Annotated in this window: 63 protein-coding genes and 1 pseudogene (1 of these 64 only partly in view); 34 read left to right on the top strand and 30 right to left on the bottom strand. The window is 39.1% G+C overall.

Going from position 1 to position 55701, the window contains the following annotated elements:
- Positions 1 to 94: 94 nt before the first annotated feature.
- The 3 genes from rluB to AAEZ22_RS00015 all read right to left on the bottom strand — a co-directional run bounded on the left by rluB (position 95) and on the right by AAEZ22_RS00015 (position 2228).
- Entirely contained in the window at positions 95 to 967 is an 873-nt protein-coding gene (rluB, locus tag AAEZ22_RS00005; RefSeq protein ID WP_011328023.1) for a 23S rRNA pseudouridine(2605) synthase RluB, read from the bottom strand.
- Positions 964 to 1554: an SMC-Scp complex subunit ScpB gene (gene scpB / locus AAEZ22_RS00010; RefSeq protein WP_352295672.1), complete on the bottom strand. Its 591-nt coding sequence runs from the start codon at positions 1552 to 1554 to the stop codon at positions 964 to 966. Before scpB ends, rluB begins: the two co-directional genes overlap by 4 nt.
- Positions 1555 to 1706: 152 nt before the next feature.
- Positions 1707 to 2228: an EF-hand domain-containing protein gene (locus tag AAEZ22_RS00015; RefSeq protein ID WP_352295675.1), complete on the bottom strand. Its 522-nt coding sequence runs from the start codon at positions 2226 to 2228 to the stop codon at positions 1707 to 1709.
- Positions 2229 to 2542: 314 nt separating this feature from the next.
- Between AAEZ22_RS00015 and xthA the strand changes: the two genes are divergently transcribed.
- From xthA to AAEZ22_RS00030, 3 genes are read left to right on the top strand one after another with little or no spacing between them, the layout of a single operon-like run.
- A complete protein-coding gene (gene xthA, locus AAEZ22_RS00020) occupies positions 2543 to 3349 on the top strand; it encodes an exodeoxyribonuclease III (RefSeq protein ID WP_011328020.1) in 807 nt (268 codons plus the stop codon).
- A gap of 4 nt (positions 3350 to 3353) precedes the next feature.
- Entirely contained in the window at positions 3354 to 4001 is a 648-nt protein-coding gene (locus tag AAEZ22_RS00025) for an energy-coupling factor ABC transporter permease (RefSeq protein WP_352295678.1), read from the top strand.
- Positions 3998 to 4819: a putative RNA methyltransferase gene (locus AAEZ22_RS00030; RefSeq protein ID WP_309217063.1), complete on the top strand. Its 822-nt coding sequence runs from the start codon at positions 3998 to 4000 to the stop codon at positions 4817 to 4819. The genes AAEZ22_RS00025 and AAEZ22_RS00030 overlap by 4 nt, the downstream gene beginning before the upstream one ends.
- A 13-nt stretch (positions 4820 to 4832) precedes the next feature.
- Here the strand turns inward: AAEZ22_RS00030 and yfbV are convergent, their stop codons facing one another.
- Positions 4833 to 5279 carry a terminus macrodomain insulation protein YfbV gene (yfbV, locus tag AAEZ22_RS00035; RefSeq protein WP_011328017.1) on the bottom strand — a complete coding sequence of 149 codons (447 nt, stop codon included), beginning with the start codon at positions 5277 to 5279 and terminating at the stop codon, positions 4833 to 4835.
- A 437-nt stretch (positions 5280 to 5716) separates the two neighbouring features.
- Between yfbV and AAEZ22_RS18750 the strand changes: the two are divergent.
- The 5 genes and pseudogenes from AAEZ22_RS18750 to AAEZ22_RS00055 all read left to right on the top strand — a co-directional run.
- Positions 5717 to 5815 (top strand): annotated as a pseudogene (locus AAEZ22_RS18750) (ACT domain-containing protein); the annotation flags it as partial.
- Positions 5816 to 5818: 3 nt separating this feature from the next.
- A complete protein-coding gene (locus AAEZ22_RS00040) occupies positions 5819 to 6316 on the top strand; it encodes a PTS glucose transporter subunit IIA (RefSeq protein WP_309217062.1) in 498 nt (165 codons plus the stop codon).
- A 4-nt stretch (positions 6317 to 6320) separates the two neighbouring features.
- Positions 6321 to 6665, top strand: coding sequence for an ArsC family reductase (locus AAEZ22_RS00045; RefSeq protein ID WP_086994314.1), 345 nt, complete (start codon positions 6321 to 6323; stop codon positions 6663 to 6665).
- Positions 6665 to 7795, top strand: a complete 1131-nt coding sequence (gene dapE / locus AAEZ22_RS00050) for a succinyl-diaminopimelate desuccinylase (RefSeq protein ID WP_350593713.1) — start codon at positions 6665 to 6667, stop codon at positions 7793 to 7795. The genes AAEZ22_RS00045 and dapE overlap by 1 nt, the downstream gene beginning before the upstream one ends.
- Positions 7795 to 8478, top strand: coding sequence for a M15 family metallopeptidase (locus AAEZ22_RS00055; RefSeq protein ID WP_352295682.1), 684 nt, complete (start codon positions 7795 to 7797; stop codon positions 8476 to 8478). Before dapE ends, AAEZ22_RS00055 begins: the two co-directional genes overlap by 1 nt.
- Here AAEZ22_RS00055 and AAEZ22_RS00060 read toward each other — a convergent pair.
- Positions 8465 to 9346 (bottom strand): DMT family transporter, encoded by an 882-nt coding sequence (locus AAEZ22_RS00060; protein WP_352295685.1) that lies wholly within the window; start codon positions 9344 to 9346, stop codon positions 8465 to 8467. The genes AAEZ22_RS00055 and AAEZ22_RS00060 overlap by 14 nt on opposite strands.
- Positions 9347 to 9552: 206 nt before the next feature.
- On the opposite strand from AAEZ22_RS00060, the gene AAEZ22_RS00065 reads away from it, so the two are divergent.
- The 4 genes from AAEZ22_RS00065 to AAEZ22_RS00080 are packed head-to-tail and all read left to right on the top strand — an operon-like array spanning position 9553 to position 12467.
- The gene (locus tag AAEZ22_RS00065) at positions 9553 to 10917 is read left to right on the top strand and encodes a COG3014 family protein (protein WP_352295688.1); all 1365 of its coding nucleotides are present in this window, start codon (positions 9553 to 9555) and stop codon (positions 10915 to 10917) included.
- Between the two features lie 8 nt (positions 10918 to 10925).
- Positions 10926 to 11351 carry a YcfL family putative periplasmic lipoprotein gene (locus AAEZ22_RS00070; RefSeq protein ID WP_058373255.1) on the top strand — a complete coding sequence of 142 codons (426 nt, stop codon included), beginning with the start codon at positions 10926 to 10928 and terminating at the stop codon, positions 11349 to 11351.
- A gap of 11 nt (positions 11352 to 11362) precedes the next feature.
- On the top strand, positions 11363 to 11983 hold the full coding sequence (gene lpoB, locus AAEZ22_RS00075; protein ID WP_192531688.1) for a penicillin-binding protein activator LpoB: 621 nt from the start codon (positions 11363 to 11365) through the stop codon (positions 11981 to 11983).
- Positions 11984 to 11999: 16 nt separating this feature from the next.
- Positions 12000 to 12467, top strand: a complete 468-nt coding sequence (locus tag AAEZ22_RS00080; RefSeq protein ID WP_086994301.1) for an outer membrane lipoprotein — start codon at positions 12000 to 12002, stop codon at positions 12465 to 12467.
- Positions 12468 to 12538: 71 nt separating this feature from the next.
- Here the strand turns inward: AAEZ22_RS00080 and AAEZ22_RS00085 are convergent, their stop codons facing one another.
- The gene (locus tag AAEZ22_RS00085) at positions 12539 to 13756 is read right to left on the bottom strand and encodes a pyridoxal phosphate-dependent aminotransferase (protein ID WP_011328004.1); all 1218 of its coding nucleotides are present in this window, start codon (positions 13754 to 13756) and stop codon (positions 12539 to 12541) included.
- A 130-nt stretch (positions 13757 to 13886) separates the two neighbouring features.
- Positions 13887 to 14231 carry an Hpt domain-containing protein gene (locus tag AAEZ22_RS00090; RefSeq protein WP_011328003.1) on the bottom strand — a complete coding sequence of 115 codons (345 nt, stop codon included), beginning with the start codon at positions 14229 to 14231 and terminating at the stop codon, positions 13887 to 13889.
- A gap of 137 nt (positions 14232 to 14368) precedes the next feature.
- Between AAEZ22_RS00090 and AAEZ22_RS00095 the strand changes: the two genes are divergently transcribed.
- Both AAEZ22_RS00095 and AAEZ22_RS00100 read left to right on the top strand, forming a co-directional pair.
- Positions 14369 to 14962, top strand: coding sequence for a tRNA-uridine aminocarboxypropyltransferase (locus AAEZ22_RS00095; protein WP_309217057.1), 594 nt, complete (start codon positions 14369 to 14371; stop codon positions 14960 to 14962).
- 32 nt (positions 14963 to 14994) lie between these two features.
- Positions 14995 to 15780 (top strand): CLCA_X family protein, encoded by a 786-nt coding sequence (locus AAEZ22_RS00100; RefSeq protein WP_182677101.1) that lies wholly within the window; start codon positions 14995 to 14997, stop codon positions 15778 to 15780.
- Positions 15781 to 15797: 17 nt separating this feature from the next.
- On the opposite strand, the gene dcd is transcribed toward AAEZ22_RS00100, so the two are convergent.
- Both dcd and apbC read right to left on the bottom strand, forming a co-directional pair.
- A complete protein-coding gene (gene dcd, locus AAEZ22_RS00105) occupies positions 15798 to 16382 on the bottom strand; it encodes a dCTP deaminase (protein WP_011328000.1) in 585 nt (194 codons plus the stop codon).
- Positions 16383 to 16388: 6 nt separating this feature from the next.
- Positions 16389 to 17465: an iron-sulfur cluster carrier protein ApbC gene (gene apbC, locus AAEZ22_RS00110; RefSeq protein WP_089368183.1), complete on the bottom strand. Its 1077-nt coding sequence runs from the start codon at positions 17463 to 17465 to the stop codon at positions 16389 to 16391.
- 176 nt (positions 17466 to 17641) lie between these two features.
- Between apbC and metG the strand changes: the two genes are divergently transcribed.
- Positions 17642 to 19663 carry a methionine--tRNA ligase gene (metG, locus tag AAEZ22_RS00115; RefSeq protein WP_306288086.1) on the top strand — a complete coding sequence of 674 codons (2022 nt, stop codon included), beginning with the start codon at positions 17642 to 17644 and terminating at the stop codon, positions 19661 to 19663.
- A 59-nt stretch (positions 19664 to 19722) separates the two neighbouring features.
- On the opposite strand, the gene AAEZ22_RS00120 is transcribed toward metG, so the two are convergent.
- Both AAEZ22_RS00120 and AAEZ22_RS00125 read right to left on the bottom strand, forming a co-directional pair.
- Positions 19723 to 20511: a hypothetical protein gene (locus tag AAEZ22_RS00120; RefSeq protein WP_352295693.1), complete on the bottom strand. Its 789-nt coding sequence runs from the start codon at positions 20509 to 20511 to the stop codon at positions 19723 to 19725.
- A 28-nt stretch (positions 20512 to 20539) separates the two neighbouring features.
- Complete coding sequence (locus AAEZ22_RS00125) at positions 20540 to 20722, bottom strand: hypothetical protein (protein WP_179806638.1); 183 nt, start codon at positions 20720 to 20722, stop codon at positions 20540 to 20542.
- A 181-nt stretch (positions 20723 to 20903) separates the two neighbouring features.
- Here AAEZ22_RS00125 and AAEZ22_RS00130 point away from each other — a divergent pair, with 181 nt between their 5' ends.
- A complete protein-coding gene (locus AAEZ22_RS00130; RefSeq protein ID WP_179806639.1) occupies positions 20904 to 21440 on the top strand; it encodes a Tll0287-like domain-containing protein in 537 nt (178 codons plus the stop codon).
- A gap of 89 nt (positions 21441 to 21529) precedes the next feature.
- On the opposite strand, the gene AAEZ22_RS00135 is transcribed toward AAEZ22_RS00130, so the two are convergent.
- The 7 genes from AAEZ22_RS00135 to aceK form a co-directional block, all read right to left on the bottom strand.
- Complete coding sequence (locus AAEZ22_RS00135; RefSeq protein WP_352295697.1) at positions 21530 to 23086, bottom strand: phospholipase D family protein; 1557 nt, start codon at positions 23084 to 23086, stop codon at positions 21530 to 21532.
- Positions 23087 to 23197: 111 nt separating this feature from the next.
- Complete coding sequence (locus tag AAEZ22_RS00140; RefSeq protein WP_339684772.1) at positions 23198 to 23722, bottom strand: DUF2937 family protein; 525 nt, start codon at positions 23720 to 23722, stop codon at positions 23198 to 23200.
- Positions 23723 to 23774: 52 nt separating this feature from the next.
- Positions 23775 to 24191 (bottom strand): thiol-disulfide oxidoreductase DCC family protein, encoded by a 417-nt coding sequence (locus AAEZ22_RS00145; protein WP_089368177.1) that lies wholly within the window; start codon positions 24189 to 24191, stop codon positions 23775 to 23777.
- Between the two features lie 150 nt (positions 24192 to 24341).
- Positions 24342 to 24992, bottom strand: coding sequence for a signal peptidase I (gene lepB, locus AAEZ22_RS00150; protein ID WP_089368176.1), 651 nt, complete (start codon positions 24990 to 24992; stop codon positions 24342 to 24344).
- 141 nt (positions 24993 to 25133) lie between these two features.
- On the bottom strand, positions 25134 to 25385 hold the full coding sequence (locus tag AAEZ22_RS00155; protein WP_058373242.1) for a DUF2999 domain-containing protein: 252 nt from the start codon (positions 25383 to 25385) through the stop codon (positions 25134 to 25136).
- 83 nt (positions 25386 to 25468) lie between these two features.
- Entirely contained in the window at positions 25469 to 26431 is a 963-nt protein-coding gene (locus AAEZ22_RS00160) for a zinc-binding dehydrogenase (RefSeq protein WP_086995580.1), read from the bottom strand.
- Positions 26432 to 26520: 89 nt separating this feature from the next.
- Positions 26521 to 28299, bottom strand: coding sequence for a bifunctional isocitrate dehydrogenase kinase/phosphatase (gene aceK / locus AAEZ22_RS00165; protein ID WP_011327988.1), 1779 nt, complete (start codon positions 28297 to 28299; stop codon positions 26521 to 26523).
- 102 nt (positions 28300 to 28401) lie between these two features.
- On the opposite strand from aceK, the gene AAEZ22_RS00170 reads away from it, so the two are divergent.
- Entirely contained in the window at positions 28402 to 29349 is a 948-nt protein-coding gene (locus AAEZ22_RS00170) for a LysR family transcriptional regulator (RefSeq protein WP_011327987.1), read from the top strand.
- 112 nt (positions 29350 to 29461) lie between these two features.
- Here the strand turns inward: AAEZ22_RS00170 and AAEZ22_RS00175 are convergent, their stop codons facing one another.
- Complete coding sequence (locus AAEZ22_RS00175) at positions 29462 to 29830, bottom strand: MliC family protein (protein WP_011327986.1); 369 nt, start codon at positions 29828 to 29830, stop codon at positions 29462 to 29464.
- Between the two features lie 314 nt (positions 29831 to 30144).
- Between AAEZ22_RS00175 and AAEZ22_RS00180 the strand changes: the two genes are divergently transcribed.
- Complete coding sequence (locus AAEZ22_RS00180; protein WP_086995586.1) at positions 30145 to 30591, top strand: hypothetical protein; 447 nt, start codon at positions 30145 to 30147, stop codon at positions 30589 to 30591.
- 12 nt (positions 30592 to 30603) lie between these two features.
- Here the strand turns inward: AAEZ22_RS00180 and icd are convergent, their stop codons facing one another.
- Positions 30604 to 31854 (bottom strand): NADP-dependent isocitrate dehydrogenase, encoded by a 1251-nt coding sequence (gene icd, locus AAEZ22_RS00185; protein WP_041454683.1) that lies wholly within the window; start codon positions 31852 to 31854, stop codon positions 30604 to 30606.
- Between the two features lie 225 nt (positions 31855 to 32079).
- Positions 32080 to 32643 carry a hypothetical protein gene (locus tag AAEZ22_RS00190; protein WP_231613459.1) on the bottom strand — a complete coding sequence of 188 codons (564 nt, stop codon included), beginning with the start codon at positions 32641 to 32643 and terminating at the stop codon, positions 32080 to 32082.
- Between the two features lie 341 nt (positions 32644 to 32984).
- Between AAEZ22_RS00190 and AAEZ22_RS00195 the strand changes: the two genes are divergently transcribed.
- Both AAEZ22_RS00195 and AAEZ22_RS00200 read left to right on the top strand, forming a co-directional pair.
- The gene (locus AAEZ22_RS00195; RefSeq protein WP_007375427.1) at positions 32985 to 33152 is read left to right on the top strand and encodes a hypothetical protein; all 168 of its coding nucleotides are present in this window, start codon (positions 32985 to 32987) and stop codon (positions 33150 to 33152) included.
- 137 nt (positions 33153 to 33289) lie between these two features.
- Positions 33290 to 34141: a transporter substrate-binding domain-containing protein gene (locus tag AAEZ22_RS00200; RefSeq protein ID WP_011327981.1), complete on the top strand. Its 852-nt coding sequence runs from the start codon at positions 33290 to 33292 to the stop codon at positions 34139 to 34141.
- 34 nt (positions 34142 to 34175) lie between these two features.
- On the opposite strand, the gene AAEZ22_RS00205 is transcribed toward AAEZ22_RS00200, so the two are convergent.
- The 5 genes from AAEZ22_RS00205 to rnm all read right to left on the bottom strand — a co-directional run bounded on the left by AAEZ22_RS00205 (position 34176) and on the right by rnm (position 37929).
- Positions 34176 to 34754: a YceI family protein gene (locus AAEZ22_RS00205; protein ID WP_011327980.1), complete on the bottom strand. Its 579-nt coding sequence runs from the start codon at positions 34752 to 34754 to the stop codon at positions 34176 to 34178.
- 66 nt (positions 34755 to 34820) lie between these two features.
- Positions 34821 to 35375: a cytochrome b gene (locus AAEZ22_RS00210; RefSeq protein WP_011327979.1), complete on the bottom strand. Its 555-nt coding sequence runs from the start codon at positions 35373 to 35375 to the stop codon at positions 34821 to 34823.
- 233 nt (positions 35376 to 35608) lie between these two features.
- Complete coding sequence (locus tag AAEZ22_RS00215; RefSeq protein WP_089368950.1) at positions 35609 to 36361, bottom strand: segregation and condensation protein A; 753 nt, start codon at positions 36359 to 36361, stop codon at positions 35609 to 35611.
- A gap of 96 nt (positions 36362 to 36457) precedes the next feature.
- Entirely contained in the window at positions 36458 to 37078 is a 621-nt protein-coding gene (locus AAEZ22_RS00220; RefSeq protein WP_011327977.1) for an L-threonylcarbamoyladenylate synthase, read from the bottom strand.
- Entirely contained in the window at positions 37075 to 37929 is an 855-nt protein-coding gene (rnm, locus tag AAEZ22_RS00225) for an RNase RNM (protein ID WP_182683269.1), read from the bottom strand. The genes AAEZ22_RS00220 and rnm overlap by 4 nt, the downstream gene beginning before the upstream one ends.
- A gap of 488 nt (positions 37930 to 38417) precedes the next feature.
- On the opposite strand from rnm, the gene AAEZ22_RS00230 reads away from it, so the two are divergent.
- Genes AAEZ22_RS00230 through trpA form a run of 6 tightly spaced genes read left to right on the top strand, consistent with a single transcriptional unit; the run spans position 38418 to position 45036 of the window.
- Positions 38418 to 39986 (top strand): anthranilate synthase component 1, encoded by a 1569-nt coding sequence (locus tag AAEZ22_RS00230; RefSeq protein WP_182677079.1) that lies wholly within the window; start codon positions 38418 to 38420, stop codon positions 39984 to 39986.
- Position 39987: 1 nt separating this feature from the next.
- Positions 39988 to 40590, top strand: coding sequence for an aminodeoxychorismate/anthranilate synthase component II (locus tag AAEZ22_RS00235; protein WP_041454404.1), 603 nt, complete (start codon positions 39988 to 39990; stop codon positions 40588 to 40590).
- 11 nt (positions 40591 to 40601) lie between these two features.
- Positions 40602 to 41669, top strand: coding sequence for an anthranilate phosphoribosyltransferase (trpD, locus tag AAEZ22_RS00240; protein ID WP_089368172.1), 1068 nt, complete (start codon positions 40602 to 40604; stop codon positions 41667 to 41669).
- Entirely contained in the window at positions 41662 to 43026 is a 1365-nt protein-coding gene (gene trpCF / locus AAEZ22_RS00245; RefSeq protein ID WP_339684750.1) for a bifunctional indole-3-glycerol-phosphate synthase TrpC/phosphoribosylanthranilate isomerase TrpF, read from the top strand. The genes trpD and trpCF overlap by 8 nt, the downstream gene beginning before the upstream one ends.
- Before the next feature lie 7 nt (positions 43027 to 43033).
- Positions 43034 to 44218, top strand: a complete 1185-nt coding sequence (trpB, locus tag AAEZ22_RS00250) for a tryptophan synthase subunit beta (RefSeq protein WP_352295703.1) — start codon at positions 43034 to 43036, stop codon at positions 44216 to 44218.
- Positions 44215 to 45036, top strand: a complete 822-nt coding sequence (trpA, locus tag AAEZ22_RS00255) for a tryptophan synthase subunit alpha (protein WP_089368170.1) — start codon at positions 44215 to 44217, stop codon at positions 45034 to 45036. The genes trpB and trpA overlap by 4 nt, the downstream gene beginning before the upstream one ends.
- A gap of 84 nt (positions 45037 to 45120) precedes the next feature.
- Here the strand turns inward: trpA and AAEZ22_RS00260 are convergent, their stop codons facing one another.
- Both AAEZ22_RS00260 and AAEZ22_RS00265 read right to left on the bottom strand, forming a co-directional pair.
- Positions 45121 to 45390 (bottom strand): HU family DNA-binding protein, encoded by a 270-nt coding sequence (locus AAEZ22_RS00260; RefSeq protein WP_089368169.1) that lies wholly within the window; start codon positions 45388 to 45390, stop codon positions 45121 to 45123.
- Between the two features lie 199 nt (positions 45391 to 45589).
- Positions 45590 to 47014: a sodium-dependent transporter gene (locus tag AAEZ22_RS00265; RefSeq protein WP_011327968.1), complete on the bottom strand. Its 1425-nt coding sequence runs from the start codon at positions 47012 to 47014 to the stop codon at positions 45590 to 45592.
- Between the two features lie 188 nt (positions 47015 to 47202).
- On the opposite strand from AAEZ22_RS00265, the gene AAEZ22_RS00270 reads away from it, so the two are divergent.
- From AAEZ22_RS00270 to AAEZ22_RS00295, 6 genes are all read left to right on the top strand, one after another.
- Positions 47203 to 47505 (top strand): YciI family protein, encoded by a 303-nt coding sequence (locus AAEZ22_RS00270; RefSeq protein ID WP_058373227.1) that lies wholly within the window; start codon positions 47203 to 47205, stop codon positions 47503 to 47505.
- 159 nt (positions 47506 to 47664) lie between these two features.
- Positions 47665 to 47922 carry a PepSY domain-containing protein gene (locus AAEZ22_RS00275; RefSeq protein ID WP_011327966.1) on the top strand — a complete coding sequence of 86 codons (258 nt, stop codon included), beginning with the start codon at positions 47665 to 47667 and terminating at the stop codon, positions 47920 to 47922.
- 3 nt (positions 47923 to 47925) lie between these two features.
- Complete coding sequence (locus AAEZ22_RS00280) at positions 47926 to 48600, top strand: response regulator transcription factor (RefSeq protein WP_007375447.1); 675 nt, start codon at positions 47926 to 47928, stop codon at positions 48598 to 48600.
- Positions 48594 to 49931, top strand: coding sequence for an ATP-binding protein (locus AAEZ22_RS00285; protein ID WP_011327965.1), 1338 nt, complete (start codon positions 48594 to 48596; stop codon positions 49929 to 49931). The genes AAEZ22_RS00280 and AAEZ22_RS00285 overlap by 7 nt, the downstream gene beginning before the upstream one ends.
- Positions 49918 to 50328, top strand: a complete 411-nt coding sequence (locus tag AAEZ22_RS00290) for a hypothetical protein (protein ID WP_339684738.1) — start codon at positions 49918 to 49920, stop codon at positions 50326 to 50328. The genes AAEZ22_RS00285 and AAEZ22_RS00290 overlap by 14 nt, the downstream gene beginning before the upstream one ends.
- 102 nt (positions 50329 to 50430) lie before the next feature.
- Positions 50431 to 51525: a flavin monoamine oxidase family protein gene (locus AAEZ22_RS00295; protein WP_339684735.1), complete on the top strand. Its 1095-nt coding sequence runs from the start codon at positions 50431 to 50433 to the stop codon at positions 51523 to 51525.
- A 50-nt stretch (positions 51526 to 51575) separates the two neighbouring features.
- Here AAEZ22_RS00295 and AAEZ22_RS00300 read toward each other — a convergent pair whose 3' ends face one another.
- Positions 51576 to 52610, bottom strand: coding sequence for an AI-2E family transporter (locus AAEZ22_RS00300; protein ID WP_041454403.1), 1035 nt, complete (start codon positions 52608 to 52610; stop codon positions 51576 to 51578).
- 172 nt (positions 52611 to 52782) lie between these two features.
- Here AAEZ22_RS00300 and AAEZ22_RS00305 point away from each other — a divergent pair, with 172 nt between their 5' ends.
- Both AAEZ22_RS00305 and AAEZ22_RS00310 read left to right on the top strand, forming a co-directional pair.
- Positions 52783 to 53673, top strand: coding sequence for a TIGR01777 family oxidoreductase (locus tag AAEZ22_RS00305; RefSeq protein ID WP_208834037.1), 891 nt, complete (start codon positions 52783 to 52785; stop codon positions 53671 to 53673).
- A gap of 140 nt (positions 53674 to 53813) precedes the next feature.
- The gene (locus AAEZ22_RS00310) at positions 53814 to 54998 is read left to right on the top strand and encodes a GGDEF domain-containing protein (protein ID WP_350544168.1); all 1185 of its coding nucleotides are present in this window, start codon (positions 53814 to 53816) and stop codon (positions 54996 to 54998) included.
- Positions 54999 to 55229: 231 nt separating this feature from the next.
- Here the strand turns inward: AAEZ22_RS00310 and AAEZ22_RS00315 are convergent, their stop codons facing one another.
- Positions 55230 to 55701 carry the 3' portion of a DUF2987 domain-containing protein gene (locus AAEZ22_RS00315; protein ID WP_041454402.1) on the bottom strand. Its footprint extends 197 nt past the window's final position, so only the last 472 of its 669 coding nucleotides appear in the window; the start codon falls outside the window, past its right edge; the stop codon is at positions 55230 to 55232.

The following is a 55701-nucleotide window of genomic DNA, read 5'->3' on the forward strand; positions in this document are numbered from 1 at the left end:
TATTGCAAGTAAATTCAACGCAGTTAGCGCTGAAAATAGCTGCTTGAGATAAGTTTATTATCCGGAGCTCAGGTTAATTTAACTAAATAGCAGGTTACTTACGTTTAGTTGGTTTAACACGTTGATTATGCTTTTTAACCGCTTTACGTATTTGGTTTATTTTGGCACGCTTATCTTTACGTTTTTCAGGCATTACAGAAAGCTTAGTTTGTGTTTCACGTCCTAACTTAACTGTTTTACGTAAATAGTTTACTGTGTCTAGGTCGTATTCAATCCAGCCACCTTGTGGTACGCGCTTATCAAGCTCTAATTTACCGTAACGAATACGAATTAAGCGAGAAACTTCAACCTCTTGTGATTGCCATAAACGACGAACTTCTCGGTTACGTCCTTCATTAAGCGTTACATTGTACCAACGGTTTATACCTTCGCCGCCCATAGGGTTAACCGTAAGAAACTTTGCTGGGCCATCTTCAAGTTCAACACCACGGGTTAAATTTTTAATGGTTTCTTTGGTTACTTCACCAAATACACGGGCTGAGTATTCACGTTCAACTTCGTAACTTGGGTGCATAAGTCGGTTTGCTAATTCACCATCGTTAGTAAACAACATCAAGCCTGCGGTATTAATATCTAATCGGCCAACCGCAATCCAGCGCTCGCCATCAATACGAGGGAGGCGGTCAAATACAGTACGACGACCTTCAGGATCTTTACGCGTGCTTAACTCACCTTCAGGCTTGTTATACATAATTACGCGACAAATTCTATCCGCTTTTTCTTCAATTTTTACCGTATGGCCATCAACACGAATTGAATCTGTTTCTTCAACACGATCGCCTAATTTAGCCACTTTGCCGTTAACGCTAACGCGGTTTGCATCAATGTATTTTTCCATTTCACGGCGTGAGCCTACGCCAGCACGGGCTAGGACTTTTTGTAACTTTTCACCTTGTATAACACTCATTCGGATGGTTCTCTCACAGAAGGATCACTTAATAACTGGTTAATTTTACTTTGCTGTTGCTCTGGCAAGGCAGGTAAATTATCTAAACCTGTTATCGAAAAATAATCTAAAAATTGTTTAGTAGTCGCATATAGCGCCGGCTTACCCGGCACTTCTTTGTGACCTACCACTTTAATCCACTCTCTTTCGAGTAGTGTTTTAATAATATTTGACCCCGTAGTAACACCACGCACTTGTTCTATTTCGGCGCGTGTAATTGGTTGCCTATAAGCAATTAGCGATAACGTTTCGAGCAATGCACGCGAATATTTGGGCGCGCGCTCTTGCCATAAATTACTTAGCCAAGGGCTTAAGCTACTACATGCCTGAAAACGATAACCACTGCCTACTTCTACCAAACGAATACCACGGGTCTGAAAATGTGTTTGTATTGCTGTTATTGCATCGTTTATACGCGCCATAGATATTGCTAAATCGCCTAAAACAACATCCTTTAGATGACGTTTACTTAACGGTTTGTCAGCAACAAAAATCACCGCTTCAATGATCTCAATTAATTGCTCATCACTAACTCGCCGACCCACCATAAACGCTCTTAAACTAATAAACACACACAGCCGACTATTATGCCAGAACTACAGCAAAGTAGGAAAACATATCGAGCAATTTAGTAAATCAAAGCCACAAAAAAAGCCAGTGCACAGCACTGGCTCCTTCCTCACACTTTAAAATGGTGTGCTTAGCTGTTATTGGCGCTTTTAAGTGCGTCGTCTTCAGCGACTGTATTGCCATATTTTTTTATGTAAGTTACAAATTCACGTTTGCTAACACGCTTGTCTTTATTTAAATCCATATAGCCAAAGTGATTTGAAATATCATCATCGTCTGCTTCTTCAACCGAAATATAGCCACTTTTATCGTTATCTAAACTCGAGAAACTGCTTTGTATTTTATCAAATTTAGTAATACCCGCTTTAAATGCTGATTCGCTTACTTCACTGTCTGTGGCAACTTTTCCGGTATTTAATTGCATGTACGCATTAAATTCATTGCGACTTATTTGATTATCCATATTGGTATCAATATTTGAAAAGTGTTGCCAAATATTATCGTCATCGGCTTCAACTTTCGAAATAAAACCATCACTATCGTTATCTAAACTTGCAAAGTCACTATCAATTTTATCTAACCCTTGGTTAGATGCACAAGCTGCTAAGCTTAACGTTGCTAAAATAGTAGTGGCTAATGTTAACTTTTTCATAAGACGTATCCTTGTAGTTAATTAATGTCAATTTAACTAATACAAGTTAAATGCCAAAAACACTAACCTTTTAAAATCAATTAGTTACAACGTAAATATAAGTATGAAAACTAACGTAGCGCATTATAGCAATGAAAGCTTTGCTTCATGCCTTGTAATTTTTGCAAAAATATTGGTGTAATATCGGACATTACAGCGAGTGTTTTTACACTTAAAAGTTCAGCCAATAACTTCCTTTTTTCGGGCGTGTTATGTAAGTGTATTTACTGATATAATTTAACGCATTATATAGAACCAATTTTAAGGTATATGCTATGAAAGTGATTTCTTTCAATATCAATGGTCTGCGTGCGCGTCTTCATCAATTACAAGCTATTATCGACAAACATCAACCCGATATTATTGGCCTACAAGAAATTAAAGTTCATGACGAAGCGTTCCCACTAGAAGATGTACAAAAAATGGGATATCACGTTTATTATCATGGCCAAAAAGCCCATTACGGCGTAGCTATGTTATGCAAAAAAGAACCTAAATCGGTATTTAAAGGCTTTGCCACTGATACTGAAGAGTCACAAAAGCGCATGATCAGTGTTACCGTAGAGCAAGACAATGGCCGTGATTTAACGGTAATGAATGGTTATTTCCCGCAAGGTGAAAACATTAATCACGAAACCAAGTTCCCATATAAACGTCAGTTTTATAAAGATTTAATGACCCACCTGCAAACAAATCATACCCCTGATGAAGACGTGATTGTAATGGGCGATATTAATATTTCACCTACCAACCTAGATATAGGTATTGGCGAAGTAAATGCTAAACGTTGGTTAAAAACCGGTAAATGTTCTTTTCAACCGATAGAGCGTGAATGGCTGGCAACATTACTTAATTGGGGCTTTAAAGACACCTTTAGAGAGCAAAACCCAGAAACCAGCGATCAATACTCGTGGTTTGACTACCGCTCAAAAGGGTTTTTAGATAACCGTGGCCTACGAATTGATGTTGTACTTGCAACACATGAGCTAGCCGCGCGTTGTATAGACACAGGTATAGATTACGAATTACGTGGCATCGAAAAGCCATCGGATCATGCCCCTATTTGGTCTGAATTTAAATAACCCTATGCTTAGCCTCCCAATGCAAGGGCTACTTTGGGCCCTTGTAATCGCTATAAGCTTATTTAGTATTGATAAAGCGACCTATAAAGCACTCTACAATGTACCCATACGCCAAACAGGAGTACTTGCATGTGCGTTGGTGTTTGCTGTTTTATGGCGCATTAAAGCTGGTATTTTAACGGGCCTTGATTTACATATTTTAGGTATTACTGCAGCTACACTTATACTCGGTTGGCGTTTAACTATTTTAAGTAGTGTTCTGGCAACGGTGCTATTAGCCGCATTTGGTTTAATTGAGTTTGAGTTACTGCCAGTGCAATTGCTTATTGGCGCATTTATTCCTATTTTATTGAGCTACTTGGCTTTTATTGTTAGTTATCAGTATTTACCGCGCCACTTTTTTGTTTATATATTTGTATGTGCGTTTATTACGGCTGGGTTTATCGCCTGTATAAAAATAGCTTTAGGGGCATTATTTTATCTTGCTATTGGTCAATATAGCTGGCAACAATTAGCAGATAATTACGTTTACTTAAGCGCTATTATTTGGCTGCCAGAAGCCATGTTAAACGGTATGGCTATTACAATTATGATCACTTATCGCCCACATTGGGTAAAAACTTTTTACGATAAGGACTACCTAGGCTCATGAGTCTTGAATATAGCTGCCCACTGTGTAGCAACTCACTAATAAAAACAGCTAATATGCTTCGCTGTGAAAACAACCATAGTTTTGACTTTGCAAAAGAAGGCTATGTAAATTTATTGCCTGTACAGCAAAAAAACTCAAAACAACCTGGTGACTCATTAGAAATGGTGCAAGCCAGGCGCGCTTTTTTAGAGCGCAACTATTATGCTTTTTTACAGCACGAACTTGGCCAAATTATTAGTGATATAGCAGCTAATAATATTATTGATTTAGGGTGTGGTGAAGGGTTTTACACCCAAGCTTTAGCTAATAATACCCAAGCCACTGTGTACGGGGTTGATATATCGAAGGCGGCGGTAAAATATGCGGCAAAACGCTATAGCAATTGCCACTTTAGCGTGGCATCTATTAGCCAAGCACCTTTTAAAAGCTACTTTGCCGATGTATTGGTCAGTGTATTCGCACCATTATTTACTCAAGAACTAGCAAGACTTGCTAAACCCGGTTCAACACTCGTAGTGGCAAGCCCCGGACCTAAGCATTTAAAAGAGTTAAAAGAGTATATTTACTCCAGTGTTAATGAACATACACAAATAGAAGTGCCTGCAATGTTTACACAAACGTCGCAAACACTTATCACAGAGCAAGTTACCTTGAACTTTAGTGACGTTAAAAACTTAATAATGATGACACCATTCGCGTGGAAGTTCAGACCCGAGCACTGGCTAGCGCTCGAAGAAAAAGGTGAGCATAGTGTCACCTTATCGTTTTATATTACACAATTTACAAGAGACAAAAGCGTAGCTGTTGCGCATATATAAAGGCAACAGGCGCTTAAAATTGCTCTTTAGTGAACGTTTTGTCCATTTTATCAAACATATCGTTAAGTAATTCTTCAAGCTCCAAGTAACGGGGCTTTTTTTCGCTGCGCTGTGCTTGATAGCCATTAGCGACCATTTTAGCATAAAGCTCGTTATACCAACGTTGCATAGCAGGCTCTAACTCGGTTTGCGCTCGTTTTCCTAACCATAACAAACCTTGTAAAGGGAGCGATATAAAAAAAAGCGCGCTTGCAATTGCTTGCGGTAAAAAGTCAGAGCCAAGATAATTTAACTGAAAAAATAACGTTAGCATGGCTAATATTGGCATTACCGTAATCGCCAACTCTGTCGCCTTTATTACTTTAAACTCAGCAAACAAGGGGGCTAATTCTTTTCGCATTGGCCATTTTTTAGCGTACACACGCCCTATTTGTACTTGCGACATCACACTTTTTTGCATCATGACTCCTCATACATAATATCAACACTACCAATAATATTGGTTGTTTTTATGGTAGTGTAACACAAATTATTTTATATGGAATTTTCATAAAAACGCACTGAATGAGTAAAAAATCACTCATGCTTTAAGGCCTTTTAGTATGAACAGGTTTCACCTGAATATTAATACATACGCTATTAAGTGCTAAATGGATCTTTTCTAAACTAATAATTTTAGACATTATAATCAGTATGTTAAACCACTTATACGCCACAATTCCCACAGTTATCCACAGAAAATGTGGACAACATAATTACCCTTACTTTTGCTAACGTAACCACAACTCGCTTAGTTACTGTTACTGCTTTAATTTAGGGTTAATAATCTATACTATAACCTTATAGTTATTGCTGTTCGTCGGGCTTTTAATGTCAAAACAAACATTACAATTGCATAGCACTGTCGATACCGATTATATATTAATAAAAAAACACACTGTAGATTTAGCTATTACCGCTTTAAAAAAAGATGGCTATAACATAATTTTTGAGTGACTTATGAAACCGCAAACAATAGATTATTTAGCTCAAAATAAATTACCTCGTCATGCCATTAATATTACTAGCCCATTTTCAGGAAAAGTAATAGCACTTAACGAACACCCCGAACCTCTTTTTCGCTTTGGCACATTAGGGCCAGGCATTATGGTACAGCTAAGCAACCATAAAATTTTAGCCCCATTTGATGGCACTTTGCTGCAAGTAAAAAATGCCGGCACCGAATTTATTTTACAAGCTAAAAACGGCCTAAAAGTACTAATTAATTTAACTATTTTGAGTTCGCAACACATTACCCATACCCACATAGCTCAGTTAAATGGTAGCAAAATATGTAAAGGCCAACGCCTTGCTTATTTTGATTTACGCGAACTTGACGCACCTATGCTAGCAAGTTTAATTTTGCTCAATGGCCACAGCCTAGGTACATTTCACTTTTCACACTCGCAGGTAAATGCGGGTGTCGATACTTTATTAACTATTATTAAAAAGAAGTAGATTTATGATCACCCTTTACGGCATAAGCAATTGCGACACTATAAAAAAAGCTAAAAAATACTTAACCGATAACAACATTGAGTTTACTTTTCATGACTATCGCAAAGATGGCGTAAACGAGAGTATGGTTAGTAACTTTGCTGATAAACTTGATTGGGAGCAGCTTGTAAACAAGCGTGGCACCACTTACCGCGCCTTAAGCGATGATGAAAAACAAAGCTTAACTAAAGAAAAAGCGATACCGTTATTAGTTGAGCAACCTGCAATGATAAAACGCCCTGTATTGGTTAATAACAACGAGTACCACTTAGGTTTTAAAGCAGCACAATACGATGAGATTTTTAAATAATGACAGATGACGTAATCGCTCTAGCGCAAGCGTTAATACAACGCGAGTCGGTAACACCTGAAGATGCTGGCTGCCAACAAATGATGAACGATAGATTGCAAGCAGTTGGCTTTAACATCGAATCGTTATTTTTTACCGACACCTTAAATACCTGGGCACGCAAAGGGACGCAATCGCCACATTTTTGTTTTGCCGGGCACACCGATGTAGTCCCCACTGGCCCTGAAAAAAACTGGCAGTACCCGCCATTTTCTGGCCTAGTTGAAAATGGTTTATTACACGGGCGCGGTGCAGCCGATATGAAAGGCTCATTGGCTGCTATGCTGGTTGCTACTGAACGTTTTGTAACAAAGCATCCAGATCATAAAGGCTCTATTTCTTTTTTAATTACTTCAGATGAAGAAGGCCCATTTATAAACGGCACTACTCGGGTAATTGACACCCTAGAAGCGCGCGGTGAAAAAATAGATATGTGTTTAGTTGGCGAGCCTTCATCTCGTGATGTATTAGGCGATGTAGTTAAAAATGGACGCCGAGGCTCACTTACCGGCTTTTTAACTGTTAAAGGTATACAAGGGCATGTGGCATACCCGCAGTTAGCGCAAAACCCTATTCATTTAACTACCCCTGCCCTCACTGAGCTAAGCCAAACAGTATGGGATCACGGTAACGAGTACTTTCCCGCCACTAGTTTTCAAATTTCAAATATAAATGGCGGCACTGGGGCCGGTAATGTGATCCCCGGGGAGTTAGAAGTACAGTTTAACTTTAGGTTTAGTACTGAAGTTACTCATACGCAATTACAACAACGCGTTAACGCTATTTTACAGCAGCATAATTTAAATTATGAATTAAGCTGGATTGTAAACGGCCAACCGTTTTTAACAGAGCACGGCCCACTGGTTGACGCCACAGTAAAGGCAATTAAATCGGTAACCGGTTTAACAACAAATCTAGAAACGACTGGCGGTACATCAGACGGGCGTTTTATTGCTCAAACCGGCGCTAAAGTAATTGAGCTTGGCCCGCGCAATGCCACTATTCATAAAGTAGATGAATGTGTAAGTACCGATGACTTAATTGCACTGTGCGATATTTACGAGCAAATTTTAGAAAACCTACTAACGTAATGAACTCAAAAAAAATAACCACAATGTGTATTACAGGAAAAAGTAATACACATTTAACCCAAATACAAAATCATCGTTTGCACTGCAATATTGTTAATGATTTTTTAGCACTGCAAAGTGCCGCAAAAGCAGCAGGGTTTGAGCTTACAATCGCCTCCAGCTTTCGTGACTTTAACCGCCAAGCGGCTATTTTCAATGCTAAATTTTCAGGTGCACGCCCTGTTTATAATAAACAACAGCAAGTTGTTGAGTTAGATGGCTTGAGCGATATAGATAAGTGTATTGCCATTATGCTCTACTCTGCACTGCCTGGCGCAAGTAGACATCATTTAGGAACAGATTTAGATGTGTTTGATAAAGCGGCAGTGAGTGATGATTACCAGTTGCAACTCACGCCCGATGAATATCAACAAAGTGGCCCATTTGAACCACTGAGCGACTGGCTAGATGCTAACTTAGCAATGTTTGGATTTTATCGGCCTTATCAGCATGACTTAGGTGGTGTAGCCCCCGAGCTTTGGCATATTAGCCATATTAAGCAGTCGCAATTACTGGTTAATATGCTTAGTCTGCCAGTGCTGTATGAGTGTATAAGTAATAGTGACTTATTAGCCAAAGAGGCTATTTTAGCCAACTTACCCATGCTTTATGAGCGCTTTATAATTAACGTTAGCCCTGTTTAGCAAACTGTTTTTTATTGAGCGTAAATACCAGTACTGCCCCTAAAATAACACTGCTGGCAACTATAAATTGCACAGTTAACTGCTCAGATAAAAACACCACGCCTGCAATGGCAGCAAGCACAGGTACACATAGCTGCACCACTGCTGCTTGGGTGCTTTTTAATTTTGGCATTGCCGTATACCAAATACTGTAACCAATACCTGAAGCTATTGCGCCACTGGCACATGCAAGTAACACCCCTTCTATACGGATACTTTTTATATAACCCATGCCTATTATTAGCAATATAGGCAAAGCAACTAAGCTGCGAATAAAGTTAAATGCAGAGGTTCTCAGTGGTGATATACAAACTTTCCCTCGTATACTATACACACCCCACGCTATGCCACTAATGGCCATAAGGGTCGCTCCAAACAATGAAGGCATTGCAGCAGAGGGCAACATTAAATAAACAAAGCCGGCAAAAGCGCTTATAAATGCCAACCATTGTAATAGGCTTAATTGCTCTTTATTATAAATTCCCCAGCCAATCATAGTAAGTTGTACTGCTGAAAATAAAATAAGTGCACCAGTGCCAGTATCAAGCTCTATATACGCGATGGAAAAACACAATGCATAAACCAGCAAACTAATACTGCTTCGCCAGCTTCCTGTATCTTTTAATATTTCGCTATTAAACGTGCCGTTACGTTTTGTAGTATTAGTATAAAGCAGCATAATAATGGCTAAACACACAGCCCCGCTAAGTAAGCGAATAATAGTAAAGTTCCATGCATCTATATACCCTTGTGCTAGCGCCATTCTGCACAATAAAGAGTTAGCGGCAAACGCAATTAAAGCACTTAAAGTGTACAACGTTGTTTTCAAAAACAATCCTTAGCTAAAATAAATACAGTTTAACACTGTCAATTCAGTGGTTTTTAGATTTAGTTATTATAATAACAGTGCAATTATTAATACGATTAACGCTTCGTTCACTGCTCGGCAGTTATGCTACGCTTTTTTACAATATTTCACATATTTTTTTAATGGGTGTATGTTAATCTTATTAAGTAAATTTAAAGGAGTGCTCAGTGCGCCGCAGCTTAATATTTAGTTTTTGTTTTATTTTAAGTGGTTGTAGTACCATAGGATTTAGCGATCTATTTAATGACTATGCGACTCAAGTAACCCCTGTAAGACAAGCAATAGAGAGTAACAACATAGCACAAGCGCAGTCGCTTATTGCTAAAAACAGTAGTATGCACAGTAGCTACTTGCTTAATCAACTAGAGCAAGCGCGCCTAGCCGACTTAGCTAACATGCAAGCCGATGCACAAAGCCAATTTGAAAACGTTTATCAACAAGTACACAACAAGCGCGAGGCTGCCAAAGTTCAGCTCAGTAGCGGGCTTGAACAAAGTAATGCTTTATTTACCAACGACTCGGCTATTACTTATATACCTGCCCCTTATGAAATGAGCATGCTGCATAGTTATAAAGCGCTTAATTACGTATATAAAAATGATGTTGAAGGTGCATTAGTTGAAGTTAGACGGGCTAATAAAGTACAAGTAGACGCACTTATTCAAAATCAGGCAGCGCTAGATTCCGCTACAAAAGAAGCGCAGCAGCATTATCCAAGTATGAGCAAGGTTACCCGAGACGTTAAAAATGGCTTTCAAAATGCTTATACTTTTTATTTATCCGCTTTATTGTACCAAAGCAGTAAACAGTATGATGATGCCTACATTGACTATAAAAAAGCACTCGAAATACAACCCAACAATATTTATTTGCAACGTGATGTACTTCGCCTTGCTAAAAAACAAGGCTTTGATCAAGACCTAAGTGAGTTTAAAAAGCGCTTTGGTGAGGCAGCAAATATACCGTCTGAACAAGGCGAAGTAGTTATATTATTTGAACAAGGCTTAGTGCTTAAGCAACACGAATTTAAATTACGTTTACCTATTTTTACCTCTGGTGGTAATGCACGTTTTTATAGCTTAGCTATGCCAGTTTATAAAGACAACGCCTATGTTCGTAGCATTAATAACATCAGTATTAATGCCCAAAACTTAGTATTAAGCCCGCTAGTGCACATAGAATCACTGGCTGCTAAAACGTTAGAAGATCAAATACCTGCCAGAATAGCGCGGCAAATACTACGTTTAGTCGCCAAAGAAAAAGTACGAGCCGAACTGGCTCGTAGCACCGGAGACGTAGGTAATATAATTGCGAACATTTATAACTTAGCCTCTGAGCAAGCCGATACACGTAGTTGGCTCACGCTACCAAATCAAATAAGTGTGGCGCGAAGTAGCTTAAACAGCGGCGCGCATTCATTAACCATAGGCACGCAAGCGCCAATAAATTTTACCGTTAGTAAGCAAAGGTTAACCTTAATTTATCTAACCTCTATAAATAACTACTTTAATTATCATGTAGTACAACTCTAGGAGCGATTATGAGATACATAATGCCATTATTTGCGGTTTTAATACTCAGTGCCTGTGCTGGCAAACCAGACACATCGGGTATAGCAATTGAGCAAGGTAATAAAACATTTAATCAGCAACTACGTGTTGATAACCCAGAGCTTGGTGAGAAACTAGCTATTAGTGACGTAAAAACACGTCAAACAAACCAATTAACTGACGTGGTAGTTACCTTAGCAAGCCAATATAAAAAGTCGCAATACTTACAGTATCAATTTAATTGGTACGACAAAGACGGCTTTGTTATTAAGGGCAATCACTCCCCTTGGCAAGCAATTACCTTATTTGGCTTTGCACAAACACAATTACCAGGCCTAGCACCCAGCCCAGATGCAGTTACCTTCTCATTAGCAGTAAGAGAAGTGTCTACCGATGCGCAAGAATTTAAAGAATAAAGGAAATAACAATGATCATACGTAAAAGATTCAAAACAGCTTCAACTTACGCGCTTATTGGTTTAAGTGCATTAGTATTAAGTGGTTGTGCAAATAAAGCGGTAGTTAGTTATGGCGACGCACAAGCCGTAGAAACCACTGACATTAACTTTGGCTCTACCGATTTACAAAAAGTAGCCAGCCAAATGACCGATTCACTATTAAGCTCTCCGGTTGTTGGCACCATGACCGCCAATAAACGCCCTGTGGTATTTGTTGAAAGAATTAAAAACAAAACCAGCGAGCACATTGATACCGAATCAATCACCGACTCTATTTCAACTCAGTTACTGCGTAGCGGAAAATTTAGATTTGTTGATATGACCCGAGTTGAAGCTATACGTGAGCAGCTTAAATTTCAAAACGAAGATGCATTAGTTAACCCCACGACTGCTGTGGCATTTGGTAAACAAATTGGTGCGCAGTATATGCTGTATGGCAACTTATCAAGCATAGTTAAATCCAATGCTGACAAATCAGACGTATACTATAAATTTACCATGCGTTTAATGGATATGGAAAGTGGCTTAGTTGAATGGGCTGACGAAACAGAAATTCGTAAAACGAAAGAAAAATCAACCTTTGGCTGGTAGTCAATAGGAGTTAATTATGAAAGCGATTACTGTATTAATGTGTACATTACTTACAATTAGCGCACCTGCATTGGCTAATTACGAGCGCAATAAAGCAGTAGCAGTACAACAAGTGCTATTTGGCGATGTGCAATCAGTGCGTAATATTACTGAGCAAGAGCTAGTACAAGATCAAAGCAATGGTTGGAAAACATTTGGCGGCGCTTTGCTTGGCGGCGTTGTTGGTAATCAGTTTGGCGGTGGCAGCGGGCGTACCGTTGCTACTATTTTGGGCTCAGTGATAGGCGGCAATGTAGCGCATAATCAACAGCAAAAAAGCCATTACCAACAAACTCGTTTAGTAGAGTTATTAATACAAGTTGAAAATGGCGATCAATTTATGGTGGTTCAAAATCAAGACCAATCAATGCGCTTTAGCAAAGGCGATAGTGTAAGGCTGGTGTATTTAAACGATAACAGCGTACGTGTTGATAAAGCCTATTAATAGCAATTATATTAACTTTAGCATAAGTAAAAACGAGCCTAAATTGGCTCGTTTTTTGTGTGTTTTAAAAGTTAGGCTTGTCGGTAATCTTTAAAAAAGCGCTGCATTTTAGTCATCGCATCCGTTAAATCATCTTTGTTGGGTAAAAACACCAATCTAAAATGATCAGGCTCAGGCCAGTTAAATGCACGCCCATGCACCAGTAATATTTTTTCAGCTTTGAGTAAATCAAACATCATTTGCTCATCGCTTTTAATATTAAAGCGCGCGGTATCTACTTTAGCAAAAGCATATAAGGCACCTTTTGGTTTTACGCAGCTAATACCCTCTATTGCATTGAGCCCGCGCCACGCTATATCACGCTGTACATACAAACGCCCGCCTGGATTAATTAGGTTGTCGATTGATTGTACTCCGCCCAATGCTTGTTGAATGGCATATTGAGCAGGTACGTTAGCGCACAAACGCATAGATGATAAAATTTCTAGGCCTTTGCGTAAGTCACTCATAACCGACGTACGCCCACTTAACACCATCCAGCCCATTCTTAGGCCAGCAGCACGGTACGTTTTTGCTAAACCGTTAAAGGTAATAATAGGCACATCGTCGCACAGTGCACCAATTGAGCTATGCGTAATGCCGTCGTATAAAATCTTTTCGTAAATTTCATCACTTAACAGTAGTAACTTGTGCTCACGCGCTATGTCAATTAACTGCTGCAGTAAATCATCGCTATACACAGCCCCTGTCGGGTTATTTGGATTGATCAATACTAATGCTTTGGTTTTAGAGGTGATTTTACTTTTTATATCAGCAATATCCGGAAACCAATCTTGCTCTTCATCACATAAATAATGCACCGGATTGCCACCAGAGAGCTTTACTGCAGCGGTCCACAGAGGGTAATCGGGAGCGGGGATCAGCACTTCATCGTCATTATTTAACAATGCCTGCGTAACCATTTGAATCAGTTCGCTAACGCCATTGCCAATATAAATGTTATCTACATCTAAATTATATAAACCGCGTTGTTGATAATGCTGATAAATAGCCACCCGCGCCGAATAAAGCCCTTTAGAATCACAATAACCTTGGGCTGAATATAAATTGCGAATAATATCGCGGTGCATATCTTCTGGCATATCAAAGCCAAACGCAGCCGGATTACCAATGTTTAGCTTTAAAACTTTTTGGCCTTCGTCTTCCATTTTTTTAGCTTGGACTAAAACAGGGCCGCGAATGTCATAACAGACACCGTCTAATTTATGACTCATTTTAATTTCTGACATTACTACCTCTAAAGGGCACGAATAACCCTTAGAATAACTTAGTAAAGACGTAAAACACTAGTCAATTTAGTAACTTAATACTGAAATAAATTCATGTTTAATGCCTAAACCTACGCCTTTACTTATCTGCTTAACGTGATGCCAACCAGTTATTTAATAGCGTTTGAGATTGCGCCACTTGCGTCATTAACTGCGCTGATGCAGCAGTGGCTTGAGCTAAGTTATCGTTATTTAAACTTTGTTCAATTTCACCCGCTACCGCGGCCAAGCTATCGGCACCAAATTGAGCCGCATTCGACTTTAAACTATGAGCGTGGCGCACCGACGCTTCTTTATCTTGCCCAATTGTGGCCAACACTTCTGAGCCTAAGCGCTCAAATTCCACACAACAAAAGTCGAGAGTAGCTGCAAATTGCTCACCTAATAACGATTCCATACTCTCTAATGCTGCTTCGTTAATACTTACTTCTGTCATATTTTAACCCTTAAAAACAATCTATACTTAATTAACCTTAATCTATAACACTCTATAGCTAAGCGTAAAAAAATCCAACTTAATTACCTTATAAATGTATAATTACTCATAATGTACCTTCACCAAAAGTAGTTTAAATGGCTCGCCCACTGTGTAATTTTTGTTTGTTCGCACTTAATACTTGTATTTGCAGTGCTGTAACCTCTATTAACAATAAAGTAAAAGTAATTATTTTACAGCACCCTAGTGAAGAAAAAGTAACAAAAAACACGGCTAAATTATTAAATTTATGCCTAGCTGATTGCCAAATAATCAAAGGCGAAAGTAATAACGACTTTGCGCAGCTTCGTGCCCTACCTGCCAGCTCAACCGTTTTACTTTACCCTAATGAGCAGGCTATAAATTTAGATAATAACGACGCGCTAAACACACTACTGCCTATTACGCACTTAATTGTTATTGATGGTACATGGAAAAAAGCCTATAAAATTTTACAGCTAAGCTCGCTACTGCAACGGTTTCAAACTGTAAGCTTTGCTAATTTACCTAAAAATCGTTACACAATACGTAAAGCTCCCCGCGCAGATAGCTTGTCAACGCTTGAGGCCGTTGCACATAGCTTACAGCTTATTGAACAGTTAAACCCTGCCCCACTTTATAATTTACTTGATGAATTAATACAAAAACAAACCCAACACATGCCTGCTCACGTAAAAGCACGTTACTTATAATTTATGATTAGTTTTTATAAATGATATTAGCGATGCGTAACTATCAAAATAGATTAAAACGCGGCTTTAGCCGTCAAGGTCCCGATTATCGTTTTGACGATCAAGTTGATTTTAGCGATATAAGAGACACTTTCGGTTTTAGATCTATGGTGGTAGGTAAATGGGTAAACAAAGAAGAGCGCTACATTAGTGCTAATTTAATTTATGATGCACTTGCCGATTTAGCACAAATACTGCACTTACCACCTAAAGCAATTGGCCTGCGCGGTAAACTCAATTTTGCGTTTGGTGCTGGCGGACAAAAGCATGTACAAGCGCATTATAATGCAGCTAGCCAAACGCTTGCACTTGCAAAAAATGCCGGCGGTGGTGCGCTCGCCCATGAATGGTTTCATGCTTTTGATCATCATATAAGTGAGCATTTATTTGCAGCAAAACCACGCTTTGGTTTTGCGTCTAAACTGTGGTTATCAAACACGCCTAATTTATCGCATCCGCTCAATAATACGCTTAATGACTTTTACAAAAACGTGTTTTTAGATGCACAGGGCATTGCTGCAAACCGATTTGTACAAACGTGCATTGAATACGATAAAGCAAAAAATATGAATTACATGAGTATGCCCGAGGAGCTAGCAGCGCGTTGCTTTGAAGCCTGTATAGCCAGCCACCCGCATATAAAAAATAGCTTTTTAGTCAGTGGGCTAAAAAGTAGTGATTTAATATACCCAGATGATGAGCACATTAACGCTGCAAATAAAGCGCTTAACCAATATTTTGAATTACTGGGTTATGCGCTTCATAAGTTAGATGAGTAAAGTGCTTTATTTAATCATTACCTGTCATCGCTAATACGACTTGCTACGGCACTGTTTTGATCTTTGTACTTAGCATCTTTACGCGTATTGTAAGGATTAGCACAAGGGCCTGTAAGTGTTTCAAAACTCATAGCACCAATTTTCATCATAGGTCTTAGTGCTAAAGGGAGTTTACCTGAGTTATAAAACTCTAAAACAATATTACCACTCCAACCGGGATCAATTCGATGCGCGGTTACATGCACCATTAAACCTAATCGTGCCAGCGATGAACGTCCATCTAGCCAGCCTACAATGTCTGCTGGCAGTGTTACTTTTTCATAGGTAATAGCCAGTGCAAGCTCGCCTGGGTGTAAAAAAAATGCTTCGCCTTCATCTAGCACAATTTCGTCGCTCATGATTGACTCCATGGCTTTATTGAGCTGATCTTTAGGGCCACTTAAATCTACATATGCTGCTGTATGTGCATGAAAAGTTCTAAATTTATTACCTAAGCGTAAGTCGGCAGTAACACCCGAAATCATCTCATCTGTGGGTGCAGGCTCAATAACAATACGGCCATCGTTTAGGTATTCTTTAATATGTGTATCTGAAAGTCTCATGGTGTATTAATCATCCGTAATCACAATCTCTACCGAGTTGTGATGCTGTTGATAGTAAAGCGTGCTGGCTATAAGCCGCGCTGCTGCGCTGTAAGTTTTGCTTATTGCTGCAGTGTTATCGCAAGCAATAAGTTTGCCCTGCTCAGAGTATTCTCGAATATCTATTGCAAGCGGAATATGTGATAGCACAGGAACGCCGTGCTTGTGTGCTAGTTTTTGTGCGCCATCTTTACCAAATACGTGGTTTGCCTCGCCGCAGTGGCTGCAAATGTAATGGCTCATATTTTCAATTAAGCCCAGCACTGGCACGTTTACTTTATTAAACATGGCGATGCCTTTTTGCGCATCGGCTAAGGCTAAATCTTGGGGTGTGGTAACAATTACTGTGCCACTTGCCGGTACTTTTTGGCTCATAGTAAGTTGAATGTCACCCGTACCTGGTGGCATATCAACAATAAGGTAGTCAAGCTCGCCCCAATCAGTTTCATTTAGTAGCTGGCTAAGCGCCCCCGATGCCATAGGCCCGCGCCATACAGTGGCGTCATCGCTGGGTACTAAAAAGCCGATTGATTGTGCTTTAATACCGTTTGCATCAAAAGGCTGTAACTGTTTGTTATCTTTAGTGATGGGCTCTGCGCCTACCAAGCCTAAAAGCATAGGGATTGACGGGCCATAAATGTCGGCATCTAAAATACCAACTTTTGCGCCTTCGCTGTGCAGCGCGCCTGCTAAATTAACAGCAGTAGTCGATTTACCCACCCCGCCTTTACCTGAGGCAATAAGCACAATATGTTTAATTGTTTTAAATTTTGCAGGCTCTTTAAGCTCTACCGTGGCCGACACAGTTACTGCCACCTTGAGAGCGTTAGTAACATGCTCTGCCACCATTGGCATTTCTGACTGTGCAGCAAATGGCAAAATTAAAGTAATAGTGAGCGATTTATCGTCGTTTTGGGTGATATTCTTAATGAAGCTTTCATCAATACCCACAGCAAAAGCGGCACTACGATACGCGGCTAAAGCAGCAAAGATCGGTTGTTTTTGCACCGATTTAGAAGAGAATAGTTTCGACAGTCCAAACATAGTAATTAAATAACGTTTCTTTGATGAAAAGTGCCTCGGAATTATGTAACATTCAGGGCATTAACACCAGTCAATTAATACAAATCCACAAGCTGTTGCGTTGTTAGCGCTCAGCTTGTAAATAAATTAATGATTTTCATCCGTTCCTTAATAGGAACCGTCAATTCGGAATGATTATGGCACAGCGAAAGATCCTGATTACCAGCGCATTACCTTATGCAAATGGCCCTACTCACTTAGGTCATTTATTGGAATATATTCAAACTGATATTTGGTCACGTTTTCAAAAACTACAAGGCCACGAAGCCTATTATGTTTGCGCCGACGATGCCCATGGCACGCCTATTATGCTTAACGCGCAAAAGCAAGGGATCACGCCTGAAGAAGCGGTAGAAAAAGTAAGTATTGAGCGTCAACGCGACTTTGCCGACTTTAATATTAAGTTTGATAATTATCACAGTACCCACAGCCAAGAAAACAAAGAGCTGAGTGAGCTTATTTATAATCGCCTAAACGATGCAGGGCATATTAAAAGGCACACTATTTCGCAGTTATTCGACCCAGAAAAAGGCATATTTTTACCCGATCGCTTTGTAACCGGTACGTGCCCAACCTGTAAGTCTGAAAATCAAAATGGCGACAACTGCGACTCATGTGGTGCAACATATAGTCCTACAGATTTAATTAACCCGCGCTCGGTTATGTCTGGTGCTGAGCCTATTTTAAAAGACTCTGAGCATTACTTTTTTGATCTGCCAGCATTTGAAGGCATGTTAAAAGAGTGGTTACACTCGGGTACTATTCAGCAAGAAATGGCTAACAAGCTTGATGAATGGTTTACTGATGGCCTGCAACAGTGGGATATTAGCCGTGATGCGCCTTACTTTGGTTTTGAAATACCAAACGCACCAGGTAAATACTTCTACGTTTGGTTAGATGCGCCTATTGGTTATATGGCCAGCTTTAAAAACCTGTGTGATAAAAAAGGTATCGACTTTGATGCTTTTTGGGCTGCAGATTCAGACGCTGAGCTTTACCACTTTATTGGTAAAGACATTATTTATTTTCATAGTTTATTTTGGCCAGCAATGTTAGAAGGCGCTAACTTTAGAAAGCCAACTAACGTATTTGCCCACGGTTTTGTTACCGTAAATGGCGAAAAAATGTCTAAATCGAAAGGCACGTTTATTAAAGCGCGTACTTATTTAGATAATTTAAACCCAGAATATTTACGTTACTATTACGCGGCAAAATTAAGCGGCGGCATTGTTGATCTTGATTTAAACCTAGAAGACTTTGCGCAACGCGTAAACTCAGACCTAGTAGGTAAAGTAGTAAATATAGCAAGCCGTTGTGCAGGCTTTATTACTAAAAAGTTTGATGGCAAGCTAAGCGCAACCGTTATGCAACCCCAGTTGCTTAAAGAATTTCAAGCAGCTGCACCAAGCATTACAGCCCATTACGAAAACCGTGAGTTTAGCCGTGCAATTCGTGAAATAATGGCGCTTGCCGACAAAGCAAACCAATTTATAGATGCCGCAGCACCTTGGGTACTCATTAAAGACGAAACTAAACAACAAGAAGCGCACGAAGTTTGCTCATTAGGGCTTAACTTATTCCGCGTGTTAATTACCTACTTAAAGCCTGTACTGCCTGAAATGGCCGATAACGTAGAAGCATTCTTAAATGACGACCTTACATGGGACGGCGTGCAAAATGCATTAGTAAGCCACCCAATCAATAAATTTAAACCGTTAATGCAACGTGTAGAAATGGACAAAGTAAATAAAATGGTTGAGGAGTCAAAAGAAAGCTTAGAATCAAAAGTGACTATTGACCCTAATAGCCCACTGGCTAAAGAGCCAATTTGTGATGAAATTGAATTTGACGACTTTGCAAAAGTAGACTTACGCGTAGCAAAAATTGCTAAAGCTGAGCACGTAGAAGGCGCCGATAAACTACTTAAGCTAACACTTGATTTAGGCGGCGAAACGCGCCAAGTGTTTGCGGGTATCAAATCGGCTTACGCTCCAGAGGATATTGAAGGTAAGCTTACTGTTATGGTTGCTAACCTTAAACCACGAAAAATGCGTTTTGGTATGTCAGAAGGCATGGTATTAGCTGCAGGGCCTGGCGGTAAAGAGATTTACATTCTTAACCCAGACGACGGCTCAGAGCCTGGCATGCGTGTAATGTAAGCTTTGCTTATATATTAAAAGCCGCTGAATTTATTAGCGGCTTTTTTGTAAGTAAATTATTAACCTAACTTATAGGTTATATTTATTTTAGCTAAATGAATAACTAAGCATTGCGAGCTAATATAAATTATCCAATTTATATACCTAATTTGTGGAAAGTACCCTTCACCGCTATTCCCATAAATCCAATATAAACCAATTAATGCATCGGCAATTGCCGCTAATACTAACCCTAAACTAACCAGCCATACTCCCAAAGGCGCGTTTAACCTGCGATATGTATTAAGCAGTACTAAACTCATTAATCCCACACTGGTTATAACAAAACTATGAAGCCCGGTTAATAGCAGTACATAATAACCTGCCTCTGGAATATGCATAAAATAAAAACAAAGCAGCGATATTAATAGCGTGCCCCCTAAATAAGCAGCCACATAATATAATGGATACATAACTAAACTACGGCTCGCCAGTAGTACAGCAATAAAGAGTAAGCTGTATCCGGGTACAAAAAACCACACAGAGTCAGCTAAATAGTCGTGCTTAATTACCTCGTTATAACGGTAATATTGATTGCTTAAATTAAAATTTACCACGTCTCCACAAATGCATAAGACTAAGGAGGCCATGCATAATAGGGCGATATAACGTTGTTGTTTGTTTTTAGTGTGTTTATATACCCAGCGGGTAATACTGGCGCTATTAAATAACAGAATAATTAAGGTTATTATTTCAATAGCTAAAAGCACTTTACCCTGTGGTGAAGGCCATAAACCATATATACCTGCAGCCCCTACAAAAATAGCCGCTAACCAAGCTAAAAACGAAAGCGTAATATGTTTATTCATAAAAACAACTCCAGTAAGCTGCTTTACGTTATTGTATATTTTTGTCAGGGGTAGATTCTGCTTTCATAGTTTGCATCTCTTTATCGGCTTTTAGCTTACATACGGCCAACTGCTCTAAACGCATGTTTTTAATTGCTTCTAGCGGATCATCAAGCGCCCTACTTTGCTGCGATAATGCATATTCAGCGCTGTCATCATTTTTAATTGTCATTATTAGCTACCTTATTATGTAATTTATATTTTGGGTTTACCATCATTTAGCTAAGCTCTTTGCAGCTATAATTTATACAGTACTTTAATTAATCTGAGCTTCGGATAATTAGCGATAAAAAAGCTTGAACAAATTATTGCCCAGCTGTACATTAGAAGCCTCTAATATATAAAGGTGTATTATGCGCTCTATTTTATTATTTACCAGCTTGTTTGTTTCATCAAGCGTATTAGCTAATAGCGACGATGCGTACTTTGCTCGTAGCACTGTTAAAGCATTTTCAACTGATTTAAAAAATGTTTTAGTAAGTACCATGAAAGCAAATGGCCCTGTTGCAGCAATTGAAGTATGCAATATTAGTGCGCCGGCTATTGCACTACAACACAGTGCGAATGAGTGGGAAATTAGTCGTACATCATTAAAAGTGCGTAATCCTAATAACCAAGCTAACGAGTGGCTAAATTCAATACTGCTCGATTTTGAGCAGCGTAAAGAAAATGGCGAACCTATAGCAAGTATTGAACATCAAGAACAAAAAGCCGATGCTTGGTATTTAGTTAAAGCAATTCCTACAGGGCAAGCTTGCTTAGCTTGCCATGGTAGTGAATTAAAGCCTGAAGTAAAAAATAAATTAACTGAGCTTTATCCAAGTGATAAAGCAACTGGTTTTAATTTGGGAGATATACGAGGCGCTTTTGTTGTAAAAAAACACCCTTAAATACCATTATTATTCAAACTGTTAAACCTCTTACCCTGAGTGCTGGTTAAGTATTAATACTGGGGTTACTCTGCCTTATTTAACACATATTAAAGTAAGTGTTCCACAGGCAGATAGCCAAATAACCAAGCCTGAAAACGTACCCAGGTGCTGGCCTCTGGCTCAGCGTTTTTACTTACCACTTTAGTGGGTGTAATTGATTCATCTAACCACAGTAAGTCGTGATTAAAACCCCACCAATTTTCAGTTTTAGTGACATCTAACCGCCATGCATGGCGAGGTAACTCTTCTAAAAATATATCTGCTGCTGTGCTTGCCATTTTGTCACTATAAATTACAACACCTATTTCGGTATTTAAATTAATTGAACGTGGATCTAAGTTCATTGAGCCAACAAAAAGTGTATTACGATCAAAAATCATTGTTTTGGCGTGTAAGCTCGCTTTTGATGAACCAGCTAAATCGGTGATTTTTTTATGTTTTGCTTTATCTTTAGATTTAATTTTAGGCTTAGACTTAGGTTTTACTGTAGCGCGTAACTCCCATAATTTAACGCCCGCCTCTATAAGTGACTCACGATAGTTTGCATAGCCGGCGTGCACAACGGGTACGTCGTTGGCCGAGAGCGAATTGGTTAAAATGGTCACATTAGCACCGGTATTAATCCAACGTTTTAAGCTTGCAACGCCTGCATCACCGGGAATAAAATAAGGTGAAACAATTAATGCTTCACTGTGTGCATCATTAAGTAAATTACTTAATGCTGGGGCCATATAACCGGTATTATCATCACTCACATTCATTATTTTATCAGGATGATCGTATACTAATTCAGAGTTTGCCCAGTAAAGTGCTAGCTGTCCGCGTAGCAAATTATCAATAATATCCAGTGACTCTAAACGCCGTAGATAGGCTTTACTTTGCTCACTAGTATATATTTTAGCGAGTTGTTTTCGTACTTGTTCTAGTTTAGCTGCACTCGATGCAGGCGCTATATATTTAATCGCTACCGAGAGTGAATGATTCCAATATAAATCAAATGCAGTGGCCACACGCGGGGCAAATTCCCCCACGCCAAGTACATCTAAGTCAGAAAAGTTAGTGTAAATATTGGCAGAAAAATAAGTATCTCCAATATTACGGCCACCAATAATAGCCGCCTGATTATCAACAATAAACGACTTGTTATGCATGCGCCTATTGATCTGTTTAAAATTAGTTAAAAAATCAACATAAGGTAAAGTGCGATTTGAAAACGGATTAAATAACCGTACTGACACATTAGGGTGTTGCACCAAGGCACTAAATAAAGCGTCTTGGCTTTCGTGGCCAAAGTCATCTAGTAACATGCGTACCCGCACGCCTCTATCGGCTGCACGAAGTAAGTAATGAGTGAATATTTTGGCCGTAGTATCGTTATGAAATAAGTAATACTGCACATCAATAGACATTTCGGCTTTTTCTATTAATAACAGCCTAGTTGCAAATGCATCAAGGCCATCACCAAGTAGATAGAACCCTGAGCTCGCAGGGTGTTTACTCGCCTCTAATGCTATGCCTTTAGCTAAGCTAGTATTTTGCGTTTTGCTAAATGCATAGCTAGGTTCGGCTTGAACCTTAGGATAACTAGCGCAGCCAAAAAGCATGCTTATAACCATAAATAAACAAAGGGAAATTGCCGATAAATATCGCATAAATGCTATCAGTTCTCATAATATGTGAGCCTAGTTATATAGGTGATTTAAATAATTATACTATTATTGGGCTGGTTTCTCGATAGTGTTAACTTTACTTGCCCTTTTTTTAACTGAGTAAATTGTAAAAGGTAGCATAATTAATTGATTTAATAAAAAACCAAATACTAGCCCAAACGCAATACCGGTAAAAGTAAGCGGTATGCCTAATTTAAAGTTATCAATAGTATTTTTTAATATACCGAAACGGGTGGGAGTAAACATATAAATTAGTTTTTCAAAAAAGTTACCCTGTTTAAATATAGTCATTCCACCTTCTAAATCTGAAAATAAATCAAGGGTTAACAGCTTTTGTTGTGCATCAGTTTTAACACTTGGCTCGCTATTGCGTAAGTGTCTATCAATCATTGCTTTAACACTGGGAAATGCATGCATTTGGGCGGTGGCTTTATAACCATCAACTTGCCATTTTGTTGCCTGATACAAGCCTGCTAAATGTTGCTGATAATGGTCCGTAAGTTGCGGTACTTGCAACGCTATAATTAACGCAACAGCAAAGGTTAGCTTATCAAATATTCTTACTATCATGATTAATTCCCCTTAGCATTTGCGTATTAAAGTTAAAAGTCTATTTATAAATTTAATCTAAAAAGCGATCACTTATGTCCTCTGCTGGCAACCAACAAGCATTTGTACGCCCAAACCACTTATAACGTCTAGCACCAATAAAATCATAACCCCAATCTCGTAATGGCCGAGGTATTATGAGTAACACTTGCAACAACGGCCATAAACCCGATAACTGCCCAGCAGTACGAAGTGCCGCTGTTGACTTAAACCAAATGCCACTATCGTCAATAAGCACCACAGAACCCAGCTTACTTGTAGCTTCACTTCCCTGCTGCTTAAGTAAGTTTTTTGCTACAGTTGACTGCAATGACGCAAAGCGAAATTTTTTATATGGATCATGCTCAATCACGAAGCGTACCGAGCCTGTGCATAAATTGCATACGCCATCGAACAGTAATATAGGCGATTTTTTAGTCTTTAAGCTCATATTATTGACTCTGCTGAACAGGTGTTAAAAAATAGCAGGAATATCAAGCTACTATAATTACCATCAATTTACATTCGTTTTATTACTTTATGCAATACAACTCAATGGTCTAACCCGGGTTTTTATTTAGCTGCTAAAATACAAACACGCTTATTCAAGCGCTTTTAATAATCGATCAGTTCGCGGTAAATAATAGTTATCGTAATCAAGCGATACAATTACTCGCTCTGCTTTACCTAACATTTCGCTACGCGGGATCAAGCCTATTACGCGAGAATCGGCACTGTTATCGCGGTTATCACCCATGGCTAAATAGTAATTATTCGGGATTGTGATTTTATCAAACCCTGCTAATCGCGACGCTCTATTGGCTACTCTTATTGAGTGTTTATGACCGTTTAAGTTTTCAATTTTATCAAGTGAACCTAAATTACTGTGCAAACGAGCATAGTTAAGCTTTTTACCATTAATAATAAGCTCGTTATGCTCAAGCGACACAGTATCGCCAGGTACGCCTATTACCCGCTTTATTAAGCGGTTATCAGCTTTTTTTGAATCAAATACTATGATATCACCTGCTTGTGGGTCGCCTAACTTCATTAGTGGTATATGCGTAAAGGGTAAGCGTAAGTCGTAAGCCATTTTATTTGTTAAAACTCTGTCGCCTACTTCAATGGTGGGCCGCATAGAGCCTGTAGGTACTTCGTACCAATCGGCAACTGCACTTCTAAATACGCTCATTAACGCTATAAATATGATTAATGAACGGTTATTTTTCCAAAATTTAATCAGTGTTTTCATACAATATTCCCACCATTTTATCGACTAAAACTAAGACGCTAAAAATCAATCGCAGTTCAATTGCTAATGTAACAAAACATGTTTAAGGTGAGCTAAAGTACCAAGGTATAAGGTTATACCTTGGTTAAAAGTGCGGAGGGATTACTGATTTAACTTATCTTTTGCGGCTTGTACTTTCGAAAAGTCTAAACCTAACTCGTCTGTCGCTTCTTTAATTAAGTGCGGCTGAGTCATCACTACTGCCATTAGTTGCTGTAGTTTTTCAGGTGGTATACCAAGTTGTTGCACCATGGCCATTGCCATCATTGGGTTTTGCGTTAATGCTTCAAATAGCTCGGCTATTTGCTCGTCGCTAACATTATGCTCTTTTAAAGTGGCGATAATTGGATTCATTATTAACCTTATTATGTGTGTTATAACTAAATTATATTGACTACCAGAGACATAAACAATGCCTATACATTACACGTACTGGTTTATTCTACACTTAACACTACTTTACCGGCGTTTTCATTGCGCTCTAAAATAGCATGAGCCTCGCTTGCTTGGCTCCAAGGTAGCACTTTATATAAATTAAAATCGTAGCTTTTACTTGCAATATCGCTATAAAAACGCGCTACAAAATCATCTCTTAATGCGCGTTTAAACTCTATACTACGGTTTCTAAGTGTTGATGCATGAAACGAGATACGTTTTTGCAGTAAACGGGCAAAATCAACTTCAGCAAAACGACCATCTAAAAATGCCAGCATTACAATTTGGCAATCCATAGCCGCAACAGCCGCATTTTTGTTTAAATAACTACCCGAAACAGGATCTACAATTGTGTTAGCCGTTAGGTTATTAGCCTTCATATATTCTACAAAATCAGTGGTTTTATAGTTTATAGCATGATCGGCGCCCAGTGCTTTGGCATGTGCACATTTTTCATCTGAACCTGCGGTTATAACCACAGTTGCCCCTGCGCTTTTAGCCATTTGAATTGCAGCACCACCCACACCGCTTGCACCTGCATGAATTAACGCCGTTTGCCCAGCTTGTAATTTACCTAATTCAAACAAAGCACCAAATGCTGTTAAATATACTTCACTTATTGCAGCGCCCTCTCTCATAGACACGTCATCTGGTAACTCCATTAGCTGTTTGGCATCAACCGCAACATATTCACTGTAAGCACCACCAGCACATAAAGCAAAAACGCGTTTATTAAGCCAAATTTTATCAACTTTACCACCAATATCGCAAACGATGCCTGCGCACTCTAATCCTAATATTTGGCTGTCATCTTTTGGCGCCGGATACTTACCTTGGCGTTGCATACAATCGGCGCGATTTACACCAATGGCGGCTACTTTTACCAGTACTTCATGGCTCTTTAAAACCGGTTTATTGGTTTCACTAAATGCAAGTATGCCATCTTCATGAGAAATGTATTTCATTGCCACTCCTAAGCTTTATATAACTAAACGCTATTACTAAACGTTGCATAACTAAATTAATGTAATTTATATATGGGGATCAAAACACCTTATTTAAAGCGCCAACTTTGTTTATATGGATACACGTCGGGTAAATAGCCTTGTTGTACCTGTTGTTGGCACGTTTGCCAAAACTGGGCGTTAAATAAATCGCTGTGATGACTATTAAAAGCATTAAATGCCAATTCATTAGCACTAAAAAACACTTTAAATTGACTCGGGAAAATATCATTTGGCTCTATATCAAAATACGAGTCTGAACTTAGCTCTTCTAGCGCATTTTGCGTTTGCGGCACTTCTCTAAAGTTGCAATCGGTAAGTGGGCAAATTTCGTCATAATCATAAAAAACTACCCGCCCCCAGCGCGTAACACCAAAGTTTTTCATCAGCATATCCCCAGGGAAAATATTAGCACCGGCTAAGTCTTTAATTGCTCTGCCGTAATCTAGCATCACTTGTGCAAGTGCTTTGCTGTCGCAATCATTTATATATAAATTAAGCGGGGTCATTTTTCGCTCAACATAAACATGTTTTAAAATAAGCGCCTTGCCCGAAATAATTAAACTGGACCCAATGTGCTCTTTCATTTGTTGCAGCAACTGCTCGCTAAAGCGGCTCAAATCAAACGCTAAATACCTAAACTCATGCGTATCTACCAGTCGCCCTACTCTATCGGCTTGTTTTACAAAGTTGTATTTTTCTTTTACTTGCGCTTTAGTGGCGGTTTTTGGTGCGCTAAATTTATCTTTAATTACTTTATAAACATGGTCTGAGCCAGCAATAGTAAACACTAGCATTACCATACCCGGTGTACCTGGCGCAGCCACATACTTAAAGCTCGCGGGGCTATTTTTAGTGGTATCTACTTTATAACGATAAAACTCTGTTTTGGCATGTTTTATAAAGCCAATCGCATTAAATAGCTCAAAGCGCTGTTTATGCGGCATAAGTACACTTAAGTAATCTACATAACGCGCTGGTTGGTCGGTATCGACCATAAAATACGTGCGCGCAAATCCAAATAGTAAACTTAGCTGGTCGGCGCCCATCATTACCGCATCAATTTTAAGCCCCTTGGGGGTATTTAAAATGGCAATAGCAAAGGGCATATTATCGCCATTTTTAGCAATGCATCGGCCTATTAAGTAACAGGCTTTGTTTCTATAAAAATGTGAATATGCATATTCTATATAGCCGTCATTTAAGTTTATTAACTCATAAACTTGTCGACATTGTTGCTTAGCACCTTGCGTTAAAGTAGCCTGCAGGGTGGCAACATCTTGGTTTAAATTACTAAATGGCACTCTAAAAACCTGATTAGTGATCAGCGTTTTTATTGCGCTATTAAAGCCATGCTGCAATGAAATACGTTTAACTAAGCTGTCGTATGGTCGAGGTTGAGTACGATATTTAGCTTTTAATACAAATAAATGCACAGTACGTATTTTTTTATCGTCCCAAATAGCACCAAAGGTAGAATTAAAAAAAGTATGCGCTATTGGCTCGTTTTCATGATTTTTTACCATGTTGCCATAAATATTTTTAGCTAATTGCCAGGTCTGTGGGCAGCTTAACTCCGCGTAGGCAATAACCTTTACCGCTTCACTTACACTTTTAACTTGGCGCTCATACACTTGTAAGCGCTCGCGCATAGCACTTTGTACCTCGTGATATTGTCGCTGTTCAAAGCGGCTTTGTGCGCCTAAGGTTATATTTAAAAAGGTGGCAAACATAGCTTCAAACCCAGCAAAAACGGCGCGCGCTAACTTAGTCGCAATCACATCTTGCACTGTACTATTTTGCAGTTTATTCGTTATTGTATCTGGCATATTTACTAGGCTTATTACGGCTATTATTTTTTAGTTGTTTACACCTTAGCAAGCAGGCTTTAATTTAGATAATTAATACAGTAAATAAATAAGATTGATTAAATGAATATAAGAAATGTCGATCTCAACTTGCTTGTGTACCTAAACGTACTAATAGACGAAAAAAGTGTTTCTAAAGCGGCTAATAAACTCGCACTTACCCAACCTGCTATGAGTAATGCGTTAAAGCGGCTGCGTGACTTATTTGACGACCCGCTTTTGGTGCGGGCTTCAGGCTCTATGGCGCCCACAGCAAAAGCGCTGGCACTAAAGCCCGAAATAGAGTTATTACTTAAAATGGCTGAAGAAATTACTCAGCCCACTGAGCTATTCGATCCGACAAGTGCCAAAGTAACGTTTAGAATTATGGCAAACGATTATTTAGAGTCGACGTTAATCGCCCCTTTTATAACTGAGCAGTTGAGTAAAAACCCAGGAATAAACTTTGATATACTCAGCCCAAGTGATGTAAATCTGCAAGATATGGAAAAAGGCACCATAGATTTAGCAATTAACCGCTTTAATGGCCTACCACGCTCGTTTCACCAAGCTACGGTTTGGCGCGATAACTATTGTTGTTTAACGCACCCCAATAATCAATTTTTACAACAGTCGAGCCTAGAAGATTACTTAAAAAGCGAACATATTTGGGTAAATCGTGCAGGCTGGGGGCCTGAGCCCGCTGTTACTAATAAATCTGGTAAGCAAAAGTTAGGATGGGTAGACGAAGCACTGTGGCAATTAGAACAAACTCGAAAAATACGCGTTTTTACACGCCATTATATGATTGCCAGTTTACTGTGCCAGTCAGATAAGTTAATTGCAACATTACCACGTCGCCAAGCTAAGCTGTTAACTACGCATACTAACTTGGTTATCAGCCCAGTACCTTTTCAAATTGTACCTATTGAGGTAAAAATGATCTGGAGCCCATTGTTGCATCATGCATCGGCGCACCAATGGTTACGCAGAGAACTGCTGGAATTTGCAAAAACAATTGCCGACAGGTAGTAATACTAGTGCAAAGGTATATAAAATTTACAACGAGTAACTTGCACAGTAGGTGTTGCAAATTACTCGTTAAATTCGCCTAAACTTAGGCTTTAATGCGTATTAATAAGGCTTATAGCGCTGTACATGTTTCAATTGCATCACCGGTGCTACCATCTTGCATATGGCTAAACAGCGTGCCTTCAGAGCCAGTTCCTGATGCTTTAGTCCAAAACTCGTACTTGTCATTCATATAGCGCGCACCACTGGCCGACACAGCAATCTTCATTTCGTATTCCGTACCTAAATAGTCAACTGTTGCAGTGTCTGTAGAGGGGTAAGTTACCGCCATTGTATTACCACTTTCACACTGATAGTTATGCACTATTACCGCTGTTTGTGCCGTGTTTTTTACGTCGGTGTGGCTGTTGTCTTGTGGCTCATTACCACAAGCCGAAAGCATTAATGTGGTGATAATAATAGCAGGAGCAAAAATTTTCATAGCAGTCTCTTTATTGTTAGTTAGTGGTTAAACCATTGCCTGTGTAACAAGGTTATTGTTAAGTGTTATCTGTTAACTTACTAATAATAGATACTTATACCAGTGTGGTTAAGCCTCTGTATCTAGTTTGTAAAATTAACAACTGTGGCTACTGTAAGCTAATTAGGCTTAATGTAGCCTTGCTAAACACACTAAAATTCGTCGTAATTTAACAGTATTGATATAATCAATATCAGTTATTGAAAACAACAATTTTATTAATACTAGAGTTAGCGCTAGAGTGAAGTTAAGCCAACTAACTAAGAGTAATAATTATGCAAACTTCATCAAGCTTCACCCAACAAGACGGATTGTTTATTAATAGCCATTTTCATCAATTTATTGAGCAGCAGTTAGCACCACTAGCGGCGATGCCAAGCGATGATATTTATCAGGTGCTTGCCACTTTAGTAGATGAATTTGGCTGTACTTGTCGTAAAACTAAACATAATGCGGATGATGTTTTAGACGTGCAAACATTGCTTAATGCTTATCAGCATAATAACCACCCTTATTGCAATGTAGACTCGCAAACAACAGAAGCTGTTCTGGATGAGCATTGCTGCCAAGTTCCGGCCATTATTGTAGTTGCGTTAATGGATACGCTTAGCGGCACATTTAATACCGACCAAGATGCACATGCTATTTATCATCGTGCTGCGCAGTTAACTAATCGTGCATGTACGCATCGCGTAAACCTTGTTAACGTATCTGCAGCCTAATAATGGTGTTGTTTAAAAGTGCTCGATGACCCTAAGTGCAAAGTCTGTACAGCTTAAGGGCATCGAGTTATGAGGCTCAGATAGCAAATCAAACGTAACCTCTCCCGCCGCTAACGTGCGCTCTAAGGCATTTTCTATTAAATTAGCCGCCTCATGCCACTGCATAAACTTAAGCATTAATACCGCACTTAAAATGCTGCTGCTCGGATTCGCTTTATTTTGCCCAGCAATACGCGCAAATGTACCGTGCGTGGGCTCAAAAAATGCTACCTCATTATTTAAATTAGCCGCCGGCATTATGCCTACTCCACCTACTTGTGCGCTAAGCATATCTGCTAAAAAGTCACCATTTTGATTAGTCGTTGCAACTACATCAAATTGCTCTGGGTGCATTAAACACTGCTGTAACATGTTATCGGCTATAACTTCTTTAATTATAAGTGGTGGCTGCCCTTGTCGTGGAATATGTAACCAACGGCCGTTTTCATCATCAATGGCTTGGTATTCACGCTTAGCGAGTGCAAAGCCCCAGCGTTTAAATGCACCATCAGTAAATTTAAGCACATTACCTTTGTGCACTAAAGTCAGCGATTCGCTGTTATTTTTTAGCGCGTAATTAATTGCGTAACGTACTAGGCGCTCTGAGCCTTCTTTAGAAATGTTTTTAATGCCAATTCCGCATTCTTGGGTAAACCTTAAACGCGTAACCCCCATTTCTTCGCATAAAAAATCGAGTACTTTTTCGCTTTCAACACTACCAGCTTGCCACTCTATACCCGAGTAAACATCCTCACTGCTATCGCGCAACACAGTGATATTAGTTAAATAAGGATTTTTTAACGGCGATGGCAATGCACTAAAGCCTTTTATAGTGCGCATATTGACAAATAAATCCATTTCTTGTCTAAGTGCAACGTTAAGCGAGCGAAAACCACCACCCAAAGGAGTCGTTAATGGCCCCTTAATCGCTATTTTACATTCTCTTACTGCATTTATTGTTTCTTGTGGAAACCAATCACCATCATATAGTTTGGCTGCTTGCTCACCATTGTATACCTGCATCCAATGAATTTTTCGCTTTGCTTGGTAACAATGCGCTATCGCGCTATCAACCACTTTTCGCATTACAGGCATCACATCTTGGCCTACACCATCACCATCAATGTAAGCAATAATAGGTTGCAACGGAATTTGCCATTGGCCATTTTTTGCTATTTTTATGCTTTGCCCCTGTTCGGGCACATTAATATGTTGATACTGCAAAGCTAACATCCATCAAAAGTACATTACCCTCGATTAAAGCATGTTAAATTAAGCGTGTCTGCAGTTGCTTTTTATAGCGACTATTACAGTAATGAATAGTCAGAACTTGCCATTTTATAGCTGTTAATAAATGAGTTTTTGAATTGGCGCAGCTTATAATAATTAAAACTGTAAAAGTAATCTTAGTGGTTTTTATACGCACTTATTATTTGCAGCCGGGCATTTTTAATGCGCTTCGCTATTCGCTGTTTTTATAACTTTATAAAAATATTGGTAACCATATTCACTAAAATTTTGTGACTGCTGATTCATAAAGCCATGCAGGTATAGTGTTTTTAAACAGCGCACATTGTTTTTGGCCGATAAATTAGTTATTAATTCATCTACATTAAAGTGCGGTTCAAACCCAGGGAAAATGAATTCACATGGATGAATAGCATCTATATTTAAATAATTACGTATTTGCGTAGGATAAAAAGCAATTACTTTTTTAAGATGTGTAGTTGTAGTACTCGCTTGTGCCCGCCATGCAGCGCTAGCACCGGCACTAAATGCAATACAAATAGTGGGTTTGCTTAATTTATTAAAATATTCTTCGAGCTTGGCTGCATATTCGTCATGGCCACAGTGTTTAATAAATAACTTATAGTATTCCTCTTCATTTTCAAGGGCTTGATGAACTCCATTATAGGGGTCAACTATTTGGTTTTCAGCATTAAAGTGCTTAGCTAATTGCTGTAAACAAGGTGTTTTACCGTAAATATCGCTGATAACTAGGTATTGCATCATTTCCCTTTTAAGTTATTGATAGTGGCTGTCATAAATAATATAACAAAAAGCTTGCATATAAAATACAACTGGGTTACCTTCCCTCTCTGGTTTAAATAAACCACCGCGGTTAACCATTTACCCTGATCCAGTAAGCCCCGCAAAACGTATATTCAAAAGCTAAGTTATTGTACGGCGAGAACCCCTTAAATAATACCGAGATGATTTTATTATCATCGCAAAAGTGTCATAAAGATCGTCAACACTGTAATGAAGCTAAACACAACATCGTTAATTTATTAACTGCATATAGCTATAAAAAATAGCGCAGAATAAATAACAAGAATAAAGTGAGTTTTATTATGTCTTATAAATATAACGGGTCTATGATCCAAATTGCACATCCAGTGCAGTCAATTTCAGTAAACAAACATCGTGTAATTTTTAGTGATACACAAGGTTTAAAAAATGCATTGTTTCAAAAAGCAAGCGATGCGCGTCAATTTGTTAAATGGCTAAAAGCCAGCTAACCTACACTGATTATAATTTGCCTACTTATTAGCGCAATAATCAAAATTAAATGCCAGCCTTGTTGCTGGCATTTTACTTTTTATCACTTTATTAGCTACACTTAAGGTTAATAGAATAATAGTAGGTAATTTTTGTAATGCTCCGCGCATTTTTAGTTGTTTTTATACTTAGCTTATTCAGCTCACCAGTTATTGCTAACACCATTAACTGGTTAACGCATGACTTTGCACCCTACTACATTTTAAATGGAGAAAACAAACACCAAGGTCGCGACGAAAGCATTATTTCTTTACTCGAAAAACAACTCCCCAATATTACTTTTAATAGAATACTCATTCCTTCGGGCAGAGTTATCCAAGAACTCTCCAATACCTCAGCCAATACGTGTGCTTTGTCACTGTATAAAAATAGTTTTAGAGAAGAGCGCATTTACTTTACTGATGAAAGCTCTACTACTGGCCTTTCTCCTGCAGTAGCTATGCATATTAAGCTCAGTAGAGCACTTAAGCTACCTGCTGATAAAGCGGTGTCGTTAGCCTCTTTAATTACGGCTGATAAGTTAACTTTAGGTATTTCTATGAGCCGCTCTTACGGTAACGAAATAGACACACTTATTAATACCACACCCGATATAAATTTAATTATTAGACCTACCCGAGATAGCTTAGCAAGCCTTACTTATATGCTTAATTTAAAACGCATTGATTTGTTATTAGGTTACCCAAGCGAGCACTACTATTTAGCTAAATCTATGAATTTTGATAAAAACCTAACACAGCGCCCCCTTCTAGAGTCACCTGAGTTAAGTTATGGCTATATAGGTTGCACTAAAAACCAGCAAGGTGCCAAACACATTGCTTTGTTAAATGAACAACTAAAAATAATTAAACAAACCCAAGCTTATACGCAAATATTAATGCGCTGGTTACCTCCGCATTTAAAAATAAAGCTTAAAACACGCATAGCAGAAACAAAAAACGCCACATAATGTGGCGTTTTTATCGAAGTGCTTACTTCAGATATTACTGACGAATACCTTCAATAGATAAACCAATATCAACATGAGTTGATGCAGGGCCTAAATTGTAGTCAATGCCATAATCAGCTAACTTAAGGCTAGTTTCGCCTTCAAAACCTACACGATGACCACCCCATGGATCTTTACCTTCGCCTACTTTATCTATTTCAAAGGTAATGGTTTTAGTAACTCCATGCAAAGTAAACTCACCCGTCACTTCACCAGAATCGTCGTCATCAAACTTTACGCTGGTACTTTTAAACGTTGCCGTTGGGTATTTACTAACATTTAAAAAATCTTTACCTCGTAAATGCTTATCGCGCTCTGCATGGTTAGAATCTAAACTCGTGGTATCAATGTTTACCGTGATCTGTGATGCGTTTGGTGTTTTTGCATCATAACTAAATGTACCGTCAAAGGTATTAAAGCGACCATGTAACCAACTATAGCCTAAATGCTTTATTTTAAAATTTACAAACGCGTGTGCGCCTTGTGTATCAATCACATAATCAGCAGCGTTTACAGCACTTGCCGATAGCAGCATAGCGCCTGATACCGCGGTACTTAATAGTAGTTTTTTCATTGTAATCATCCTTTTATTGGTAAATACCCGTTAACATTAATAGCTAATCTGAGTTCAGATTAGCTATTAATTTTTAGCGTTAATTGGTTTAATCATTCGAATTAATGTTTTATCTTTATCTATAAAATGGTGTTTTAATGCACCTAGTGCATGCAGTACAGCAAAACCAATTAAAGTGCAGGCTGCGTAATAATGCACTTCCCCAGCAATATCGGCTTGTCCGTCAAATGTAAAGTTTATTGCTGGCACATTGAATAACGTAAACACTTCGATAGCTCGCCCATCTGCGGTAGAAATTAAATAGCCTGCTACAACAATAACCGCCAAAATAATGTACATAATAATATGGGCAGTGTGCGCTATTTGGTTCATTGTTTTGTTAGTACCCAGTGGCTTAGGTTGAGTCGAAAAAGAGCGCCATAAAATTCTAAACAAAAACACCGCAGCTAAAGTCAAACCTATGCTTTTATGCAAGTCTAATGAGCCTTTATACCAACTATCGTAGTAGGTAAGTTCTACCATGTACAAGCCAAGGCCAAATAAACCAAAGATAGTTAATGCCATTAGCCAATGTAAAATAATCGCAATAAGCCCGTAAGATGCAGGCGAGTTTTTAAACATGTCTTTATTCCTTTATGTTATTACACCTACAATATCGCGCAAGAGCATAAATAGGAATAACATTTACAAACACTTTACGTGCATATACGCACAGAAGTATGTTTACGCAGCCAATTTTATTAACTAGTAGGTAATAAGTAGAGAATTATAAGACTTGCATGCGGAGCTTTTTAATAACTATTGTTAATTGTAATCGTTATTAAAAGAGGTTGTTTTTGAGTGCTTATTAATAACTATTGAGTCGATTTTTTACTGAGGCTCACATAAATAAGGCTATCTGATGTGACTTGCAGGCAGGTAATTAACCCTTCTTTTACCAGCTCAAGTATAGCGATAAAGCTAACCACTGCACCGCTTCGCCCTTCATTAACAGTAAAAAGTGCACTAAATGGTAAAGCCGATTGAGTATGTGATAACTGCTGCAATATTTGGCTCATGCGTTCACGGGTAGAAAGTACTTCGGCGCTAATTAAGTGATGTTCTAGTGTTTTAGCGCGCGCCATTATATCGCTCAGGGCAAAAAGTAAATCTTTAAGTTGCACTTCAGGAAGCTGCTCAGTGATATTTTCAGCCACCGGCATAGCAGCATGGGCTACAAAAATATCACGACCCACCCGCGGAATTTCGTCTAAGTTTTCGGCGGCTTTTTTAAATTGCTCGTATTCTTGCAAACGTTTAATAAGCTCTGCACGAGGATCTTCCTCTTCTTCTAGCTCTTTGTGTACGGGCAACAGTAAACGAGATTTTATTTGCGCCAATAAGGCTGCCATCACTAAATACTCGCCCGCAAGTTCGAGTTGAAACTCAGTCATCATTTCAACATAACTCATGTATTGCTCTGTAATACTAAAAATAGACAATTCGAGAACATCAAGCTTGTGTTTTTTTATTAAATACAGCAATAAATCGAGCGGGCCTTCAAACGTTTCTAAAATAATTTCCAGCGCATCTGGCGGAATATATAAATCAGACGGTTTATCGACCATGGCTTTACCATGTAAAAAAGCCAGTGGCAGCTTTTGCTGCACTGGCTTTTCAATGGGGGTGCTTATTGGTTTGGTGTTTTCTTCGTTCACTATTTTTTACTCAAACGGACTAGTATCACCACAGCCAACACGCAAAATTTGCACTTCATCTTCAGATAAATCAACCACTGTGGTTGCTTGCTCTGCTAAATAACCACCATGGATAATTAAATCTACGTGTTTATCTAATCGCTCAATAATTTCATCTGGATCTGACTCAGTGTATTCTTCACCTGGTAAAATAAGTGAACACGACATGAGTGGCTCGCCAAGTTCCTCTAGCAATGCACACGCAATAGGATGCGCTATAACGCGTATACCTATGGTTTTTTTCTTGTCGTTTAATAAACGTTTTGGTACTTCTTTAGTGCCTTTAAAAATAAAAGTATAAGGCCCGGGAGTATTGTTTTTTATTAATCTAAAGGTTTGATTATCTACGCGTGCATACGTAGAAAGCTCAGATAAATCGCGGCACACTAAGGTAAAGTTATGGTGTTTTTCTATGCCACGAATACGCTCAATACGCTCTTTTGCTTGTTTATTACCAATATTACACCCTATGGCATACCCCGAATCTGTAGGGTAAACAACAACGCCGCCTTGCTTAATTATATCGGCAGCTTGTTGAATTAACCTTGATTGTGGATTCTCTGGATGAATATGAAATAGTTGACTCATGTTGCTGCTCCTTCTTGCTTTTCCCAAGCTTGCCAAACGCCGCGGCAATCCTTAGGTAAGTATAGATTTTTACCAAGCTCTAAGTAGCTTGTCGGAAAATGAAAATCAGACCCTTGTGAACACAACAAATCATACTCACGGCTCAACTCGCCTAAAAATTGACGATCACTTGGTGCTTGCTGAGGCTGAGCAACTTCCATTGCGTCTCCGCCGACAGATTTAAACTCAACCAATAATTTGCGTAGCCATTTATTAGACATTTGATAACTGCTAGGGTGAGCTAAAACCGCCACTCCACCAGCGGCATGAATCGCCTTAATAGCCGTTTGCATATCGCACCAACTACTTGGTACATAACCGGTTTTTCCGCGCCCTAAGTATTTTTTAAATACCCCGGGAAAGTTTTTTGCAACACCGCGTGCTATTAAAGCGCGAGCAAAATGCGCGCGAGTAATTTGCGCATCTTTTGCAAGCTCTTTGGCTTGTTCGTAAATATCATCAAAGCCATTTTTAGCTAGGCGTGTACCTATTTCTAACGCGCGAGTTTCGCGTTTTTGCTGTTGCTCTAGCAATAAAGCCGTTAGGTCTGAATTTTCAGTATCAATATTTAACCCCACAATATGAATTTCAAAGCTTTCCCAGCGGGTTGATATTTCAACTCCGGTGATCAGCGATAATGGTAGGTTTTCGGTATCAATAATATGCTGAGCAGGCTTTATGGCCGCCACAGTATCGTGATCTGTAATAGCAAACACATCTATATTTTTATCAACAGCACGATGCAATAGCTCTGCAACGCTTAGCTGCCCATCGGAATGTGTTGTATGGCTATGTAAATCATATTTTATCAAAAGAAAACTACTTAAAATTAAGTGTGGAAAGTATCGGTAATTAGTATAACAAGTTTTTTAACTAAATTGTTTTTAAATAAACACTTGACATCAAAGCATATGATACGTTTTACTGTAGCCACTTAAAGACACTATAAGCATTAACAATAATGAACAATTCTACTTTAAACACTATTTGGTGGTGGCACTCGTAATTTCCGGGTGATGAATTGTCGTGTCTAACAAATATTCAAAACCCGCAACTGTGCGGGTTTTTTTATCACTAAATTTTATAATTATTATTTAAACGTATCTTTTTAACCAGTAACGACTGGAAAAAATAAAAAGCATTAGAGGCTAAAAAACATGAATAACAATCTTACTCTTACACATCGTTGGTGGCGCTTAATTTAGCGGGACGGTAATGATCTGTTTGTAATTTAGATATCGTTATTTAAACCCCGCATTGCACAGCATTGCGGGGTTTTATTTTTTTGAGGGAATGAGGTTTGATTTTTAGTCACATAACTACCACACCAGGTGAAGTAACCAGCATTACGCAAGTACGCGACTATATTAGTAGCCCGCTTGCACTATATAGCGCACTTGATAAGCCAAATTCGCTACTGCTTGAGTCGGCTGAAATTGAGTCTAAAGACAGTGTTAAAAGTTTAATTTTAGTTGATTGCGCACTGCGTATTGTATGCCAGGGTAAAACCGTAACTATTACAGCGCAATCAAATAATGGGCAACAGCTACTAAGCTATTTACAAGCCAATGTAAAAAGCTGCGAAGCCACTCTAAACGAGACAACATTAACGCTTGCGTACTTAAGCTCAAACAATGATATTGACGAAGCGAGTAAGTTGGTTGCCGATAATGCATTCAGTGCACTGCGCACCTGTATTAACAGTATTAAAAGCACCACCAACAATCCTTTTTCGGTTTTTTTAGGCGGTGTATTTGCCTACGATATGGTAGCCAATTTTGAACAGTTAAGTGATGTGCCAGACGGCGAAAACACCTGCCCCGATTACGTATTTTATTTAGCCGAAACACTAGTGGTAATTGATCATCAAAAACAAACCACAGAACTTATTGGTAATGTATTTAATGGCCCCGACGTACATGCAAACTGCTTTGAAGTAGGTAAAGAGTTAGAGCGCTTAAATACCTTATGCGATAACGCTGCACAATTTAGCGCCAAGATACAAAGCGGCGAATGCGATGTTGCTATTGATATAAGCGACGAAACTTACTGCGAACAAGTAATTAAGCTTAAAAAGAATATTGTAGATGGCGATATATTTCAGGTTGTGCCTTCGCGTACTTTCTCGCTGCCTTGCCCCGATCCACTTCATGCTTACAGCAAACTTAAACAGCAAAACCCCAGCCCGTATATGTTTTATATGCGCGACGAAGACTTTGCTTTATTTGGTGCATCACCCGAGTCAGCACTTAAATACACTGTGGCATCAAAACAGGTCGAAGTGTATCCAATTGCAGGTACTCGAGCGCGTGGCAAATTTGCGAATGGTCAAATAAATCTAGACTTAGATAGCCGCATCGAGCTTGAGCTGAGAAACGATCAAAAAGAGCGCGCTGAGCATTTAATGCTAGTTGATTTAGCCCGTAACGATGTTGCCCGTATTAGCGTAGCCGGTACGCGCTTTGCAAAAGAGCTATTAAAAGTAGACCGCTACTCTCAAGTAATGCATTTAGTGTCGCGCGTTGTCGGCACGCTAAAGCCAGAGCTTGATGCACTACACGCATACCAAGCATGTATGAACATGGGAACCTTAGTTGGTGCACCAAAAGTACGCGCTGCAGAACTTGTGCGCCAAACCGAAGGTAAACGCCGTGGTAGCTACGGTGGCGCTGTAGGTTATTTAACCGGTGATGGCGCTATGGATACCTGCATTGTTATTCGCTCAGCTTTTGTAAAAAATAATATTGCTTACGTGCAAGCCGGAGCCGGAGTGGTATTTGACTCAGATCCGCAGTCAGAAGCAAACGAAACCCGTGCTAAAGCACAAGCGGTTATTACCGCTATTAAATCTACTTTCGAGGCGGGTTAACATGAGCCAGCAACACCCAATTAAAATTTACTTTTTAGATAACTTTGACTCGTTTACCTATAACTTAGTTGACGAGCTAACTATGCTTGGCTGTGAACTGGTTGTTTACAGAAACAATATTAGCGCTGAGGTTATTTTTAATAAAATGCGCCAAGAACAAGGCCAAGTGCTATTAGTACTTTCCCCAGGCCCAGGCACACCAAGTAATGCAGGCTGCTTAATGGATTTAATAGCGCTTACCAAAGGTCACTTCCCTATGCTAGGTATTTGTTTAGGCCAGCAAGCTTTAACCCAAAGTTATGGCGGCGTAATTGGCCATGCTGGGGAAACCGTACACGGCAAATCGTCAATAATTGATTTAGGTGAACACCCAGTATTTAACGGTATGGGCAGCACTATGCCCGTAGCGCGTTATCACTCTTTAATGGCCACTAAAGTGCCTGATAATATTGCAGTAATTGCCCAATACCAAGATATTCCTATGGCTATTTATCATCATGATGACAATGTTTTAGGGTATCAGTTTCATCCTGAGTCTATTTTAACCCCAAACGGCGCGCAGCTATTACAGCAAAGCATTGCCTACTTAACCGCTAGCCAATAAAGGAGAACATTATGAGTATACAAACCAAGCAAAACATTAATGTTCTCAGTGCTAATATGCACAATGCGAGCATTCAAACTGCAATTGAGCAACTGATAAGCAACCAATCATTAAGCTACACGCAATCTAAAGCGCTGTTTGATGAAATAATGCAAGGTAACATGAGTGATATTGAGCTTAGCGCACTGCTTATAGCGTTAAAATCAAAAGGCGAAATCAGCGATGAAATAGCTGGCGCTGCGGCGTCTATGCGAGAAAATGCGCTCGCCTTTAATACTACCCGTAACCAACTTGCTGATTGCTGCGGCACCGGTGGCGATGGCTCTAATACAATTAATATTAGCACTACCGCTGCTATTGTTGCAGCCGCGGCAGGTATTAATATGGTAAAACACGGTAATCGCAGTGTCTCAAGTAACTCAGGCTCTGCCGATTTACTCAAAGCATTGGGCATCAATATTGAAATGACGCCAGCACAAGCGGCAAATTGTTTAGAACAAACAGGCTTTACTTTTTTGTTTGCACCTCAGTACCACCCAGGCGTGCGCCACGCAATGGGAGTACGTACTGCCCTTAAAACACGCACTATTTTTAATATTTTAGGGCCTTTAGTAAATCCAGCGGCGCCTGAAGTACAGTTACTCGGGGTATACAACCCCAATTTATGCCTACCTATGGCACAAACATTAAGAACCCTAGGCACCAAGCGCGCAATGATAGTACATGGCTCTGGCACCGACGAAATTGCTCTGCACGGCCCAACTACTGTGGTTGAGTTAAATAATGGCAACATTAGCGAGTATACGCTTAACCCAAGTGACTTTGACCTTGCAAACTATTCACTTGAACAACTAACCGGTGAAGGCCCACAATACAACGCTAATGTCTCTCTTGCTATTTTGCAAGGTAAGGGTGATGAAGCGCATAATGCCGCTATTATTGTTAATGTGGCCGCACTGTTATACCTAAGTGGTAAAGCGCAATCGCTAAAAGACGGCGCACAACAAGTACACACGTTATTAAGTTCAGGGCAAGCCATGAACACACTAAATGCAATTATTGAGGTAAGTAATGGCTAATGTATTAGACAAAATTGTTGCTGATAAAAAATTAGAACTAATTGAGCGCAAAGCCGCTCGCCCACTAGATAGCTTTAAGCACCTTGCGGTGCCTACAATTCGCAGCTTTTATAAAGCACTTGCAGCCCCTGGCATTCAGTTTATTTTAGAATGTAAAAAAGCATCGCCGTCTAAAGGGCTTATTAGAGAACCTTTTAATTTAACAGAAATAACCTCGGTTTATAAAAAGTATGCCAGCTGTATGAGCGTGCTAACCGACACCAAGTATTTTCAAGGCAGCTTTGATTACTTAGAGTTTGTACGTAGCCAAGTAGAGCAACCTCTTATTTGCAAAGATTTTTTTATAGACGAGTATCAAGTATATATGGCGCGTATTTATGGCGGCGACGCTATATTATTAATGCTCTCAGTACTTGACGATGAAAGCTATAAAGCATTGCATAGCGTTGCTGACTCGTTAAATATGTCGGTGCTAACTGAGGTAAGTAACGAAGCAGAAGTACACCGTGCGCTTGCCCTTGATGCTAAAATAATTGGCATTAACAACAGAGACTTACGCGATTTAAGTACAGATTTAGCCACCACCGAAAAGCTACGTAAACTTATTCCGGCTAATAAAGTCGTTATTTCGGAGTCGGGTATTTACACCCACCAAGACGTAAAACGATTAGCGCCACTTTGCGATGGCTTTTTAATTGGCAGCTCACTTATGAGCGAACGCGATTTAGAACAAGCCTGCAAAAGAGTTATATTAGGCGATAACAAAGTATGTGGCTTAACGCGCAGCCAAGATGCGCTTGCAGCGTATGAAAGTGGCGCCGTATATGGCGGGTTAATTTTTCATCCTAAGTCGCCTCGTTATGTCGACTTAGACTGCGCCATAGAGCTTAGCCAAAGTGCACCGCTTAACTTTGTTGGGGTATTTGTAGATGCGCCTATAGAGCAAGTAGCCCAGTACGCAAGTGTGTTAAAATTGGCGGCTGTGCAATTACACGGTCAAGAAAGTGACGATTACATTACCACCTTGCGTACACAACTACCTAGCGACTGCGAAATTTGGAAAGCACAGGCAATAAAAGATGCATTGCCGACTCCAGTACATGGTGTTGATCGCATTTTGTACGACACCCACAGCAACACCCAAGCTGGCGGTACAGGTAAAACATTTGATTGGTCGGTGCTACGTGATGCCACCACCCCCTTTATGCTTGCTGGAGGCTTAAATCCTGAGAACATTAAAGAGGCACTTTTTCAAGGCGCCTTAGGGCTAGACCTTAATTCTGGAGTGGAACAGTCTCCGGGTAAAAAGTGCCCTAACAAGTTACAAAACGCATTTACAAGTATTAGAAATTATTGAGGTTAAAATGAAAAATCCAGCTTATTTTGGCGAGTTTGGCGGTATGTTTGTACCCGAGCTACTTGTCCCTGCGCTTAAGCAGTTAGAAAACGAATTTAACAAAGCACAAAAAGATCCACCGTTTCAGGCTGAGCTTTCAAAATTACTTAACGAGTATGCGGGTCGCCCTACGCCACTTACTTTAACGCGTAATTTAATTAAAAACCCAAAGGTTAAACTGTATTTAAAGCGTGAAGATTTACTGCACGGTGGCGCGCACAAAACTAACCAAGTACTTGGCCAAGCGTTATTAACTAAACGTATGGGTAAAACAGAGGTTATTGCCGAAACAGGTGCAGGCCAACATGGTGTTGCTACAGCACTTGCTTGTGCTCTGCTGGGTTTAAAATGCCGTATTTACATGGGTGCAAAAGACGTTGAACGCCAGCAACCAAACGTATTTAGAATGGAGCTAATGGGCGCGACTGTGATTCCGGTAACAGCGGGTTCAGGCACATTAAAAGATGCTGTAAACGAAGCACTACGTGACTGGTCAGCAAATTATCAAGATGCGCACTACCTACTTGGTACTGCAGCGGGCCCACACCCATTCCCAACTATTGTGCGTGAATACCAAAAAATTATTGGTGAAGAAGCAAAACAACAAGTACTAAAAGCTGAAGGTCGCCTACCTGATGCCGTTATTGCCTGTGTTGGCGGCGGTTCTAATGCCATTGGTATGTTTAGTGATTTTATTAACGAGCCAAGTGTAAAGCTCATTGGTGTTGAGCCTGCTGGTAAAGGTTTAGATACACACGAGCACGGTGCCACTATTTGTAAAGGCACTAAAGGTATATTGCACGGTACTTACACCTATATTATGCAAAATGACGACGGCCAAATAGAAGAGTCGTATTCTGTATCTGCCGGCCTTGATTACCCAGCTGTTGGGCCGCAACATGCATTTTTACACGAAACAGGTCGTGCACAATATGTAGCCATTACCGACACCGAAGCACTAGACGCTTTTCAGTCGCTTGCCAAAAATGAAGGTATTATTCCGGCGCTCGAATCTAGCCACGCCCTCGCTTATGCACTTAAATATGCAGAAGCGCTAACTGATGAAAGCATTATAGTGGTTAATTTAAGTGGCCGAGGCGATAAAGACTTAGCCCACGTTCACAATGTATTGTCGCAAGGAGGTCAAATATGAGCCAAGTAAAAACAGATCGCTACGGTAAAATGTTTGCAGCCCTAAATGAGCAAAAACACGGGGCATTTGTACCCTTTGTAACTATTGGCGACCCCGGTAAAGAGCAAAGTATTGCTATTATTAAAAGTTTAATTGATGGCGGCGCCGACGCCCTAGAGTTAGGTATTCCGTTTTCAGATCCAATCGCAGATGGACCAGTCATTCAAAAAGCAAATATTCGCGCCCTTAATGTACACATTAACACCCAAGACTGCTTTGATATTATTAAACAAATACGCCAGTACAATGCAGATATTCCAATTGGTTTATTACTGTATTCAAACTTAGTTTTTAAGCGCGGTATAGACACCTTTTATAAAGATGCTAAAGCCGCCGGCGTAGACTCTATTTTAGTGGCCGATGTGCCACTGCATGAGTCAAAAACATTTAGAAAGGCAGCCATGGCAAACGGTGTAGACCCTATCTTTATTGCCACCCCTAATGCTGATGACGACACGCTTCGTGCATGCGCATCGTATGGCAGAGGTTACACTTATTTACTGTCGCGTGCGGGAGTTACCGGCACTGACGAAAAAGCTCAAATGCCAGCGGGCAACATTGTAACTAAATTAAAAGAATACCATAGCGCACCAGCACTATTAGGTTTTGGTATTTCAACGCCTGATGATGTAAAAGCCGCATTAAATGCCGGTGCTGCGGGGGCTATTTCGGGCTCGGCAGTGGTTAAAATTATCGAAGCAAACCTTGATGATTTACCCACCATGACCACACAATTAAAAGCCTTTGTAACTAAAATGAAAGCTGCTACAGCGCTTTAATAAACTACAACGGAAATTAAAAAAGGGCATTTTTAACATGCCCTTTTTTGTTTTTATAAATAAAGTGTTTAATGGAGAATAAAATTAAAGAACATCTTTTAACGTTTTAGAAGCCTTAAACACCGCTTTATTAGCCCCTTCAATTTCAATACTAGCACCGGTTTGTGGATTACGCCCAGTGCGTGCTGGGTAATAGCTTAATGCAAAAGTACCAAAACCGTTTATTTGAACTTGATCCCCTTCTGCTAGCGACTTAGTAATTACTTTTTGTAAACTGGTAAGTGCTGCTTGTGCGTCTTTTTTAGTTAACTCACTTTTTTGAGCCATAGCGGTAACTAGTTGTGCTTTATTCATTGAATGCTCCTAAATACACGCATAATGAAATTAATTAAGCGTGGGAATTTAACCATAATATAAAATAAAGTCAGGGAGGCTAAGGCTTACAAGGACGCAAGTCAACCCTGCAGCGTTAATACAATTAATATTAGCTGTACATTTATTTCAGACATAAAAAAGCCGCGAAATACGCGGCTTAATTAATATTAATCAGTTTTTAAAAACCAAATAATTTCAATCCAAAAAACTTAGTTGCAACTGTGTTTATAAATATAGTCGCTAAAATAATTGGAATAAACGTTGAAAGCGAAAAGTTAACATATTTTTCCATAAAGCTGCCTGCATAATTAGGCGAGCCTATGCTCAACTCTTTACTTAAATTTGCTTTTTTCCAGCGGTACATTACAAATAAACACACCATTAAACCGTTAAGCGGTAAAATGGTGTCGTAAAATACATCGTAAACTACATCAAAAAAGCTTTTACTTTCACCGCCGTAACCCGTAAACGACGTTAAGCTATCTACCATACCAAACGACATAGTACATAAGATTGTAAGTACGCCTGTGGCTAAGGTTAAAATACCCAATGCTTTTTTACGGCTTATGCCTTTGCGATCGCTTAATGTTGCTGTAGGTACTTCTACAATAGAAACGAGTGATGTAATTGCAGCAAAAAATACTAATAAAAAGAATAAGAATGCCACTGCCGATGCACCAAAGTAACCAATATCATGTTGCAGTGCTAACAATATTTTAGGAAGGTATACAAATATCATCGATACTGATGAATCAGAAAGCGTTGCTGGGTCTGTATTTGGATCAAAGCTAAAAATAGCCGGTAACACCATTAAACCTGCAACAAACGCAACTAATGAGTCGGTAATCGCAACCATTTTTGCACTGCCTACAATGTCGTCCTTTTTAGATATATAAGACGCATACGTCATTAAAATACCCATACCAAGCGATAATGAGAAAAATGCTTGCGCTAACGCACCATTTAACACACTGGCATTCATTTTAGAAAAATCTGGAATAATATAATACTTAACACCTGCCATCGCGTTATCTAGCGTTAATACATAACCCACTAACACAATTAACATGACGAATAATGCCGGCATTAAAAATTTAGCCGCTTTTTCTATTCCTTGCTTTACGCCACCTAACAAAATTAAGTTAACAACAAGTACCACAGCTGCCATATAAGCAAATACTGTGTAGCTATTAATAAACAACCCAAAGTGTCCAGGGTTTGCCAACGAATCTAAATTACCAAGTGCGGTTTGCGTTAAATAGCCAAAAATCCATACGGTAATAACCATATAAAAAACCGCTATCATAAAAGGAGTAAATACAGCTAAAAAGCCAGCCAACTTCCATTTTGTGTCATTGTTACCCAATATTTTGTATGAACCTAGGGGATCTTTTTGCGCTTTACGGCCCATGGCCATTTCAGCCATCATTACGGGTAAACAAATAAATGCGACAAACAAGGCATAGACGAGCAAAAATGCGCCACCACCGTTTTTTGTTGCAGAAACAGGAAAGCCCACTAAATTACCAATGCCCACAGCAGAGCCCGCCGCTGCTAATATAAACCCTAGGCGGGAGCTAAAATGCTCTCTATTTTCACTCATGTATAAACCTTGTTATTATTTATCTTATCCATGGGACTCTAACAGTGTTACACAGCGCTTTTCAAGCAATTACACAGTAAAAAAATATTCTCACTGTAAACAAAGCTGTAAACACTTTTAATTCACCATTTTTCAACGCTATGCTAGTATACACTTAACTAAATTTAACAAATTTTATGAGATTCTTTATGTTGTACATGATTTATTCAATCGATGTTGAAAACAGCTTAGCACTGCGTAAAGAGGCCCGACCAGCGCACCTTGCACGCTTAAGTGAACTTGATTCGCAAAACCGTTTACTGACTGCAGGCCCGCTTCCGGCTATCGATAATGAAGACCCAAGTGATGCAGGTTTTACCGGTTCACTAGTAATTGCTCAGTTTGACTCTTTAGAGGCCGCCCGAGAATGGGCAGCAGCCGACCCTTATGTTGCGGCTGGTGTATATGAAAACTCAATTGTTAAACCATATAAAAAAGTATTCCCTGCTTAATAACACATGTACTTAACCTTGAATGATCTCACTATAAAATTCAGGGTTTGTTCACTCGTTAATTATTAAACTGTTGCCGTAAAATTCTTATTAAGTATTTAATTGAATTTTGGTAACTCGGTTTATTAAACTGAGTAGGTCTGATCTAGGAGTCCCGTCATGCGCGTATTATTAATCCTCAACTTTTTCGCTTGTATTTGTTTTGCTAATACGCTGCAAGCTAATACAATAACCAAGGTTAATAGCGTTGAGATAAGCAAAAAGAAAGCGGTAGTACTTGCAAAAGAAACCACTGACGGTACGACATTAAAAATTACCGAAAAAATAAATTTTTATACTGTACGAATTTTAAAATCTGACGGCCACGTCGTAGATTTAAAAATAAATAAAAAAACTGGCGAAGTGAAAAAGGATTGATTGATGCGAATTTTAGTTATAGAAGATGATTTACACTTAGCAGATAACCTGCGTAATGCTCTAGAAAAAGAACGTTACAGCGTAGATTTATGCCACGATGGTGAAGCGGGTCTTTTTCATATCACTGAGTACCCTCTGGACATGGCTGTGGTTGACTTAGGTTTACCTAAAATAGACGGGATTGAGCTTATTAATAAAGCCCGTGCCCAAGGCATTACCATTCCTATTTTAATACTAACAGCGCGCGATCGTTGGCAAGACAAAGTAGAAGGCTTAGATGCCGGTGCAGATGACTACCTAACAAAACCATTTCATGTTGAGGAGCTAATTGCCCGTTGTAATGCACTAATTCGCCGCAGCGCAGGTAAAGCAAACCCAGAAATGACAGCAGGACCAATTAAAATTCATACTCGCTCGCAGCAAGTGTGGGTTGACGATAAAGAGTTAAGCTTAACTGCATACGAATACAAAGTACTAGAATACCTCATGGTTAATCCGCAAAAAGTAATTTCTAAATCAGAGCTTACTGAGCATATTTACGACCAAGACTTTGACCTTGATTCGAACGTAATTGAAGTATTTGTACTGCGTTTACGTAAAAAATTAGATCCTGAAGGCGTACTAAATCCTGTAGAAACACTACGAGGACGCGGCTACAGGCTTAAAAGCCAGTGGTAGCACCGCAAATATCGTTAAAAATAAGGCAAGGATTTATCCTTGTCTTTGTTTTGTTAGTCGCTCTGCCTATTTTGTTTTACTCTATAGGCACCGCTTATTATGCCTCTTTGGTTGATGCAACAGAAAAAAACCTCGAAGCCCATCTGTACTCCCTAATTTCTGAAGTCGACTTTACAGAGCGCGGCATTATTATGCCCAGCACTATTTTAACCCCCGAGCTTAATAATTTAAATTCAGATACCTACGCAATGATATACCGCGATGATGTACCTATTTGGTATTCTGAGTCGGCGGTGAATGTTAATTTTACGCCAGAATATATTGAGCCCAAAGCCGGCGCCGCTGACTTTAGGCGTGTGGAGTATAATAACACCAGCTATTGGCAATTAAGCTTAACCGTTATTCTCAATAATATTGATCAGTCTGAGCAAGCACGCTTTATTTTACTCAAACGTAACGACGCGTTAGTAAAGCTTATGGATGGCTTTAAACAAACACTGGTTGACTGGATGTTTATAATGGGAATAGCAATTGCTGGGTTAATGGCAATTGGTTTTATTTGGAGTGCCCGCCCACTACAGCGCCTAGATAAAGAAATTAAAGCGATAGAGTCTGGCGATATACAAGAAATAAAAGGCTTGTACCCAGTAGAGTTACAAACAATAAAAGCTGATTTAAACTTATTACTTGAGTCGCAACAACGCCAAAAAGAGCGCTACAGAGCGTCATTAAGCGACTTAGCCCACGCACTTAAAACACCATTGGCAGTACTAAAGTCGAGTCCATTGGCAAATGATGCCGATGCACAAGAACAACTAGATCGCATCAATGTGATGATCGAGCATCAATTAAAGCGTGCTGCTACAGGTGCTTCCGACACTTGGAAAAAACAAACCGTTATTAAACCTGTTTTAGACTCTATTTTAAGCGCAATGGGTAAAGTATACCGCGATAAAGATATTATTTTTGACTGTAAAGTAGGTAAAAAAGATTACTTTTTAGGTGATAAAACCGACCTAATGGAATTACTTGGTAATTTAATTGATAACGCCTGTAAAGCATGTCGCTCGCAAGTAACCATTAAAGTAGCGCAAGGTAAAACCCTGTGTATTAGTATTAGCGACGACGGCCCAGGTGTACCACAAGACAAACGCGAATCTCTGCTTACCAGAGGCACACGCTTAGATACCTACGAAAGCGGCCATGGTGTGGGTATGGCAATCGTATCTGACTTAGTTAAGTCGTATCGTGGCTTACTCACAATTTCTAAGTCTGAGCAATTAGGCGGGGCCAAGTTTATGCTAGAGTTTAATTACCATGAAAAAAAGTAACTCTATAATTTATTTATTAAGCTTAACTTTATTATTTTTTAGCTCGGTAAGCTTTGCCCAGCAAACATGTAAATTACCTGCTCAAGCAACACCAGAGGTTACTAAGCGTTACATTCAGTGCCTAGATGATCAGTTAAATACAGCTAAACAACTGCAAAACACTTGGATCCAAAAGCGCAAATTTGAGTTAAACAAATTAAAATTTGAAACTGGCAATACGCAAATTTTACAGCTGTTTATAAAAAGCATTGCCAGTAACGAAAATTATATTAAGCATAGTTGCCAGTGGCGCTACTCATTAAAGTTACCTAACGCTTTGAGCGCCGCAATAACCTATAAAACCTGCGAGCTATCACTAGTAGAGCAATTTACTTTAGACTTAAAGCGGCCTCTTTAATATTCAAAATAAGTGCTGCGCTATTGATATCGACATAAGTAGCGATACTAATAAATAGTCCAGCGCCTTACAATGCAAACCACAAAGGTATAAAAGCTTACTATGAGCAAATCCACTACAAATGAACCCGTTATTATTATTGGCGGCGGCTTAGCTGGGTTATATAGTGCATACCTGCTACAGCAACGCAATATTCCCTACCTATTATTAGAAGCAAAACCACAGTTAGGCGGGCGAATTGAAGCAGCACATGCTACTCACAATAATGCTATTAGCTTTGATTTAGGCCCAACTTGGGTTTTTGAGCACCAACCTAAAATTCAACAACTTATCTCGTTATTATGCTTACCTGTGTTTGCACAATATACGCAAGGCGATGTGTTATATCAGGCATCGCAAACTCTAAAGCCGCAACAAATAGTCGGTGCAGGCGAAATGCACCTACTAAGACTAACAGGTGGCATGTACAGCTTAATTAAAGCTTTGTATGAGCAGCTTAACCCGGCTTCAATCCTAAAAGAGCATCACGTTGTTAAATTACATAAACAACAAAATATCTGGCATATAACGGCTAATCACAATGGCGCAGTTAAGCAATTTAGCGCGAAACAACTAATTGCAGCGCTCCCCCCGCGTATGATAACCCAACACTTAACGCCTGATCTTTGGGCTGACCAAACACTTATAAATCGCTTAACTGCAGTGCCTACATGGATGGCAGGTCAAGCTAAATTCATAGCAACTTTTGAACATGCTTTTTGGCGTGATAAAAACTTATCTGGGCAATGTTTTAGTCGTGTTGGTCCATTAGTAGAAGTTCACGATGCAAGCGCCAGTCATAATGGCAACCCCGCCCTATTTGGCTTTATTGGTGTACCTTATTCAACGCGTAGTACAGTAACCACTGAGCAATTAAAACAAGCGTGTATAGAGCAACTTGCTTATTTTTATGGCGATGAAGTATACGCGGCAACGGGGTATTTTATTAAAGACTGGGCAGCTGACTCTTATGTGGCAAATGAAGATGATAAAACAGGGCCTTCACAACACCCAGAGTTTAACTACTCGGGGCTAAGCTCACAGTTAGCTAACTTAAATATTCGTTTTGTTGGCAGTGAATTTGCGCAGCAAGAGGCTGGATATTTAGAAGGTGCAATAAACGCAGCAGATACGGCTATTAATGCTTTAAAAGTTTAATAGCCGTAAAGTTATGCTTATAGCAAAGTAATATACTACTTTGCTATAAATTAGTTTTCAGTAAGCTCTTCGCCTGTACCTAGTAATGTTGCCACCCAGCGGCCTTCGTCACTTGCCTCAAGCCCTATTTTAACTATCATAGTTAAAGGTACCGACAGCAACATACCTACAGAGCCTAATAACCAGCCCCAAAATATCAAAGACAAAAACACCACTAAGGTAGAAAGCCCCAGCCCTTTACCTAAAAATTTAGGCTCTACTATATTACCCATCACAGTATTAATAACTAAATATCCGGCTCCCACTAAACCAGCAACTAAAGGGCCTTGCGTTATAAGTGCCAATAATACCGCAGGTACAGCAGCAATAATTGAACCGATATTTGGAATGTAATTAAACATAAAGGCTAATACACCCCACAATACAAAATAATCGACATCTAAAAACCACAGTAAAGAAGCAGCTAATATACCCGTTCCTAAGCTTACTAAGGTTTTAATGGCTAAATAAGAGTTAATTGAGTCTAAAAAGCGATTAATTTGTTTCATTTTTTTATCAGGATCGTTAAGCGCCGAATGTATTTTATGATTAAGTGACGGCCCTTCAAATAGCATAAAAACCACGGTTAAAATAATTAAAAACATATTCGCCATTACTCCACCTAAGCCGGTGAGCATATTGGTGGCGACATCAACCATTTTACCAGGATCAAACATAGATAATATTTGGTCTTTATTAATTAAAATATTGTACTGCGACGCTATATCAACCAGCCAAACAAACTCTTCTTTTAATTTAACTTTAAACTGCGGAAGTTGCTGCGAAAAATCGTTAACTGACTGCCCTACCAAGCCGCCAAGGCTGACTCCTAGCCCTACAATAATAAGCACCACAAAAATAACAGCAATGCCTTTAGGAATACGATAGCGAGCAAAAAATTTAATTAGCGGGCTGCAAATAATTGCAATAAATGCCGCTAGAATAAAGGGAATAATAATAGCGCTGGCCGACTTGATCCCTGCGAGCACAATAACTAGTGCAGCAAAAATAATTAAGCTTTTATTTACCCCTGTTAAACTTGCCAATATTATGATCCTTATTATTTTTTATTAGGCTTTAGTGTAAGGCAAAAGCTAATAAAATGAAATATTTACTAAGTGATCATAAAACTGCATTACACGTATAAATTTGCAAAACCAAGCACTAGCGAGTATAAATTTTAAACACTTGCTAGCAATTAAAAAATAAGGCTGTGTTATGCATATTTTTATTACTGGAGCTACTGGCTTAATTGGCCAACACCTTTGTCCTTTTTTAACCCATCATCATAGTGTTACTGTGCTAAGCCGTAACCCCACAAAAGCAAACGTACTTTTAGGGCATAAAATAAATGCAGTTACCAACATAGAAGCGGTTGATTTTAATAATGTTGATGTAGTAATTAACCTTGCAGGTGAGCCCATTGTAAATAAACGCTGGAGTGATAAGCAAAAATCGATTATTCGCGATAGCCGCATTGAGCTAACAAAACAAATATCTGCAGCAATCGCTGCATCCAATACCCCACCGCATACGTTTATATCAGGCAGCGCTGTTGGTTTTTATGGTCGCCAAGGCATTACCCCAATTGATGAAGAAAATAATAAACCCCACGATGAGTTTAGCCACCAGCTTTGTAAAGACTGGGAAAACGCAGCATTAGCAGCTCAATCAACTAGTACCCGGGTGTGCTTACTGCGCACAGGTATAGTATTAGCAAAAAAAGGCGGTGCTTTGAGCAAAATGCTACCGGCGTTTAAGCTCTGTTTAGGCGGCCCTATTGGCAATGGCGAGCAAGGTATGTCGTGGATCCATATTGACGATATGACGCAGTTAATATTATTTATTATAAAACATAAAAATATGACTGGGCCTATTAATGCAACGGCACCAAACCCTGTAAGTAGTAAAGTATTTAGCAAAAGTTTAGGTAAGGCGTTATCTCGACCAGCTCTAATTCCTATGCCAGCGCTTGTGTTAAAGCTGTTAATGGGCGAAATGGCTGATCTGCTCATTACCGGACAATATGTTTTCCCCCAAAAAGCATTAGAGCATAACTACCGATTTCATTTTTCTGATATTGATTCGGCATTAGAGAGTTTAGTATAAGCACAGTCATTCAGCATTTATAAATACTTATTTAGTTATAAATACAATGCTTTACAACGATTTTTAAAATTTTATAACAGTATATAATACACGGACGCAGCGAATTGCTCTGCCACTTTATATTTAAGAGTACTTACAACATGCTGCACTTACCAACTATAACTAGCCTATCTTTTATTTTCAACTTACTGATAGGTATACTGTTTACTTCTTTTTACCTGCACAAAAAAACAACTAGCTTTTTGTTATTTGGTGGTGCTTGTATCTCGTTTGCCACTGCTATTTTACTTGTGAGCTTTAAAGAAGAGCTAAACCTCCCATGGCTAACTCACTACCTTGCAAACCTATTTATTATACTGAGCCCACTATTACTTGTAATCGGCTTAAATAAGTTTAACAACAAAGCTGTAATAAACTTAACGCCTTTGGCTTACCTTTATGGCTTGTGCGCTTTATTACTCGTGTTTGTATACAATCATGTTTTAAGCCAAATATTAACAAGCTTTATTGTTGCCATTTTATTTTTATACGGCGCTTTTATTTTATTAAAAACACACTGCGTTGCTAAATTACAGCAACGATTACTTATAATAGGCTTAGTAACACATAGCTTAGTGATGTTAGGACAAGTTATTTTATTGTTGCTCCCCTTTATAACCTCAAATAATGATGACTTTAAGCCCCAGTTACACATACTATTAATAGCGCACCTTTTTATTACCACACTCTGTGCTTTAATTTTGCCTTTTATTATTTTTGCAAATTCAGAATCTAAGCTGATTAACTTGGCAAACAATGATTCGTTAACGCAATTATTAAATCGCCGCGGATTTTTCTCTACCTGTAAAAACATTAAAGCCAATACAGCCGATAAAAATCATACCTTTGCTTTAATTATGTTAGATATAGATTTTTTTAAGCGTGTAAACGATAAATATGGCCATGATGTAGGCGACCAAGCATTAAAATGGATAGCGCAACATATCAGCCAATTATTTATGAATATTGGCATAACAGCGCGAATTGGGGGAGAAGAGTTTGCAGTATTGCTTAATGGTTATACGCTTGAGCAAGCAAATACCTTGGCAGAGCAATTAAGCTTTAATATTCGTCAGCAACCATTTTATTGTAATGATCAATCCATTCCTCTGTCTGTTAGTGCCGGTGTTAGTAGTACCACTATTAACCAGCTAAATTTAAAAGAGCTATTATTACACGCCGACAAACACCTATACCTTGCAAAAGAAACAGGCCGCGACAAAGTAGTTAGTCAATACGATCACACCTCTTCTCGCAAGCCAACACGTCCGCAATATAATACTTAACCAGAGTTAAGGTTACTAAATAACCTCAACTGCGGATAATAAACCTATCTCAAGCAGCTATTTTCAGCGCTAACTGCGTTGAATTCACTGAAAATCTCTGGCTAGAGAAAAGAAAGCTAAAGCTAAATATAACTATGATTCAATACGTTAGTAAATCTCTTAACCAGAGTTAAGGTTACTAAATAAAAAAGCGGCAAAAGCCGCTTTAAATAATTTTTTATAAAATTATATTTATTTAGTTATCCAAGGTGTTACTTTTATAACATCTGCTATATCAGCTAATTCTTTGGTATCGTCTTGCCAATTGTCTGCAACAGCGAAATAGCACACTGATTTTTTACACTCAATGCTTTCATCATCAAAATGCATTGGCTTTTTAAAGGTAACAACTACGCCTTTTTGTTCTGGTAATAAAAACCACATTAATTTGCTAACAAAAAATCCCGATAAATCAGCCAACAGTTCGTCAAGTTCAGTGTGTATAGTAAATAACGACTGTTTAGTAAAGCTTAAACCTTCAAGTTCATTCGCTTCTATTTGTAATTTTAACTGACAGTCATGTACCGGATTTTGCGGTTGCACCACAATAACCGCTTTATCTGTATCAAGTTGCTTATCAAAAGGCAGTAATAATTGCGCTTGTTCGGTGTAATTGAGCGGGTATTCGTTATTTTCGGTTAAAATTGTGCCACTTTTAATTGCA

This window comes from Pseudoalteromonas sp. 20-MNA-CIBAN-0454, from assembly GCF_040308685.1.
Taxonomy (GTDB): domain Bacteria; phylum Pseudomonadota; class Gammaproteobacteria; order Enterobacterales; family Alteromonadaceae; genus Pseudoalteromonas; species Pseudoalteromonas nigrifaciens.

What these genes read in the sequence shown, in the direction of transcription:
- AAEZ22_RS00270 (WP_058373227.1), top strand. Translation starts at nt 47,203, where the DNA reads ATGTTGTACATGATTTATTCAATCGATGTTGAAAACAGCTTAGCACTG.
- AAEZ22_RS00200 (WP_011327981.1), top strand. Translation starts at nt 33,290, where the DNA reads ATGCTCCGCGCATTTTTAGTTGTTTTTATACTTAGCTTATTCAGCTCA.
- AAEZ22_RS00080 (WP_086994301.1), top strand. Translation starts at nt 12,000, where the DNA reads ATGAAAGCGATTACTGTATTAATGTGTACATTACTTACAATTAGCGCA.
- AAEZ22_RS00030 (WP_309217063.1), top strand. Translation starts at nt 3,998, where the DNA reads ATGAGTCTTGAATATAGCTGCCCACTGTGTAGCAACTCACTAATAAAA.
- AAEZ22_RS00205 (WP_011327980.1), bottom strand. Translation starts at nt 34,754, where the DNA reads ATGAAAAAACTACTATTAAGTACCGCGGTATCAGGCGCTATGCTGCTA.
- AAEZ22_RS00040 (WP_309217062.1), top strand. Translation starts at nt 5,819, where the DNA reads ATGAAACCGCAAACAATAGATTATTTAGCTCAAAATAAATTACCTCGT.
- AAEZ22_RS00130 (WP_179806639.1), top strand. Translation starts at nt 20,904, where the DNA reads ATGCGCTCTATTTTATTATTTACCAGCTTGTTTGTTTCATCAAGCGTA.
- dcd (WP_011328000.1), bottom strand. Translation starts at nt 16,382, where the DNA reads ATGAGACTTTCAGATACACATATTAAAGAATACCTAAACGATGGCCGT.
- AAEZ22_RS00305 (WP_208834037.1), top strand. Translation starts at nt 52,783, where the DNA reads ATGCATATTTTTATTACTGGAGCTACTGGCTTAATTGGCCAACACCTT.
- trpCF (WP_339684750.1), top strand. Translation starts at nt 41,662, where the DNA reads ATGGCTAATGTATTAGACAAAATTGTTGCTGATAAAAAATTAGAACTA.
- AAEZ22_RS00120 (WP_352295693.1), bottom strand. Translation starts at nt 20,511, where the DNA reads ATGAATAAACATATTACGCTTTCGTTTTTAGCTTGGTTAGCGGCTATT.
- metG (WP_306288086.1), top strand. Translation starts at nt 17,642, where the DNA reads ATGGCACAGCGAAAGATCCTGATTACCAGCGCATTACCTTATGCAAAT.
- yfbV (WP_011328017.1), bottom strand. Translation starts at nt 5,279, where the DNA reads ATGCAAAAAAGTGTGATGTCGCAAGTACAAATAGGGCGTGTGTACGCT.
- AAEZ22_RS00140 (WP_339684772.1), bottom strand. Translation starts at nt 23,722, where the DNA reads ATGATAGTAAGAATATTTGATAAGCTAACCTTTGCTGTTGCGTTAATT.
- xthA (WP_011328020.1), top strand. Translation starts at nt 2,543, where the DNA reads ATGAAAGTGATTTCTTTCAATATCAATGGTCTGCGTGCGCGTCTTCAT.
- apbC (WP_089368183.1), bottom strand. Translation starts at nt 17,465, where the DNA reads ATGTTTGGACTGTCGAAACTATTCTCTTCTAAATCGGTGCAAAAACAA.
- AAEZ22_RS00155 (WP_058373242.1), bottom strand. Translation starts at nt 25,385, where the DNA reads ATGAATCCAATTATCGCCACTTTAAAAGAGCATAATGTTAGCGACGAG.
- AAEZ22_RS00310 (WP_350544168.1), top strand. Translation starts at nt 53,814, where the DNA reads ATGCTGCACTTACCAACTATAACTAGCCTATCTTTTATTTTCAACTTA.
- lepB (WP_089368176.1), bottom strand. Translation starts at nt 24,992, where the DNA reads ATGAAAACACTGATTAAATTTTGGAAAAATAACCGTTCATTAATCATA.
- AAEZ22_RS00025 (WP_352295678.1), top strand. Translation starts at nt 3,354, where the DNA reads ATGCTTAGCCTCCCAATGCAAGGGCTACTTTGGGCCCTTGTAATCGCT.
- aceK (WP_011327988.1), bottom strand. Translation starts at nt 28,299, where the DNA reads ATGCCAGATACAATAACGAATAAACTGCAAAATAGTACAGTGCAAGAT.
- AAEZ22_RS00170 (WP_011327987.1), top strand. Translation starts at nt 28,402, where the DNA reads ATGAATATAAGAAATGTCGATCTCAACTTGCTTGTGTACCTAAACGTA.
- AAEZ22_RS00290 (WP_339684738.1), top strand. Translation starts at nt 49,918, where the DNA reads ATGAAAAAAAGTAACTCTATAATTTATTTATTAAGCTTAACTTTATTA.
- AAEZ22_RS00180 (WP_086995586.1), top strand. Translation starts at nt 30,145, where the DNA reads ATGCAAACTTCATCAAGCTTCACCCAACAAGACGGATTGTTTATTAAT.
- AAEZ22_RS00135 (WP_352295697.1), bottom strand. Translation starts at nt 23,086, where the DNA reads ATGCTTTTTGGCTGCGCTAGTTATCCTAAGGTTCAAGCCGAACCTAGC.
- AAEZ22_RS00175 (WP_011327986.1), bottom strand. Translation starts at nt 29,830, where the DNA reads ATGAAAATTTTTGCTCCTGCTATTATTATCACCACATTAATGCTTTCG.
- trpB (WP_352295703.1), top strand. Translation starts at nt 43,034, where the DNA reads ATGAAAAATCCAGCTTATTTTGGCGAGTTTGGCGGTATGTTTGTACCC.
- AAEZ22_RS00100 (WP_182677101.1), top strand. Translation starts at nt 14,995, where the DNA reads ATGCGTAACTATCAAAATAGATTAAAACGCGGCTTTAGCCGTCAAGGT.
- AAEZ22_RS00265 (WP_011327968.1), bottom strand. Translation starts at nt 47,014, where the DNA reads ATGAGTGAAAATAGAGAGCATTTTAGCTCCCGCCTAGGGTTTATATTA.
- rluB (WP_011328023.1), bottom strand. Translation starts at nt 967, where the DNA reads ATGAGTGTTATACAAGGTGAAAAGTTACAAAAAGTCCTAGCCCGTGCT.
- AAEZ22_RS00275 (WP_011327966.1), top strand. Translation starts at nt 47,665, where the DNA reads ATGCGCGTATTATTAATCCTCAACTTTTTCGCTTGTATTTGTTTTGCT.
- AAEZ22_RS00015 (WP_352295675.1), bottom strand. Translation starts at nt 2,228, where the DNA reads ATGAAAAAGTTAACATTAGCCACTACTATTTTAGCAACGTTAAGCTTA.
- AAEZ22_RS00070 (WP_058373255.1), top strand. Translation starts at nt 10,926, where the DNA reads ATGAGATACATAATGCCATTATTTGCGGTTTTAATACTCAGTGCCTGT.
- AAEZ22_RS00280 (WP_007375447.1), top strand. Translation starts at nt 47,926, where the DNA reads ATGCGAATTTTAGTTATAGAAGATGATTTACACTTAGCAGATAACCTG.
- AAEZ22_RS00055 (WP_352295682.1), top strand. Translation starts at nt 7,795, where the DNA reads ATGAACTCAAAAAAAATAACCACAATGTGTATTACAGGAAAAAGTAAT.
- trpA (WP_089368170.1), top strand. Translation starts at nt 44,215, where the DNA reads ATGAGCCAAGTAAAAACAGATCGCTACGGTAAAATGTTTGCAGCCCTA.
- AAEZ22_RS00125 (WP_179806638.1), bottom strand. Translation starts at nt 20,722, where the DNA reads ATGACAATTAAAAATGATGACAGCGCTGAATATGCATTATCGCAGCAA.
- lpoB (WP_192531688.1), top strand. Translation starts at nt 11,363, where the DNA reads ATGATCATACGTAAAAGATTCAAAACAGCTTCAACTTACGCGCTTATT.
- AAEZ22_RS00260 (WP_089368169.1), bottom strand. Translation starts at nt 45,390, where the DNA reads ATGAATAAAGCACAACTAGTTACCGCTATGGCTCAAAAAAGTGAGTTA.
- AAEZ22_RS00235 (WP_041454404.1), top strand. Translation starts at nt 39,988, where the DNA reads ATGAGCCAGCAACACCCAATTAAAATTTACTTTTTAGATAACTTTGAC.
- AAEZ22_RS00090 (WP_011328003.1), bottom strand. Translation starts at nt 14,231, where the DNA reads ATGACAGAAGTAAGTATTAACGAAGCAGCATTAGAGAGTATGGAATCG.
- AAEZ22_RS00195 (WP_007375427.1), top strand. Translation starts at nt 32,985, where the DNA reads ATGTCTTATAAATATAACGGGTCTATGATCCAAATTGCACATCCAGTG.
- AAEZ22_RS00160 (WP_086995580.1), bottom strand. Translation starts at nt 26,431, where the DNA reads ATGAAATACATTTCTCATGAAGATGGCATACTTGCATTTAGTGAAACC.
- dapE (WP_350593713.1), top strand. Translation starts at nt 6,665, where the DNA reads ATGACAGATGACGTAATCGCTCTAGCGCAAGCGTTAATACAACGCGAG.
- trpD (WP_089368172.1), top strand. Translation starts at nt 40,602, where the DNA reads ATGAGTATACAAACCAAGCAAAACATTAATGTTCTCAGTGCTAATATG.
- AAEZ22_RS00295 (WP_339684735.1), top strand. Translation starts at nt 50,431, where the DNA reads ATGAGCAAATCCACTACAAATGAACCCGTTATTATTATTGGCGGCGGC.
- AAEZ22_RS00215 (WP_089368950.1), bottom strand. Translation starts at nt 36,361, where the DNA reads ATGGTCGATAAACCGTCTGATTTATATATTCCGCCAGATGCGCTGGAA.
- AAEZ22_RS00095 (WP_309217057.1), top strand. Translation starts at nt 14,369, where the DNA reads ATGGCTCGCCCACTGTGTAATTTTTGTTTGTTCGCACTTAATACTTGT.
- scpB (WP_352295672.1), bottom strand. Translation starts at nt 1,554, where the DNA reads ATGGTGGGTCGGCGAGTTAGTGATGAGCAATTAATTGAGATCATTGAA.
- AAEZ22_RS00190 (WP_231613459.1), bottom strand. Translation starts at nt 32,643, where the DNA reads ATGATGCAATACCTAGTTATCAGCGATATTTACGGTAAAACACCTTGT.
- AAEZ22_RS00045 (WP_086994314.1), top strand. Translation starts at nt 6,321, where the DNA reads ATGATCACCCTTTACGGCATAAGCAATTGCGACACTATAAAAAAAGCT.
- AAEZ22_RS00145 (WP_089368177.1), bottom strand. Translation starts at nt 24,191, where the DNA reads ATGAGCTTAAAGACTAAAAAATCGCCTATATTACTGTTCGATGGCGTA.
- AAEZ22_RS00085 (WP_011328004.1), bottom strand. Translation starts at nt 13,756, where the DNA reads ATGTCAGAAATTAAAATGAGTCATAAATTAGACGGTGTCTGTTATGAC.
- AAEZ22_RS00220 (WP_011327977.1), bottom strand. Translation starts at nt 37,078, where the DNA reads ATGAGTCAACTATTTCATATTCATCCAGAGAATCCACAATCAAGGTTA.
- AAEZ22_RS00210 (WP_011327979.1), bottom strand. Translation starts at nt 35,375, where the DNA reads ATGTTTAAAAACTCGCCTGCATCTTACGGGCTTATTGCGATTATTTTA.